Genomic DNA, 57,671 nt, shown 5'->3' with positions numbered 1-57,671 from the left:
GCGCCGGACTGCCGGGTCGAAATCATTCAGTTGTGCTTCGCAAGCTTCGCGTGAAAAAGCCATGAGATACTCCAATCGTCGGCTTGTGAACGGTTCCGTGCTGTTGGCCGCCGCAATCGAGCACTTTTCGTGCGCCTGGGCGAACACGTATAGTACCGGGAAGCGCGCCGCGATTTACAGACGGGCGCGCGGAGTCAGTAGCCGAGACAGCCTACGAGAGGTCCAGTCATGAATACCGTGTCCCGCCGCCATTTCTTGGAAAGTTCTCTTATGTGCGCGTCGCTTGCCGCAGCTGGGTGTGCCACCTATGGCGCGACAACTGCTCCGTCCGCGAAGTGGAACGCGTCCTTCGAGACCTACAAGGATGAAAAGACCGGGGCGCTCGTGCGCAGGCTGACACGAAGCGGCAAGAACACAATCGTCTACCAGACGCATCCCCAATGGGCGAACGGCATGGACTTCTTTCTCTACTACTCGGACCGCTCCGGGACAAACCGGCCGCACGTTTTGCAACTTGGAACGGCTGAGGATCGCCCGCTCACGCAGCGCCCCATTAGCGATCTGGTGCTTTCGTGGAAGCAGCCTCTTGCCTACGCTTTAAGCGAGGGACGCCTCATTGAACTGGACGTGCCTGCATCGTTCGCTGGCAAAGACCAAGGCCGCGAACTGTGTGCGTGGCCCCAGGAGAAGTTGCCCTCGGGGAGTATGTTCGTTAGCGCGGACCATAAGACGCTCTACGCGGGCGCAACCATCGAACCGGACAAGAAGTGGGCTCTCCTCGCGCTCGACATCGCTAGGGCAAAATGGCGCACTGTCGTCGAACTTGAACATCAGATTGGTCATGTCCAGGCAAACCCCGTCAATCCAGACCTCATCATGTTCTGCTGGGAGACCGGCGGCGATTCTCCACAGCGAACCTGGCTTGTGAATTCGGACGGAACCGGCTTGCGCCCCTGCTACAAGGAAACCTACGAGGAATGGGTCACACACGAAGTCTGGTGGGGATCTAACGAGGTCTTGTTCACCGTGTGGCCCTACGACGATGCCCACAAGGCACAACCCCACGGCGTCTTCCTCTACAACGTGAAATCGGAAAAACATATCGAGCTATACCGGATGCCCGCGTGGCACACCCACGGCAGTCCGGATAAGCGCTGGGTAATGGCCGACGATTTCGACCGGAATCTCTGGCTCATCGAGCCGAAAACGCGCCAGCGCCGCCTCCTCACCCAGGGGCACAAACACGCCGCGCTCTCAGTGCATCCCCACGCTTCGTTCACGCCCGACAGCAGAGGCATTGTGTTCAACTCCGCCAAATTCGGGACCGCCGATATCCTGGTTGTTGAATTACCCGACTGGGATTCGTTGCCCGAGGTATGAGGACGCGCACGAACCGCTGCCACTGTGGTACACTTGGCCTCTATGGGTAAAAGCGACGATAAGCCACTGATAGTTCAATCGGATCGATCCATTCTGCTCGAAACGGACGGGCCCAATTTCGAGGATGCGCGCGACGCCATCGCCGCATTCGCCGAGTTGGTCAAGTCGCCCGAGCATATTCACACCTACCGCATCACGCCGTTATCGCTCTGGAATGCAGCGGCGTCGGGCATGACCGCCGAAGAAATCATCACTCATCTGAAGCAATTCAGCAAGTACGAGATCCCCGACAACGTCATTGTCGACGTAAACGACAACGTCAGCCGCTACGGACGTCTCAAGCTGTATAAGAAAGAGGATGGGGGAGACCTGGTCCTCTATTCCGAAGACAGCATGCTGATTCTGCAATTGGTGAATCAGAAGACGCTGCAGCCTTACATCAGCGGCTCACCGGACGGCCACCACATCTACGTGAAGCCGGGCGACCGGGGCAACGCCAAGAGTGCCCTCATCAAACTCGGATTCCCCGTCGAAGACTTGGCCGGCTATGTTCAGGGTGCGCCGTTGGCCCTCCAGTTCCGCGAAACCGCTCTCAGCGGCAAACCATTCGGATTACGCAAGTACCAACGCGAATCCGTGGAATCGTTTCACATGCACGGATCCAACCACGGAGGCAGCGGCGTGGTCGTGCTCCCGTGCGGCGCGGGCAAGACCGTCGTGGGCATCGGGGCTATCCATTGCCTGCAAACGCAGACGTTGGTTCTTACAACGAACACCGTCGCGTTGCGCCAATGGAAGAACGAACTCCTCGACAAAACGACGCTCACCGAAGATCAGATTGGCGAGTACAGCGGCGACTCAAAGGAGATTCGCCCGGTGACGCTTGCCACCTATCAAGTGCTCACGTATCGCAAGACCAAGGACAGCCCGTTCCTCCATTTCAGCCTGTTCGACGAAGGCAATTGGGGCCTCATCGTTTACGACGAAGTGCATCTGTTGCCCGCGCCTGTCTTTCGCGCGACGGCCGCCCTGCAGGCCCGCAGACGTCTGGGCCTCACGGCCACCCTCGTGCGCGAAGATGCCCGCGAGGACGACGTGTTCAGCCTTATCGGCCCCAAGAAATACGACGTCCCCTGGAAGGTGCTGGAGAAGCAAGGTTGGATTGCGCAAGCGCTCTGCACCGAAGTCCGCGTACAACTGCCCGCCGAGGAACGTTATCGCTACGCCATTTCCGACAAGCGCGGCAAGTTCCGCGTTGCGTCGACCAATCCCGTAAAGATGAGTCTCTGCGCAGCGCTCATTGAGCGGCACAAGACGGAGAACATTCTCATCATTGGTCAGTTTCTGGACCAATTGAAAGTGCTGGCAAAGAAATTCAACGCGCCCATCATCACCGGCCAGACTGCGAACAAGAAACGCGAAGAGCTCTACACGGCCTTCCGCAAGGGCGAAGTCAAACTGATGATCGTCTCGAAAGTTGCCAATTTCGCTATCGATCTGCCCGACGCCAATGTCGCCATTCAGGTTTCAGGCACCTTCGGTTCACGTCAAGAAGAGGCCCAGCGCCTCGGCCGCATCTTGCGCCCCAAGAGCGATGGCGCGCTTGCCCGGTTCTACTCACTGGTATCAAGGGACACCTGCGATCAAGACTATAGCGTGAAACGACAGCTCTTTCTCACGGAGCAGGGCTATCGGTACGAGATTCTGAACAGCGATGAGTTCGGTGTCTAGTCCGCATTTTGCGCCGGCGTGCGCGCCGAAGCAGAATGCTCACATGCTGGATTTTGAGGTTATGCCATGAGGATTTCTTGCGAACACAGACTCTGCGCGAAGTGCTGCCTCGTTCATCGACGCACGTCTCGTAGCGGCGCGGGTTGCGAGATAAATCCGTGTGTGTTCGTGCGTAATTCTGACTGAGGGGAGTCGCCTCGTTTGGTGGAAACCGGTCTATGGCGGCCATTCGGCTCGTAAGGGGGCCTGAGCGGTCCGGGCGCAGTGCATTCCTGGACGCGCAATTGGTTGCGCGGCCGATCACGACTGCGCTTCTTGTGCCAACGCGCACGCTTGCAAAAACACGCCTCGAGCGAATCCTACAAACGAACAATTTGCCCGGCCTTTGGGGCAATCCGGTACTTTCGCTGGAAGACTTCGCAAAACGCATCGTGGAAGGCGAAGGAACGCTCGTTATCGAAATCGACGAACTGGAACGTCGCCTGCTCCTGGAAGAAGTCGTGTCACGTCTGCGCGCGCAAGGAAGACTCGATGCATTGGGCGACGCATCCGACAGCACAGGTTTTATCAATCACGCCCTCTTTGTCATATCGCAACTCAAACAAGCCGCTGTCGAACCGCATCAGTTTCGCGCAGCCATTCCCGAACGAAAGCGGCCATCCTGGCTAGATTCCATTGTGGCCGACGTGTACGAATCCTATCAGGACGCGCTTCTGCAGTCTGGCAAATACGACCGCGTCGGGATCTATTGGCGGGCTTCACTCATAGCCGCAAACGCCCGTCCTAAAGGCCTCGCACAATTCGACTCGCTCATTCTCGACGGTTTTGACGATTTCACGCCGTCCGAGTTCCGTCTCATTCAAAACCTCGCGCCGCATCTCGGCGAAATCACTTTCGGCATGGTGTCGTCCAACGTGCCGACCCAACACGATCTGTATGCCTTGCCACTCGAAACCGAGCGCCGTATACAAAAGGAATTCGATGTCGCGGAGGTGCAGACGTTTCCAGAAGAAGCCCCGAAGACCTTCGTGCACCTTGCCGCCGCGCAACTTTTCGCGCGCGATGCGTTCCCCGTCCCCGGCGAATTGACTCCCAATGTCGAGATTCTCTCGTGCGGCGACCTAACGCACGAAATTGAGACCATCGGCCGCCGCATCAAGTCCCTTCTGCTCGATGGAGCCGCCCCCGATTCGATAGCCGTGGCGTACCGCTCGGCGCGCGAGGCCGCTCCCATTCTGCGAGCTCTGTTCCGGGAATTCGGAATTCCCGCTTCGTATTCAGAATCCGTGGCCTTGGCGGAAAGCTCCATTGCCCGCTACCTGCTGAGCCTATTCGAAGCCGCCGAGAAGTGGCACCGCGACGCCGTTGTCGATGTGATGACTTCCCCTTGGTTCGCGCCGCAGGACAATGAGGCCCAGGTCCCCATCGGCGCGGCAACCCTTGCGCGTGCGGCCGGAATCATCGAAGGGCGTTCCGATTGGATGGAGCGTATCGATGCGTTGTCGTTGCGCTTGGCGGATCGGGAAAACGATTGGGAAGAGTCCCTTAAGCGAAAAGTCCCCAATGTGAACGACGCCTTGACAGAACTCAAGACTCGCGTAAAAGCCTTTACGCAGCTTGCCGACACGCTGCCTCCCAAGGCACAACCGTTGACGTTTCTTGAGGCGTGCCGCGGCATCCTTGAGCGCGATACCGTCGAACGCGCTTTGGCCTGTATTACCGTGGAATCGATCCGCGCGTTTGAAACCGCAGCCCGCAACGCATTGCGAACACTTCTGAATCGCATGGAAGTCTGCTGCGAAAAGACCGATCCATCAAATGCACTTTCGCGAAACGACTTCCTCAAGATGCTGCGACGAGAGATGGCGGCGCTGCCTGTGCCCGAAGTAACGCCTACTGTCGCCGTGCGTTGCGTCGATTTCGAATCGTTGCGCAGGTCGCATTACGACTACGTGTTCCTGGCCGGGATCAATGAAGGAGAGTGTCCGCAACCCCCTGCCATTCGCGTCATCTACGGGGAAGAAGATGTGCAGGATTGGAAGTCTGCGGGCGTGGAATTGGACTCCAAACGGAAATGGTCCGAACGCGAAATGCTACTTTTTCAGCAGGGCATGTGTTCCGCTCAGAAGCATCTGTGCATCACCTGGCGCACACTGTCCTCCAACGGACGCCCCCTGTCGCCCAGCCCGTTTATCGCCGATATCTGCGAAGTTTTTCCCGGCATCGCTCTCTGTCATTCGAGCGACGCAGGCAGCGGATTTGTTCCCGCGCTTGACGAAGTCGCTTCGTGGCGCGATCTGCGGAACGCCGCCTTCTTGAACGGCGACGAAACGGTCAAGCCATTTGCCTCCGCCTGCACGGCGGCGATTGTGGGCCGCGATATCGAACGGCGTCGTCAAAACTACGCGCGCTTTGACGAGTACGACGGTGTCTTGTCCAGCGAGGAAGCGAATGCCATCCTGAAAGATCGGTTCGGCGATGCGCATGTGTTCAGCGTTCGGCAAATCGAATCCTACGCGGAATGCCCCTTCCAATTCTTCCTTACTCATGTCTTGCGCGTGGACGCCGAGCCGGAACCAGCGGCAGAGTTGGACCCGGCCATTCGCGGCTTGCTCATGCATCGGGTATTGGAGGCGTTTCATGTGCGCTATCGGGGCCGTGCCGTCGCCGACATTCCTCCGCAGGAGGCCTGCGAATCCATGCAAGGTTTCGTTTCTGAAGTCTTTCGCAGTGGACTTGTCTGGAAGAGTGGTGCGCCGCGCGGGACCATCGAAGCGGAGCGGCGCGCGCTCGCATGCAAGCTAAACCGATATCTCGCGCTTGCGCGAAACGATGAGGAGTCGGAGTGGAAGCCCACTTACTTTGAAGTCTCCTTCGGACCTCTTCGAGGAGCATCGGATGAGTCTCCCAACAAATCGAATGCGTTCATTCTGAATACTCCCGCGGGTCCCGTGAAGTTCTCTGGCCGCATCGACCGTATCGACTTCTCGGGAGAGACTGCCCGGATCATCGACTACAAAACGTCCGTCCACGTACAATCAAAACATATACGCGACGGTGTCGCCCTGCAAATGTCGGTGTATGCCCTCGCGTTGGAAGAGCATATTCTTCCCAGCGCGACGTGCGAGCAGGCCATCCTTGTAGCGGTTGGCCGAAAAGAGAGACGCGAAGCTCTGGCCCGTGCAAAAGGCGAATGGGAGTCGCGCGCCACGAAGGCAATTGACCGCGTTGGCTCGTCCGTCCAAGGAATTCGCGCGGGCGTGTTCGCCCCGGTTCCCTACGAGCGCGTCTGCAACGTGTGCAGTGCGTGCCGCGTCTGCCGCCATGAGGCTGCTCGAATCGAGCGCAAGCTGGAGTCCGAGCCGTGAGCAGGACACCGTCACAGCGGCGCGCCATTGAAACCACGGGACTCAATTTGTGCGTGGATGCCGGAGCGGGGTCGGGCAAGACGAGCGTGCTCGTTGACCGGATCATTCACCTGATTGAGCACGACAACGTTCCTCTTGATGCCATCGTAGCCATTACATTCACCGACAAAGCCGCTGCGGAAATGAAAGAAAGATTGCGGCGCGAATGCCACCGCCGCGCGCCCGCCGACGATCCCGCTAAGATGACGTTCTGGCGCACGCTCGAACGCAGGACCGATTCGGCGCGTATTTCCACCATTCATGCGTTTTGCATGGGCCTGCTGAAAGAGAACGCGCTCAGTCTCGGCATGGATCCCGATTTCGCCATGCTTTCCGATGCCGAATCGCACCTGATCCGGACGGACACCGTGAACGAAGTGCTGCGCGAAATGTTGCAGGCTGACGATGAAGCTGCGATGCGTTTGGCCACGGTGTACGGAATTCCGCTGCTCAAGACCGTTCTGGAATCGATGCTGAAGGACCGCTCTGCGCTGGAGCGGCTTCTGGCATTGGAGAATATCCGCTCCGCGGAGGAAATGTTGGCACGTTGGCGCGAACGCGTGCGAGCGGAGCGGCTGCGTCTGCTTCGCGATCTGCAGGAGTCGCGCGATCTCGCCGGGTTGCGCCTGCAACTGGAATCGTACGCGGGCGCTTGTGCCAAGCCCGAAGACGGGCGCGAGCAGATGAGAGTGAAGCTGCTGGAAATCGTGTCCACGATTCGCGACCGCACCGATTGCGGTGTGTTGTGCGATGCGGCCTCCGAATTGGCCGCGTGCGATGCGCGGCGCGGCAGCAAGAAGAACTGGAGTTCTGAAGACGCCTACGAAGGCGTCAAAGAAGCGCGCGACGCGTTAAAATCCCTCGTGGACAAACACCGGATACCGTCGTGTGAGGCCGAAATTGAAAGCGAGTCCGCACAGATCACCTTCGATCTGATTGGTGTCTTTGGCCGCGTCTTGGAGGGGTTGCGCAGCGCAAAGCGCCTGCGGACAGCGTTCGATTTCGACGACCTCATCATGGAAACGCTGAAGGTGTTGCAGGACGTGTCGCGCGGCGAAGACTCGGTCCGCGCGCGTACGGCCCGCACCATTCGCCATTTGCTGATTGACGAGTTTCAGGATACCGACGGCGCGCAATTGGAGATTGCGCGTCTTCTCGCGCAATCGCCTGGAGGGCCGGAGCTTTTTGTCGTGGGCGATGCGAAACAGTCCATCTATCAGTTCCGGGGCGCGGAAGTGGACGTGTTTCGCGAAGCGCGCAACGAGGCCGACGAGACCATTTCACTCTCGGTCAATTTTCGATCCTTGCCCGATGTCCTCGAGTTCGTGAATGACTTCTTCACCAAATCCGACCTGTTGGCGGACGTCGAGAATCCCTATGTACCCATGAAAACCTCCAGGGCCTCCGACGGCGGCACGCGAATCGAAATACTGATGCCGGAATCGATGGACGAGGCCAAGGCCGCCGACTATCGCGACGCCGAAGCGCAACTCCTTGCGGGACGTATCGCGGAAATGTGCCACGGTCCGCACGCCATCTCCGTTAGCGACCCGCATAGCGGGAATCTGAGGCCCGCGCGGTTCGGCGATGTCGTCGTACTTCTGCGTTCCTTCAGCGACGTCTATCAGTTTGAGCGGGCTTTTCGTTTGGCAGGCGTACCCTACGCGGTCGTTGCGGGCGCCGGGTTCTACGAACGGCAAGAGGTCGCTGATTTCCGGAATCTCCTCACTGTGCTGGATAATCCCTGGAACGAGTTAGCCTTGCTCGGCTTTTTGCGCGGTCCCATGGTGGGTCTCAGCGATGATTCGCTACTTGAGCTTACGCGCGATTCGGGTCTCGCTTCGGCATTTCATCGTAGTTTGTCTCTCTCTGACACAGAGCAGAACGGGCGTTTGATGAATGCCCGTATACTGCTCTCCGACCTCAACAGCCGCCGACACGAACCCTTGCTTGAATTGTTGCGGTACGCGCTTGATCGCACCGGGTTGGAAGCCATCTACCTGGCCCAGTTCTTGGGCGTACAGCGCGCGTCCAACGTACGCAAGATTCTGGAACTGGCCACATCCTACTCCCGTACCTCCGCGCCGAGCCTGAGCGCGTTTGTGCGCTATTTGGACGAAGTTGCTGCCGCTGAGATACGAGAAGGCGAGGCTGCCGTCCAGAACGAAGATGCAAACGTGGTAACCGTGATGACCATTCACAAGTCCAAGGGACTCGAGTTCCCGATTGTGGCCATTGCAGACATGGCGCGCGGTCCCAATATCCGCCAATCGTTGCCCGTGACCTGGCATCGGCATCATGGCATCTCCGCAAAGACAATGGGCGACGACGGCGAATACCAGGAATGCCCGATATACCGCATCGCGCAGGGCGTCCGCGAACGCGAAGAACGCGCCGAACGTTCGCGCATCCTGTACGTGGCCATGACACGAGCCCGCGACCATTTGCTATTGTGCGGCGCGCCTGAGCAGGGGCATGACCGGAACAACAGTTGGTTTGCCGCGTTTCGCGAACAGTACGCGTTGTCGGGTCGCTCAGACGGCGAAACCATAACGGGGAAAGCATGGAAGGCCGTCATACGGCGCCGACCATCAGGTATCCGGATCCCCGAGATTCGCACGGCCCCTCGCGAGCTTGATCGTGAATATTGTCTGCGTCGTGTCGCGCCCGTTGACAATCCTCTGCTCCTATCAAACAGCATCAGCGTGACGCAAGCCTCGTATCTCATCGCCACCCAAACGGACACGGTGGAAGAGACGCGGTCTTCCGGCGCCGATCGCGACTATGCCATGGTGCGCGGCACCCTGGCGCACAAACTGCTCGAACTGTGGAATGTCCAATCCGATTGCGAGTCGCTTATCCCTCAACTCGTAGACTCCGCGCCCGTAGAGCGTGTGCATCGCCAATGGCTTCGCGAAGACCTTGCGTTTCTCCTGAAACGATTCGGCGAATCCCCGATTGCCAGTCGGCTCGCGGCAGATACAGTCGGCCGTGAGGTATCATTCGCCCTGCGCCTCGGCGCGTACATCGTCCATGGAGTAATCGACGTCTTGCTTGCAGACGGCACGATTGTCGATTACAAGACCGGCCAGCCGCACCCGGTCTCTCTCGCGCACTACGAGAATCAAGTCCGGCTCTATGCGGCCGCTCTCCGTGCGCTTCGCAATCAGCAGCCGCCCGCGGCCTTCCTCTGCTACATTGACAGCCGCGACGAAAACTGGATCGTCCCCGTCGATGTGTCGCCTCCACGAGTTGATGAGACACTTGCCCAAGTGGAGCGCGCGCTTGATGCACGAAACGGTGGTTCGCCCGGATGATTCGGCGTCTTGCCATTCTCCTGTGCGCGCTGCTGCTCTCGCCTTGTTTCCTTGCGGCCCACGCGCTTACCTTGACGGATCAAAACTTCGTTGTGCACTACAATGAACCGGAAGAGGCGCTCGCCAAGCGGACGCTCGATGTCCTCGTTACTGCATCCAAAGAGTTCGAGTCGAGCCTGCCCGCTGGTCCCGAACCCATAACGGTAGTCGTCTGCGGCACCATTCAAGAATTTGCCCAGCTCGCAAGAGGTTACACGATGCCCAATGTTCTGGGTCTCGCATTCCCCGAGCGTGGTCTTATTCTGCTCAAATCTCCCGAATTGGTCCGTGAGCCCGCAGACTACCGGGGAACGGTGCGCCACGAACTGGTCCACGTGCTGCTCGCTCGAAACGTCAATATGGACAACGTGCCGCGCTGGCTCAACGAAGGCATCGCGATGGTGTTGTCGGGCGAGTTTCGATATGAAAGCACCGCGCGCGTCGCCCAAATGTACCTATCCGGGAAGACCATCGACTACCGCAACCTGGAATACGTCTTCCTCGCCCCCGGCCGGGAACTGGAATTCGGCGATGCCTATGCCCAGTCGCTCTCCATGACGCGATTCCTCCTGCGCAAGCTGGGAGAGGAAGAATTCTGGCGCATGGTCCATTCCTTGAAGACCGAGCCCTTGTCTACTGCGCTCAGAACGCGCCTCAATATGAATGAAATCGAGTTCTATGACGCGTGGGTGCGTTCTCTGTGGAAGTTTGCCCTTGTATTTTCCCTTGTGTCAGGATTCTCCGTGTTTCAGCTAATGGCGCTGCTGACGTTCGCGGCATATATCCGCAAACGAAGGAGGGGGCAGCGCCTTTTGCGGGAGTGGGAAACCGAAGAGGCGGAGATGTACGGCGATGTGACTTCGGACGACGCGCCGGACGAATCCGAATGGATGGACGAGGACGACCCGTCTTGCCCAGATTACGACGACCCCAGACTCCGGTGAGCGGAAATCCTGTCCCGCGCGTCGCTGTAATTGGCGCAGGCGGGATTGGCAAGCACCACGCAAAATGGTGGTCTCTGTGCGGCGCGGAAGTCTGCGCTATTGCGGGGTCTACCCGCGCGTCTGTCGCGCGCGCAAAGACCGGACTCCAGGCGCTCTTCGATTTTCAGGGACGTACCTACGCAGGCGTCGATACCTTATTGCGGCACGAAACGCCTGACATTGTCGACGTCTGCTCGCCGCCATCCCTGCACTACGCCCACGTGGACGCCGCGCTCAATGCCGGGTGCGATGTACTCTGCGAGAAGCCCTTCGTATTCGACCCAAGCTTGTCCGCCGACACTCTTATGGGGCAAGCCCAGAGTCTCGTTGACCACGCGCGCAGGAAAGGCAGACGCCTGAGCGTTTGCTGTCAATACGCCCAAGGCGCAAAGATCTTCCGTCAACTCTGGTTGCGAAATCGACAGCAACTGGAGCACTTTCGCGCGCGCCTTGAAACGCCTGCCCGCGACCGCACGCTCGACCCTCGCCGCATTTGGGTCGATCTGGCGCCGCACCCAATCAGCGCGCTTCTGGCCCTGGCACCCTCCGGGCACGTGGATTGGACGACCGTGAGCGCGAGATTCGATCGAAACGAGGCTACTGCCCAATTCCAGTACCCAATTCAGGGGGCAGTCCCCATCACGTGCGAATTGACTGTCCGCAACACGACAAAACCGCCGAAGCACGTGCGCCATTTTGCGCTGAACGACTTCACGTTCGATATAGACGGAGTCACGGATGCTTCGGGCATCTACCGCACTCGAATCGCAACCCCCAACGGGCACATCGTCGAAATGGACATGATGCACGCCCTGATTTGTGATTTTCTTCACAGCAAGCCGGTGGTAGACTCCCGTGCTATGCTTGCTAATCTCGCCATAATGCTCCGTATTCTGGAAGTTTCCACATGAAGTCGTGTTCGATAGCATGATGAACGACGGACTCGGCAGAACGAAACTAAGGTGCCTGCCCGGATACGGGCAGCCCTTTGGAGCAGTCATTCGCGATGGCGGCGTGCAGTTCTCCCTGTTCAGCCGGAACGCAACACAAGTTTGGCTGGGCCTGTTTGAGACCCCCGACGCACAAGAACCGTACGCGGAATTCCGATTCGACCCCTACAAGAACAAGATCGGAAACGTGTGGACCATGCAGATCGAGGGCCTGGCGGAAGGAGCACTCTACCTCTACCGCGTTGCCGGACCGGCCACACGCCTCAAAGGCCATCGCTTCGATCCGAATGCCTATGTGATGGATCCCTACGCTCGCGCGTTCGCCGGCGATTTCAAGCAGCCGCTCGCGAAGTGCGTCGTTGTATCCGATGTGCCGCCTGCCCTTGCCGACAAGCGGCCCCGCGTACCCATGAGTCAGACTATTATCTACGAGATGCACGTCCGCGGATTTACGCAACATCCGTCATCGGGCGTTAATCACCCCGGAAGTTACAGCGGCATCGTCGAAAAGATCCCATACTTCAAAGAACTTGGCATCACCACGGTTGAACTGTTGCCGGTTCACGAGACGGGCGAATACTATTTGCCCCGCATCAACCCGTTGACGGGCGAGCCGCTCATCAATTACTGGGCCTACAGCCCCATCGGATTTTTCGCCCCTAACCGGCGCTATGCATGCGACGTGACGCTCGGCGGACAGGTCCGCGAGTTCCGCGCAATGGTCGATGCCCTCCATGAAGCGGGACTCGAAGTCATTCTTGATGTGGTCTACAACCATACCAGCGAGCAAAGCGGGTCAGAGCCTCCTCTGTGTTTTCAGGGCATCGACAACAGCATCTACTACATGATCGACGACAAGGGAGGCTACAAAGACCTTACCGGTTGCGGCAACACCATCAACTGCAATCACCCCGTCGTACGTGACCTGATTCTCGATTCACTGCGCTACTGGGTAACAACCATGCAAGTCGATGGGTTCCGATTCGATCTCGCTTCAATACTCCGCCGCGATCGGGCCGGCCATCTGATGTACTTCGGACCCCTGATTGAGCACCTTTCCGAAGACCCCATCCTTCGCGAAGTGAAGCTCATCGCCGAACCCTGGGACGTGGCAGGGGGCTACCTCGTCGGATCGTTTGGCGGCGAGGAATGGGCCGAATGGAACGGCCAATACCGAGACGATGTCCGGCGGTTCTGGCGAGGAGACATGGGTATGAAGGGCCACTTCGCCCTGAGGCTCACCGGCAGTTCCGATCTGTACGAAGACGACGGCCGCACGCCGCTGCACAGCATCAATTTCATCACCGCGCATGACGGATTCACCCTGCGCGACCTGTTCTCGTATTCATCCAAGCAGAACTATCTAAACGGCGAAGAAAACCGCGATGGCTCGTCCGAGAACTACTCGTTTAGCTGCGGTGAAGAAGGCGAAAGCGACGACCCCATGGTCCTCGCCTTGCGCCTGCAAATGCAGAAGAACATGCTCGCGTCGCTGTTCCTTTCATTGGGCGTCCCCATGATGCTGGGAGGCGATGAGTTCGGCCGGACGCAACTCGGAAACAACAACGCGTACTGTCAAGACAACGACATCTCGTGGTTCGACTGGAGCCTGGTCGAAAAGAATGCGGACTTGCTGCGCTTCTGCCGTGAACTTATCCGGTTCCGAAAAGACAACCCCGCCTTCACCCGGCGCAGGTATTTCACCGGCACGCCGCGCAAGCCGGGGGCAACGCCCGATGTTCTATGGTTCAGCGCCAAGGGCATGCCCCAGAATTGGTCACCCGAAGATTCATCGCTGGCCTGCTGGATAAACGGTACCGAGAACGGCGGTGTGGCGCTTTATCTCATGTTCAACCCGACACCGGAGGTGGTGCCCTTCATCGTGCCGGAAGGGCAATGGCGTGTTCGCATAAATACTGCGCTCAACTCGCCGCAGGACATCCTAGACGTCGATTCTGCTCTACGCATTCAAGCGGGGCGGCACGTCGTTTGCTCCGCGCACTCCATGACGCTCTTGTCCGAGCACTCGACTTCGTCGTAAGACAAACGCCGGACTGCGTTAACGCATCAACGAAAGCAATGCGTCCGTGCCGGGCTTTCCGCTTGTGTCATCGATAAAGCCGAGCAGCGTGCCCACAATCAGTGAGGCCAAGCCAAAACACAATATGACGCCGTAGACAGCCAAACCCGCATGGACCACCTTCTTCATGGTGCCCTGCCAGCCCGATGCCAGCGGCAACCCCGCCAGCATGGCCAACGGTATGGCAATAAACAAAGTCCAACGAAACAGCGATCCGCCTGACGTGACCAGCCAACCCCACTTCGGTGCGATGGTCGGCGGCCCTTGTGTGAGGAGCATCACGCCGTGCGCGAGGAGCGTCGCGAGCAGCCCCGAAACCACATGCAACAGAAGAGCAATCGCAAAAACCACGGCGGCAGACTTCGCTACCGAAATCCAATTGATTTCGTCCAGCGACCGATTCCCTTCCGCGGTGAAGTAGACATAGAAATACACGGCCAGATACCCGACCAGCAGGAATGGCAATAAGAACGGCACAATTCCCAACATCACGGCGGCAAAACGAACCAGCACGGGCTCAACGCCGAACCGGTGCGCCAAACCTGCGCAAACGCCTAGCCAAATGCGGTTATCCCAGTTGAGAAGCGCGGTATTGTCGTTACGACTCATCAGTATCCCATCGGATTGTGGCGAGGAAGCCCCGCCAGCACAAACCCCAGACCATGCGCGAGTATACCCCAGTCCCGGTGCCTATGGGTAGAGCGCTACGCTACCGCGATATTCTACCGCGATACGCTGCCGTGTCCACCTCGTCCACCGCGTCCACCTCGCCAAAGCCGCCCTAGGTAACAAGCCCCAGGTTGAGCTCGCGCTGAAAGCGCACGGCAATCTCGGCACACACTCCCGCCCAGCACGCGGATATGCTACACTCTCGCAAATTCTGGGGCGTTTGGGGAGACCTCCGCTATGAACGATTCACTAGCTCCCGGTCCACTGCACGAGCGCTATGACTGGCTAGACCAGGCGCGCGGACTTGTCGTATTGCTGCTCGTCGTTTCGATGGCGACTGACAAATACCGGGGCGACGTCGTCCTCGGCGATCCGCCGCTCGGGCCTACGCTCATGAACCACGGCTACGCCTACTTCGACGGATTTCCCGCCGCCATGACCTTCATCGACAGCGGACACGCTCTGTTCATGATCATCCTGGGATTCGTCGGCTATCTGGCATTCACAAGCCGTCTCAAAAAGAAGGGCGGAAGCGTTGCGTTCTGGTACGGCTTCCGGCGCGTGGCGGTCCTCTACTTCCTCTCCGCCATTGCGCACATCCTGCTCCCGTACTTCTTTAAGGGGCACATCGAATGGGGGCACTTCCTCTACATGGGCGCGTTCACCGTTCTGGCCTTTGGTTCGATGACGTCCTTCCTATCGGCCGTGTTGGTGCCCAATGCCGACAAGAGAATCCTGATACCCATCGTATTGGTCCTCATCCATTTGATGTTGTATGCCTTTCCTATCTTTGATCGCCGTACCCCCTTCGACAATGCGCTGAACTTGCCCACATTCCCGTTTGCCTTGTTAGGCATGACCGCTCTGGCCATTACGGGCAGCTGCTTCGGACAATGGTTCCGAATGGACCCCGAAAATCCTTCCGTGGGCTTCAAGAAACGCATCGTCCCGATTTCGACATTTGCTTTCATCGCCGCTTATTCGTTGGACTGGATGCAGCCGGCCCAACACCATGACGTGAATGCGGCCATGCAGTTGCAAGCTTTGTACGTGTGCGGTTTCATGCTGATGGCTTTCTACGCCTTCAGCCAAGTGGGCTTCCGGTTTTCGCTCCTGAGTAGCCTGGGTAAGAACCTGTTGCTGATATTCGCCGCAGGCGGCCTCACAATCCAGATCTACTTCGCAATGGTCCCCAAAACACTGCTGCTCCAGTCTCCCTTCCTATCCCTGGTGTTGGCCGGTATCCTTCCCATTGCATTTGTCTCCTACGTCGCAGTCGCATTGGATCGACGCGGCATCGTGGTGCGGGCATGAGCGCGCCGGAACGTTTCCCAAAGTGGCTCGTGGCAGCCGCTGCAATTGCGGCGATTCCTTACTGCGTGGCCTTTCACATCGGAACGATGAAGAGCCGCGCTGTTGAAGAGTTCGGCAAACAGGGGTTGGCCATGCTGGGTATTGCGCGTCAAGCCAACGCCTATGCCTGTTCGCATGAAGGTGAATGGCCACCTATCGATGCAGTCCACAAGCGGTTTACCGTCGCGCCGGGTCTCCTTCCACCGAGTTTCCATATGGGCAAAGCGGTCGAGTACCCCTTGGAATCGGACACCAAGGCCGTGCTTGTTGGACCTATCGGACGCCATAGCGCGGTCACGCTTGAACCGGGTGTAGACCCGGCGGACTACATCTACCTGCCGTACGCCGTTGCGTCCGAGGAGGAGGCTATGACTTTGGTCGAGGCCGTTCGACACGGCGCAGACCCAAGCAAAGACATTTCGGTAGAGACGGGCAAGGGTACGCTTGGAAGCAACACGTTCTACCGCTTCCGGCGCGACCTGCACAAAAAGATGGCGGCCGATCATGTCATTCCCCACGCATCGAGCGCGGTGTTTGCCAACTTTCCCATGTTCATTCAACGTCCGCGCGACGGGCATGCTTGGGTCATATTCGCGGACAATCACGTTGCGTATTTGCCCTATCCCGGACCCTTTCCGCTAACGAAATCTTTCATCGCCGCAGTGCAATAGAACCACGTCAGACGCGCAGGAAGATCCCCTTGCGGTAGAGATAGCGCACGAAGGCCAACGAGAAGGCCAGTGAAAGGACTACGCGAAGAAGGTAACCCACGTCCGGGCCCACCATCGCCGCAACACCACCCCCCACAAACCGATCCGCCAGCGCGTTGAAATCCATGAAGTTTCGCGCCAGGTAGATCGTCAAGGCGTTTGCGCCGATCCATAGAAACGGCGGCGTCCACCACCGGATCTTCCACACGTCCACAATGAGATGAAACACGCCCAGGAGAAATACGCTGAGGCCGCCCGACACCAGAACATACGACGGCGTCCAGAGCATCTTGATAATTGGCGTTTGCAGCCCCAACAACAGCCCCAGCACAGTCACGACGAGTCCGCCACCAATCAAATAGCCCGCCTTCTTTTGAGCCGACAGCGTTCCCGCTATCAGCAATTGCGCCGAGAACACGCCCATCAAACACGTGCTGACCGCAGAAATGGTCCCCAGTATCCCGTTGGCATCCCACGTGCCTTCGTGCTTGCGCCCCGGCAGCCAATGCGCGTCCACGAATGCGGTCCACGTCCCATCCGGTTCCCACGACACCGTCTCGTGCCCGGGTGCAGGCACAAAGCTCAACAGGAACCAGTATCCCGCGAGAATAGTCACGCAAATCGCAACAAGACTCCGCGTCCCGAAGTGGCAAAACAACAATCCCGTAATTAAGTAACAGATTGCGAGCCGCTGCAACACGCCCATCAAGCGGATATCCGACCACCCGCCGCCCATGCCTCCGTAGTAAACGAGACCCAGCATGTACATCAGCACTGCGCGCCGCGCGATTCGCTTGTACGCGGCGGTCCTCCCTTTTCGCTCCAGCAATTTGCCCAGCGAAAACACCACCGACATGCCGACCACGAATACAAACAGCGGAAAGATGAAATCGTAGAACGTGAACCCAATCCACTTGGCATGATCGAGCTGGGGGAGAAGAAGCGCCTTCGCACGTTCGCCGCACAATCCCACAATGCCCAGCGCCAGCCCTGTGCCTCCCGCGAGCCAGAACATGTCGAACCCGCGCAGCACGTCGACGCTGAGCACGCGATCCTGTGGATTTGCTGTCTCCGAACTCATGATTTCCCCCTAATGCTACGGTCGACCGTGCGGAAATACCCTCTATTCAAACGCGGAAGTATGGCGCTCCCGTGCGCGCAACGTCAATCCGTTTTGAATTCCGCCGTCGAGTCCCGTATAAGGTGCGCCCATGAACATTCAAATGATAGGTGCTGGAAGCTGGGGCTTGGCCCTCGCGCGACTGTTGGCGATGAACGGGCACAACGTGCGGCTTTGGTGTCGCGAAGAAGACGATCCGGATACGTTGCGCGACACACGCCAAAGCCGATTCTTCTTGCCGGGCATCCTGTTGCCCGAGGCAATCGACGTCTCGCGAGACATCGATCCCGGCGCCGACATTGCCGTGCTCGCCACTCCGTCTCACGCGATGCGTTCCGTCGCGGGCAAGCTCCAATTTTCCCCGCAGACCATTCGCGTCAGCGTGGCAAAAGGTGTCGAAAATGAGACGCTCTTGCGCATGAGCGAAGTGATTGCGGATGTCTCTGGTCCCTGTACCGTTGCTGCGCTCTCCGGACCCAGCCACGCCGAAGAAGTCGCGCACGACCTGCCCGCGTCAGTCGTCGTCGCCGGCTCGAACTTGGAAGCCTGCGAACGCGTGCAGTCTGCTTTTGTCAGCCGGTCCTTTCGCGTCTACACAAGCCCGGACATTGTGGGTGTCGAACTCGGCGGTTCGCTCAAGAATGTCATCGCGATTGCCGCCGGCGTATGTGACGGTTTTGGATTGGGCGACAATGCCAAAGCCGCATTGATGACGCGCGGCCTCGCCGAAATGGCTCGGCTTGGCGTGGCCATGGGCGCGGATCCGCTCACGTTTGCCGGTCTCAGCGGCATGGGCGACCTCATCACGACGTGCGAGAGCAAACATTCGCGCAACCGCGCCGTGGGGGAAAAGATCGCCAGCGGACTTAGCCTCGAAGCCATTTTGGGTTCATCGCCGATGGTCGCCGAAGGCGTGCGAACGGCCCAGTCGGCTCACGCGCTTGCCCGCCGCACCGGCGTCGAACTGCCCATCACGGAACAGGTCTACCGCGTCCTGTTCGAAGGGGCAGACGCGCGCAACGCGATCGATGCGCTTATGGGTCGCGACGCGAAGCCCGAGCGTGGCTGATCTTTTCGGCTTCTTCCAGCGCAGCCTCGTCAAGCAAGACCTTCTCGATCTCCGCGACACGGTATCCGGCTTCCTGCGCGGCATTGAGTACGTCGCGTGACCACGTATACCAGCGCTGAATCACGGCGGCCGCATCTTTACCCGATGCGTCCGGCGCAGCCACTGCGAAGGCGGCATGCGTCAGTGTGAGCCAGTAAAGTGCCGATTCAAGTCGTTCGCGGTTAACGTACTCCACCCCTTCAAACTGATTCATGCCCAGGATGGGTTTGGCAATCTCCGGCTCGAACACCATCTTTACCATTGCCGAGTCCGTGGGCGTGGAAACATAAAGATCGAGCAGAAACGATAGCAGCTCAACATCAATTTCGGCTTCCCATTCTCCGCGTCCCATTGCCACGAAAGCGGCCCTGGTTTCATGTGCCAGCATCCAATGTTCCAGCCAGTCCTCCGCGCGAACATGCGACGGTTCGCCGTGAAGCGCCTCATCGATTGGCAAAAGAATCGCTGTGCACAGAGGTATGCGCCAGAACAACGCCCAATCCGGGCCGCCAGGCTCGGGTATCGGCGCAACCAAATAGTCGATCACATTCTTCGGCAATTTCAGAGCCGAAGCCTTCTTCTCGAACGATCGCAGACCGGTAATCCATGCGGCGGCCTTGTCTATCACCGGCTTTGGCTCGGCAGACACTCCCGATCGCTCGCTCAAAATCGTCAGAAACTTCTCCAGCGACGCAGCGATAGGCTCCCACGTCTTTTTCGAAACGCCCTTGTTGAGCGGCTTTGCCATCAGAGCGCTCAATGTTTCCGCGTTTACAGCTTCCCTGAAAGCCTCGCGCAACGGGGCAAGCACCAACGAACGCTTGGCGAGTTCCACACTCGGTACACCGCCACCACCCAAGTGCCACGCGATCTCGCCCCACGATCCGTCGGAATCGTATACCTCGCGGAAATCCAGAAACACGTGATACTGATAGCCGTACAAATGAACGAACAATCCCTCGTCGCACAACTGCCGTCCCGACCGGATGTACTCCAGATTGTCTCGGTGATCGCGGAAGATGTAATAGACGTTGTCATCGCCGCGCAATCCCAACGAATCGGCCAACGATTTCGTGACTATCGTTCCCTCGTCGCCTCGGCCCGTGTTGATGCCCGTCGACGTCTTGATCCAGCCCTGTGTCGCGCCAAATGAGTTGTTGTAGAACACGATGGACCGATGATCGCCCGCGCGGTTCGAGTACGCGAACACGTTCTCGTCCACGTGCCCGTTGTCCGCATGAAAATCGTAGAACGCGAAATGCTGCACGCCGCTAAACTGATAGCGCCTGCGGCTCAACGGGAAAATCTCGCGCTCGTGTCGCGCCACCAACTCCTCGTCGACCTGCTCTTCCCAGTACGCGCGCCGATACTCCATGCCGTACTTCTCGGTGAATCCTTCGATCTGACCATGGCCGAACATGGGCAGGCCCGGCAGCGTAACCATCAACAACGCCACGCCAATGTACTTGTCTCCTTTGCCGAACTGCTCTACCGCGGTACGTTCGTCGGGGTTGTTCATGAAATTGACGAATCGCTTCAGCACTTCCGGACTGAACTCGAGGACATTGCGCATTGTCTCGCGATAATTGGAGTTCTGCTCCATCTTCAGCATGTTCATGAACGCGCTGTTGTACACGCGATGCATGCCAAGCGTGCGAACGAAGTAGCCCTCCATCAGCCAAAAGGCCTCCGCCAGCAACAAGGTATCCGGCGCCTCCTGCGCGACCCGATCCACGACTTCGCGCCAGAATTCCTCCGGCATCTGCGTATCGAAATCGGCTCGGCTCATCCCGTGTTCCGCGCGCGACGGTATCGCCCCGGCATCGCCCGGCTTCGGAAACCACAACCGCTGATAGTGCTTCTTGGCGAGCGTCATGGCGGCGTCAAACCGAATCACCGGAAATTGCCGCGCCACATGGAGAATGGTCTGGATGACCGCTTCGCGCACTTCCGGCAGCAGGTAATTCAACTGGGCCGTATCGTTCCACGGCATGCTTGTGCCGTCGTTTCCGTGGTAGATGTATTTCGCGTCTCCGGTCCAGTTGTCCACGCGTTTGAACACAACTGCAGCGTCGCGGTGTGTCCAATAACCGTCTTCAATATACAGACCTACGCGTGGATCTCTCGAGAGATTCGTTCCCGTGAATTGATACGCCGGATACGGCGGATAATCCAGTTGCAGGAACCACTGCGGGTGCTCGATGACCCACCGCGAATAGATGCCCATGTGATTTGGCACCATATCACTCGCAAGCCGTATGCCCCGCTGCCACGCCCGGTCGCGCAGATTCTGGTACGCTTCATCTCCGCCCAAATCCGCCGCAATGTCGTAATCGAAAAGCGAATACGCCGACGCCACCGCCTCGGGATTGCCCATGATGCGCTTGATATCCTCGGAAGCGGTCGAGCGTTCCCATACCCCAATCAGCCAGAGGCAATTGAATCCCCAACGCGCCAAACGATCCAGTTCTTCATCGGGCACATGATCGAGCCGGTAAATCGGGCGCTCGTACTTTTTCGACAACTGATCGAGCCAGACGTAGATCGTCTTCGCGATCATCACGACGTTCGACATCCAGTCCGCATCCGGAGAGAAACGCTCCGCTTCGGGATAGATGTCGGCATCCGCGCCCTGGTGGCGTCCGAATCGCAACACTTCTGTAGAGCCCGCGCCTAACCCGCGCATAAACGTCTCTTCGCGCAAGATGCCGCGAATCACCAGCAACCGCTCAATCAGGTCTGCAGGCAAGAAGTGCGCCCACTTCGCCCGGATATACTCCAGTTGATCGTCCAGCGAATTCGGCGCCGCCTTCATCGGAGCCCGCAACGACTCAAATAGCGTCATGCCCAACGCGTCGACCGGAGGCTGATTCGCAAAGAACGACTCCAGAAGTTCCACAAGTTCCTTGTATGGAGCCTTCTGTTTTAGCTCATCGTCCGAAAAAAGCGGGATAAACGACTTCAGCGCCGGATTCGATATCGCCAGGCGCAACAGCACCATCTCGATCACGGACACGTGCTTGTTGGACCGCAGTCCCTCCTTCTTCGTGAGAAACTCAGTTTCCGGCGTGCCCTTGAGTTCTACCACCGCCGGAGGAAAGAGGTTCACGAAGGTGGGGGGCGGCGACTCCACCGTATCGTCGCTGGAACAGGCCCGCGTCCAGTTCAATCCTTCATCCAATACGCCCGGTTTCTGCTGCCAGCAGTAGTAATGGACCACGTACCGCAGAATGTCCGTCAGCAAGCCCAGCGTGAGGGCGTGTCCGGGGCGTATCGGTTCTTCTGCCGGCGATTTGGCGGCGCGCTCCGAGTTCACCCGCTGGACGAACTGACGCGTCGCGTGCACCGTCGCCCGCGTTTCGCCGATGGTCTTGCCGCGAAGCAAGTCCGCAACACCGCACCGGTGCCACACCTTTCGCGTCAAATGAAAGCCAAACGGGAAGTAGTTTTCCCCAATAAGATTGGATAGCGTATCCGGCATAGGCGCTCCCGTTATTCCTTACTTCGTGTAGTCGGGGCCTTCGGTGTGATGGGACAGAGGCAGAACGTCCTCTGTTACACGTGGTCGCGCTATGATTGACGCGCCAAAGGCTTAGCCTGCACGATGCAGTGTACACCAATACATAAAGTGGACACCAATTGCACCGCCATCGCTCAATTCCTCGGCTTGTTCTGTCTCTTGGATCCCATTGGTCCCTTGCGTCATATCTCTTGCCACCAACACCCTTGGGCGCCAGCTACCTCTGCCGCTATAATCGTGCTCAGTCATCTTCTTGTGTCCTCACAACCACGGCAATTGAGGGTCCTATGACGAGCAAGCGAAGCGATTACATCTCCTGGTCGGACTACTTCATGGGCATCGCCATCCTCTCGGCACAACGCAGCAAAGACCCCAGTTCCCAGGTAGGCGCATGCATCGTGAATCCCGACAACAAAATCGTCGGTATTGGCTACAACGGTTTTCCCCGCGGCTGCAGCGACGACGAACTTCCCTGGGAGCGCGAAGCGGCGAGTCCTTTTGACACCAAATACCCCTACGTGTGCCACGCCGAACTGAACGCCATCATGAACAAAAACAGCGCCGACCTCGTCGGATGCCGCCTCTATGTCACCCTCTTTCCCTGCTGCGAATGCACGAAACTCGTCATCCAGGGCGGCATCACCGACATCATCTACCTCAGCGACAAGTACCACGACACTGACAGTGTGCGTGCCGCCCGCCGCATGCTCGATATGGCCGGAATCAAATACACGCAGTTCAAGGCACAACACGCCCGCATCACCATCGATTTTGCCCAGGAAGCCAGTACCGTCACCAAGATCTAGTTCCGAGCAGGGGACCGCGCCAGCGCGGGTTTTGATGTTAGAAACAACGATCAAGTGGGCAGCCTTCACAAGGCATCGGGCAATATGCCCTGTGCTTCGTTCGCAATTACTCAGACAGCCTCTTCTCTGGAGTGCCGTAGGCACGGCAGACTCCAGCCTGGGGTGAGATTCGCGGCAACGACGCGAATCGAAACCCCAGGTTCCAGCCCCCAACCAACGTGAGTCCTGTAAGGACGAAAGCAACGTATACCGTCCGTTTCTTAGGAGTTCTCGTCTTCGTTATCCATCGACGTCTCCGTTCGCGAGATCGCGCAACGCGCGTGAACTGAACCGATCCACTCTTGTAGAGTTATGTTTCGGGCTAGACCAAGAGGGGATGTCATCATGCGCGTCGTCCGGATTGCTCTCGTGACGGTCGTGGGACTCGCAATGGCTGGTGCTGTAACGCTGTTCCTGTTGTATGTCCGGCAAAGTCCTTCAGAATCGGCCATGCAAAATGCACAAGTCTCTTTGCCGGTTGACGTGTCCCAACTCACCCAATTGCCCTCTCCAGCAACACCCAATGCTCCCGGCGTGCAGGATGAAACCGTCAATGCCCCAGCGGAAACCACGGGCCTGCGCGTCTACGGAACGGTCATAGACCAGGTAACTGGGCAACCAGTCCCCGGTGCAACCATCTCCGTGGAAGACTTCACGCACGGCGGCATTTCGGCATTTGCGAATCCACAAGTACAGAAGCTGACCGAGGACTCTATGGCATCCTCCATGGCCGACTTGGAGGACTCTCTGAAGGCCCAACTGCAGGCCGCGATGGGTTCGCAATCTTCGATGGCGCAAGGTGGTCTTGGAGGGAAATTGCCTACGACTCAGGCCGACGAAAAGGGTTCATACACATTCACTCTCAGCGATATGTTGGCTGGCTCTAACATCACCTGCCTAGCCAGCGGTTACGTCATGCAAATCAAAGAGACCGGAGAACCCGCTTCCGATTCGGTAAGGGTCGATTTCGCTTTGGCAAAAGGCGCCACGATCTCCGGCAAAGTCACCGACGTCGAAACCGGGGCGGCCATCGAAGGGGTCACAATTGCCCTGTCGGAAGCGCGCGATTCCGGTTTTGAGCCGGCTTTTGGCATGTATTTCACCTCGCAGGATGAGTTTCTCGAAAAGAACGTCAATGGCCTTACCGCTGGCGATGGAACATACCGCCTCGAAGGTGTCCCTGAAGGAAACTACAAAGTCCTGGCACTTGCCGGTGAACTGGGATACGTTGACGATCCCGCTACCGCCAAAGTAGTTAACGTTGCGGCAGGCTCTCAGCACGACGCCGTCGATTTCGCGCTGCAACACGGCGGGACCGTCGAAGGTGTCGTTCGCGACGAGGAAGGCAAGCCCATTTCGGAGGCCTTTGCCGTCCTGGCGCTAGCTGACTCGGACTTCACCGTAAGCTATGGGCCCGAAGCGATGCTTCAATGGACTGGCGGTGGTTCCTCGCTTACCGATTCGGATGGCCGCTTCCTGATTGCTGGTCTTGCCTTCGACAAACCCTACTACGTGTCCGTCCAACACGAGGATCGCGTCACTGCGAAGAGCGCCGAATTCCGTGTGACAAAAGGCAATTCCGCGCACCAACTCGAAATCACTCTCGTATCCGGATGTTCTGTCAGTGGCGTCGCAAAGCTCGAAGACAATTCCCTTGCCGCAAATTACGTTCTCCATTTGGTCCCGGCAGGCGAAGAATCCATCTCATTCGATTCCTCGGATATTACACAGGCAGACGATCAGGGCCACTTCGCGTTCAAGCATGTTCCGGCGGGCACGTATCGCCTCGGACCGGACGTCGGTTTCGAAGCTTCCGAGGAAGAAGACAAGAATGCCCTTATTCTAACCGTCGATGGAAAGACAGATGTTGCTAACCTGGAACTGCGCATCAGCGCCGCCGCCATGCGCGAACGTTCCGGCGTAATTCGTGGAGTCGTGTTTGACCCGGATGGCAAACCGGCGGAAGGTGTCGAGATCGATGCGGATAGAGAACCTCATGGCATGGGTTTTGCCTATTCAGATGCCGACGGCTCATTCACAATTGACGAGATCCCCGAAGGCACCTACAAGGTAAAAGGTTCCTCCGCCGCGGGAGTAGCTATCGCCACCGATGTAAAGACCGGCACGTCCATTACCCTGCAATTGCGCCCGATGCCCTCGCTGACTGGAATCGTGGTCGATGCCGCTGGCAATGCGGTTCAGAACTGTAACGTGCGACTTGCAGTCTCCAAGAAGGAAGCTGACGAAGCCGAAGACCCGATCTCTCAGTTGTTTTCCAGCTTTCCAGACATGTTCTCTGATGGCGGCACGGGGTCAACCGCAACCGATGAGTCCGGTTCCTTTACGTTCAAGAACGTTGAACCCGGCGAGTACATTGTCGAAGCGCGGAGTGCCCTGAAGGGGGCAGGCGAATCCACTTCATTCACCGTTGTGGAGAACGCAACCCTGCCGCACATGACGATCCGTTTGGAGCCGGGCGTCACGTTCTCCGGGTCCGCGGTTGACGTGAAGGGAACGCCTATCCCCGGTGCGACTATACACCTAAAACCGGCGGGCGCCTCCGAGTTCATGGCCGTCTTTGGAGATCCCGGTTTCTCCGATATCTTCGGCGGTAAGGGTTCAGGCTCTGCGACAAGCGACAACCAAGGCCGATTCAGCATTCCCAACGTCATTGCCGGCGCCTACACAGTGGAAGGCCAACATCCTGCATACGCCCCCTTCCGCCAATTCCGCGTCGATGTTCCCAAAGGGACAGGCGTCGTCGACTATGTAGCCAGATTCTCTCGCGGCGGTGGCGCAAAAGGGACCTACTCAATCGGGGGCAAGCCCATTGCGGATGCAGAACTACAACTCGCCGGCCCCAACGGGGTCACTTCCATTAAGACAGACGCACAAGGGCAGTTCGAAGTCTCGGGGCTAGCCGTCGGGCGTTACGCAGTTCTAAACATGTACGGTGAAGAACCCGGAGGCGTGTCTATCGCACCCCGGGTCTTCACCGTAACAGATGAACAAATCACTTCCGTAAGCCTTGGTGATGGCGCGGGCACTCGCGTGAGCGGCAAACTCAATGGCTCGTTTCCGCACCCCGGCACCTATGTGGTCATCTCCAAACCCGATTCAGGCTCGGCGGCCTCGCCCTCGGCGGAGGACCCACTCGACTATCTGGCCCATATCGCGGGCATGGGCAGCGGGCAAGTTACGGCGGAAGTCACCAAAGAGGGTACCTTCGCCTTCGCGGGCCTCGAACCCGGCGAATACGACATTGAAATCTTTTCTGAAGACCTCTCCGCAATGTCAGAACTCATGGAGAATGACAGCATCGAAGCCCTGTCGCTCGAAAACCTGCCGATTGAAGAACCCAAGCCTCTGGTGACGCAACACATCACCGTGGGCACGGAACCCCTTCAACTGGAATTCGCTGTACCGGATGCTCCACCGAGCAAGTAGCGAGTCGCTGCCCTTAGCCGCGCGTGTCGTCGTAGGCGACTGCCAGCATGATTATCGACAGAGGCGCCGAGATCAACACGCCAACTCCGCAGGCGAGAACACCAACGATGTTGAAGCCGATGATGGCCAGGAAAAGGACGATCCACTGCACCAAGTTGTCCATCACGCGCTTCATACTGGCTTGCAGAGCGGGCAAAGGTTCAAGTTTCTGGTCATCCATAAAGAAATACGTCGTGCAGAAGATGAACGCGAGGACCAGGCCAGGAAGTGCGCACAGCGATGCCAACGTCGGCGAAATGAAGCCAACCACAAGCGCCACGATGTTAAACGCCGATATCACCAGGTTGGCGATGAGCGCAGGCACAAAGCGCTGGAATCCTCCAAACACGTGACCAAACTGCGGCGACTCGCTTCGCGCCGCGCGCAATGCCGCCCCGTAGTAACCCAGAAGGAGCGGTCCGCCCAGTACAAGCTGCGCCACCGGGCCAAGCTTGAACATGCTGAGAATCACTCCTGTGACCGCGAGCAATATGGCAATAATCAGGAACCCGACGATCATCACGACCGCATTGCTCATCAAAGCGCGCCACGCGCGTGGGACGACTTCGCCGATATTAATAGACGCAGTTCCAGCAGACATGTGTGGACCTCCTATGTCACGCCCTAGATGCACCTGGGCCTTGAAATCGTAGGAAATGTACGAAACAGGAACCCCAGACCTTGCAATATATATGCTACCACAAAACGATTGTCGCGCTCCAATACGCCAGAAGACGCGCCTCCAATATCCCAATTTGAAATCTCAAAATTTGAGATTTCAAATCTGCCCCAGTTCCCCCTGCGTCCCTTCGTGAGAATCTACTTCTCTTCGCCGTTCCCTCAGCCCCTACTCGTAAAACCATACCGCAGGAATGCGCTTCAGCAGCAACGACAATCCCCCCTTGTAATTGAAATACGTCACCAGCGCCGTGTCTCCAACCCACGTTATCGCCGGATACGCCCACGCATCATCTGCAGCATCTTCGACATTCTTGAACTGAACCCATGTCTCGCCTTCATCCTTTGAGACCGCCGCTGTCAACGGATTCCGGCTCCCCGCGCCAGGGTTGTGATTCCAGATGACGAGAATGTCTCCCGTAGTCGGCACCCTAGAGAGCATCGCCGGCGCCGCAGTCCCTTCAAGCGGCGTTGCCACAGGCACGCTCCACGTCTCGCCGCCATCCGATGAAATCGTCTTGTACTGTCCGCCCAATTGCGTCCGAAGGAGCATCATCACGCGGCCGTCTTTCAATTCGATGCACACCGGCTCCCAGCACTCGCCCTTCTCCGGCTTCACGCGCGCTCCATCGCGCCACGTCTTGCCGTTGTCATCCGACAGGCAGCAGTAGCTTGTCCCGCCTTCCCACGCCTCAATCAAAATGCGGCCCGACTTCAGCCGCAACGAACGGCCATTCGTCAACCCCGTGTACTTTCCCGCAGGACTAAGTTGCTTTGCCTCTCCCCAAGTTTTGCCCTCATCGAGCGTCGTGCGAAGCATGATCCTGCAATCGCTGCTCTCAGTGTTTTTCTGACAATAGAACAGCGCGATCTCGCTGTCAGACAAACGCAGGAAGTTGACTTCCATCACGTTGCACCCGCCGTCATTCTCGATGAGCGTGTATTTGTCACCCCAAGTCACGCCCCCGTCTTTGGAGATCAGTCCGGATATCCGCGCGGGACCGTGGTCTTCGCCGCGCCCATCATAGAATTCTGTCCAGCCAAGCAGCAGCGAGCCGTCTTTCAGTGCAATGATTGCAGCCTCACTGTTGCGAGGCGTCTGCCCCTGAGCAGGCGCGACGACGACGTGCTGTGGTTGCTCGGCAGCAATGGCCATCAGACAAGGGGCCACAAATACGACTGCAGATAGAACCCACTGTTTCAGCATCACCCAATCCCCCCTGTCGTTTGGTGTCCCCAAACTAAAACCCAGAAACTACGCAGGCTTTGAGCTTTCGCTTTTTGTGTCCGTCCACGCGATAATCCGCGCTTTACCCTGATGTTTTGCGGAGTACATAGCTTCGTCCGCGCGCGAACACAATGTCTTAAAATCGCTGCCGTGCCTGGGCGCTTCCGCGATTCCCGCGCTGAACGTCAATAGCTCGTTGTCCTCTTCCTGTGATAGCTCGACAAATGCCGCGTGCATACGTTCCACGATCCCGCGGCTCGTCTCTATCGTCGACTCCGGGAAATACAGCACAAACTCTTCGCCGCCGTACCGTCCCACGATATCCACGCTTCGAATCTCGCTCGTCAGTACCGAAGCCAGCCGCACCAGCGCCCGGTCGCCCGTGGCGTGGCCAAGTCGATCGTTAATCTCCTTGAAGTCGTCCAGATCCAAGAAGACCAGGCTGCCTATTCCCGAATACCGCTTGATACGCGCCAATTCTCGTTCGATCTCGCGTTCCAGCGTATTGCGATTCAACAATTGGGTCAACGGATCCCGGCGCACCAACTGCGCCATGTTCTCGTGTCGCCGTAACACTGCATGCACCCGCGCCACAAACACATGGGGATCGAATGGCTTCGTGATGTACTCGTCCACTCCCGATTCAAGTCCGCGGATCTGATCCTCCGGTTGAGACTTGGCAGTCAAAAAGATGAATGGCGTGTGTTGCTGTGCGGGATTTTTGAGCAGTCTCTGCCGTAACGTAAAGCCATCCATCTGCGGCATCATGATGTCGCAAATGATCAGATCCACCGTCACGATGTCGAGCTTCTTCAGCGCGTCCACGCCGTCGTGCGCCTGGAATACGTGAAACCCAGCCTCGGTAAGATTGTATGAAAGCAACTCGGCCGTGTGCTTATCGTCTTCAACGACAAGAACCGTGTACGTCTGCGGTTCTTCCACCGCGCGTCCTCCGCAATTGCGACGCCCCGGATTAACGCCGGAAGCGCTTCTCTGCAGCCATCATGAACATTTCCGCGACTCTTCGTCCGCGGTCCAGGCCGGATTTCTCACGAACACATGTGAACCTCTCTTGTAACCAGTGTGTCTGCGAGTCTTACGGCGAAAAACAAAGCGGCTCTCCTAAAACAGAGAGTGTTCGCGAGAAATCCTCATGGCATAACCTCAAAGTCTTGCACGTGACCAATTTGCACCGGCGCGATAGAGCGCCGAGGCAAATTGCGGTCCAGAATCGAGAAGCATTCAGCGTCACGACCTCGCGAATGGAACCGGTTGCGGCACCCAATCCGTCCCCACGGTGAGATCTAGGATTCTTGCGTCAATGGCAGAACCACACGGAACACGGCTCCGCCGCCAAGCTCGCTGTCGACACTTACACTTCCCTTGTGAAGTGTAACCATTTCCTTAACCAGGTACAATCCAAGTCCTGTCCCGGGGGATTTGTCCGAACCGTGCTGCACTTGGTAGAACCGCTCAAACAACCGATCCAGGTTTTCTCGCGCGATGCCTATCCCCGAGTCCTTCACCGTGAGCTCAAGATTGACATCATCCGCACGGGCCGATATGGATATCGTTCCCCCCGGTGGCGTGAACTTCGTTGCGTTCTCCACAAGATTGAAGATGATGGTGTGAAGCTTGCTCGCGTCGGCCACAATGGGGGAGAGGTCTCTCGGTATGTCACGCACAAACGTCAGATGCTTACCCTCTATGACCGGCAGAAGCGCCGACGCAACCGTCTCGACCACCCGCGATACCTCGACCGGAGCCAGGCGGACCGAAGCCCTGCCGGATTCGATCGATGCCATCTCAAGCAGATCTTCGATGAGCTTCATCAGACGCTCGGATTCTTCCGCGATGATACTCAGGAATCGTTCCCGGCGTTCCGGTTCAATATCCGGCTTGTGCAGCAACGTGCTCACGAATCCCTTGATCGACGTCATCGGCGTGCGCAACTCATGCGACACCGCCGACACAAAATCCGTCTTCATCTGATCGATTTCACGCTGCTTCGTGACATCCTGAAATATGGTCACGAAGCAGTCTTCTCCCTGGAGCAACTCCGGAATGCGCGAGCGCGTCGCCCACAAGATTCGCGGCGGTACAGATTCGATCCGCAACTCTTCTTTTGTGAAATCGATGCCGCTTGAAGCGGTTTCCCGCCACATCTCCCTGAAGCGTGTGTCATGCAACACCAAGAGCAAATTCTCGCCCACCGGCTCCCTCCGGGAGTACCCCAGCAGGTCCTGCGCCACCGTGTTCATCAGCAATACGCGGTCATGCGTGTCTGTGACCACCACACCTTCGCCGATCGTTCGCACAATCGTCTCGAGCCTGTTCAGTTCCTGCGCCAGCAGCAACGCATTGCGGCGGTTGTCGGCCTCCGCCTCATGGCGCTCGATGGCCTCGCCCAACATTCGCGCTATCGTGTCCAGCAGCTTCCGCTCCGAGGCCACGAACGGTCCCACGTCCTTGCGCGACTGAACCGTATCGGCATAGAAGACCTGCACCATGCCCCTCGGCTTTCGATTCACCACGATGGCCGACGACTGGACAAACGGCGTACTGACGATCTGTGCGCTGTCGTAATTGATGCCGTCGAACATGATGCGGGCAAACGCATGCTCCGGAAACCGCCACGCAGTGGGAATGATGCGTACAATTTCCTTGCATATGTCGGGGACGCTTTCGCCCGTGCGCAACGATTCCGCCATGCTGTAAATGCACGAGAGCTCTTTCAACTGCTGCTCGTACGAAACCAGAATGTCCTCGAAACGCGTCTCCGCGTTTCTACGCTGCATCTCCGCCGCACAGCACGCCGCAAATACCTCCAGCATTAAGTGAAACGCGCGATAGTCTTGGACGGGATGCACCGACAACAGCGCCAAAAAGCCAATCGCATCGCCATGTGGACTTCTTACCGGGACCCCGGCAAATCCTCTCGATTCGGTTAGCTTTGGCAACTCAAAGTCCGGATATTCGGCAACCAGTTCTTCATCGTTCAAGATCACCGTGGTTGCCTCCGGCAAGACGAGCGCGTCGAACGGCGTCCCTCGCATGTCTATTTCCGAAAGCTGAGGAACGGAAGACTGCTGCCAGCATTCCAGGACCCGAGCCTTGCGCTGCGCCGCGCTTTCGATCTCCGCCAGCACCGCGTATCGCACGCCCGGAAACACCGCCAACGCGCCCACGACCGTCTTGAAGAAATTCGCTTGCCCCAGGCTCAATGCGATCAACAGTACGCGCGCAAGTTCCGACCCCGTCCGGCGCATGTCCGATGTATTCGTCGCGAACACCAACGCTATGTCACATCCCGGAATGCCGCGAATCTGGAAATGGTGGTGTGCGTCACCCGTCGCGCCGCACACGAGAATCGGCGGGCCCCCCGCAATGCACCCCTTGAGGTCGAAAAACCGGGAATCCGGCAGAATATCGGTCAATCGCGCATCGGCGGAAGCCAGCGCCGCGAAAGCCTGCCGCGCCGCCTCGTTCGCTTGAACCACGCGGCCTTCAACATCCACCTCAAGAATCGGACTCGGAATCAATTCGAAGATGTCAACCATGCGCTAACTCTACTGCAACAGCGCTGGACTTTGCACGAGACTTAGGGTACAGAATGCCGGCGTTAAGCCCTCGAAAAATCTGGCGACCCTGGCATGGCTGTACTGGCCCTAGTGTAGTCAATCGTAATTGAGGCAACATTATTGGTAAACCCAAAGAAGAGTCAGAAGCAGCGGAAAGCAGGGACTGACACAAGCGCAGCGAAGCGGAGACGTGCGTGTCCCTGGTTTCCGCCCGAACGAAAATTGTTGTCATTGAACTAACAATCAGCGGCAGGTCTCTGCTGGATTGATACGAACCGCCCGTGGCGGTCTCTACGGTCTTCCGAAGCACGTATCAGCGAAATCCAGCAACGCGCGGAAATCCTCCGCAAGCTGGTCGTGCTCGCCCTCGCGAATATGCATCGCGTTGTGCTTCGGGACTCCTAGGAAGTCGAACACGGGTTGTGCTGCCTCAAACGCGGCCTTGTTCCCGTCGGGATTGGCCCAGGTATCGCCGCGCGCCTCTGTACACAACACCGCCCTCGGGGCGACCAATGCCCTCAGAAAATGCTGATCGAACGGCAGCCGTGTTTCGTTTCCGGCGAACCGACCGAAGTCTTTTTGGAACCAACTGTAGAAGCGCAGCTTATTGGTGATGAGCGCCAGCGTCTCGCTGTTCTTCGAATACACGCGATACGCGCTGGCCCCGCCGCATCCCGACCCATTCGGCACGACCACCGCAAACCGCTCGTCCAATGCACCCGCCAACAACGCGGCCTTGCCCGTCCGCGAATGTCCCGTAACCACCACGCGGTTCTTATCGAATTCCGGCTGCGTGAGCAGATAATCCAGCACACGCGACGCGCCCCACGCCCAAATCGCGACACTTCCCCAATCGCATTCCGGATACGCCGCCTGCGCAGGACCTACATCGTCCTTACCTTCCGTATCCGGATCGAGGTTTCGGTGGGCAAAGCATGCGAACGCATACCCGCGCTGGTTGATCTCGCCGATATTTGGGCACCCCTTTCCAATGCCCACGATAACGGGCATCGGCGTCTTTCCCTCGGCGGGTGTGAACAGGTGAAGGTCTATCGGCACGCGCTTGACCGGGTCCACGATAAGATGCGCCACGCGGTGCCGGGTGACTCCGTCGTTTTCAAGTCCAACGTCGTCCACCGAAGTCGCTTCGACCTTAAATGGGCCTTCAGGCGCGTGCCCGTACTCGTACTCGACTATCAGCTTCTTCATTTCCACGCGCCGCGCTTCCCATTGGGCTGGCGACGTAATAGCGGAGCCATCGTTCATGCGCAATGCGTCCGGCAATCCTTTAATCACGGGCAACTGCTCTGGCGGCAAAGGGTCCGCCAAGACCAACGCAGGCGAAATGCACGCTCCGGCGACAACTGCAACGGACGTCAATGAACGTAACGAAATCACAGACGCCACCCCGGATTTCTCGCGAACACACTTGAACCTCTCTCGTAACCGGTGTGTTTGCGAGACTTGCGGCGAAAATCAAAGCGGCTCTCCGAAGACAGAGTGTGTTCGCGAGAAATCCTCATGACATAACCTCAACGTCCTGCACGTGAGCAATTTGCGTCAGCGCTCAATCGCGCCGGTGCAAATTGCGGACTACTTGTCCTCTGCCGCGGCCTTGGCGCGTGTGCGCGGGCTTTTCTTCTCCGGCTCCTGAACGACCGGCTCAATCGCCGCGCTCGGCACCGTCCTCTCCGTTGGGGTTGACGCTTCTTCGGCTACGTGCGCCTTCGGTTCGTCAAGTCGAATCAGCATGGGGGAGAGGGGTGCGACTGTACCCGGAAATGCCACCGGCCCGCCGGATACCAAGTCACGCCCTGTTGAATACCCGCCCTGAAGCGTGACATCCACCGGTATTTCCCGAAGATTGACGAGATACAGGTGAAGTGCTCCCTCAATCATACACAGCCGGGTTTTGACCCCTTCCAGCGGATACCCATTTGAATTGATTGCCCGCGGGAACTGAGTTTCTCCAAGCATGTCGTTGGCCGAGTCCATGGCATGCATGTAACTCTTCGGGGTTATGCTGCCGCGCACATAAACGGTCCGCGGCGACGTCGTCAACGTATCCGTCCGCGTGTGCCCATGCGGATTGTACGGAATCGGTTCACCCGTACGGATCGTTACGCCCCCGCTCTCTATATACTTGTCCACGGCCTTGAACGCTTCGTCCGTCAACGCCAATACGTTTGGAATCACGAGTACTCGAATGCCTTCGAGCTCACCCCTTGCGCACTGATCTTCCGTGATGAAGCGCACCGCGTAGCCAAATGTGCTGCACCCCAAATACGCGATCCGCGCCGATTCCGTGAATGGTTCGCCTTGCTTATAGATCTGGCTCGACGTGCTCCAGAGTATTGCCACTTCGGCAGGCGCGGATTGAAACGCCGCCACCGCGGATGACAGACGGTTCACGTCCAGACTTGCCGTCGCGAGACCATTCATGGCCCGGGGATCGTCCAATATTGCCCGCTGCGAGTCCCCCGATTGCTGTAACGGCAACGCCACGGCATCTGCGCCCGATATCACCGCATCCCACACCAGCGCGCGCAGATAGCCGGAAGGGTCGGATATCGACTTCATGTGCAGCCCGCACGCGGAATCAAACACCGGCGCGCCCGGATTCATGGAATGAAGCAACGCGTAGTACATCCCGTGCTCGCCGATGGACTCCGCCACCTGGCCTGCAATCGGCGGCGATAGGGTCGTGCATCCCTGGATATCCATGCTGTGCGACAGCGCCTCACGGTCAATCCCGGCTACTGCCTCTCCTAATTGGAAAACGTGGTCGGAACACGCTACCTGCACCGGCGCACCGGGAGCCGCCGTCTTTGCCAGGCCCGCCATCCATTGCAGCAACTCTGTGCCCAGTCTACGGTGGAACATCTGGAGGTCGTATTGATAGGGGGGACGCTGCAATGCCCAATCCAACGTAATCTCGTCGAAATTCAGGTATCGCGTCCGCCATAGGCGGTTCATCTTGTTGTGATCGCCGTACATCTCGCGCACCGACGCTATGAATTTCTCTCGGACTTCGTTTCCTTCCATCCGAAATTCGGGATTTGCCGTGAGGATTAGGCTGTTGAGCATGGGCTTGTTCGCAACGTATCCGGCAACAGCCCGCGTGTGCGCTTCGATGAGATTCCGCGCCTGCGGCAACGTCACGTCGTACGGGAAACTTCCTCCACCTCGCTCCGTCAACTCCGGCCACTTTTCGAGCACCCACGCCGGCGCCAGATTCGGTGCAAGCTCCACCGCCACGCTAATGTTGTTCGCCTTTGCCGCTTCAAACACGCGATCGAGCGGAGCTTGGAATGATGTGGAGACCTCCGTGCCGGTCAGCGTCTCGTCCGGGCCCACTACATCCACACCCAGGTTCAGCCCGTACCGGTGCAGCACCGGCATAGTCTCGGCAAGGTCATCGCTGCCATACGTTCCCAACAGGTAGACAACCCGGTCACCGGCGTAGAAGTCTCCATTACGAATCTCCAGCTTGGATAGGTCCGCGGGTGCGTAGCCGGCGGCCGGCGCTCCCATGCAACCACGAAAAGCGAGTTCCAATGCCAGATTTTGCGTCATGCCGTAAACGGCCACGGCCGACGTATACGCCCTGCGCCAGTCGCCCTCCGCAAATGCAGCCCGCGCCTTGGGAAGTGCATCGCTCGCTATGGCCGTTCGCACTGTCCCGTACAAGGACGGCTTTCCCTCGGCCACAAGCCGCTCAAGGGTCCGCGTCATTGCCAACGTCGCCGCCTCCGCTTTCGCAAGGCTCGCTTGCACGACTCCCTCCGAAAGAACCTCAGCCGTCATCGTCAGCGTCGCCAGTCGGGTCATGGACGTTCGTTCGGCCACAATCTCCAGGTTGTAGACCCCGTCCTTCAGTCCCGCCGTGTCCCACGTGAAGACGCACGGCGACGTGCCTTGCTCCAAGTCCGTGACAATCTCCGACTCATACGCCGCGACGCCCTCCGAGTCCGTAGCCTTAAGCGCCACGCGAACGTCGTCCACAGGTTCCGGACTCTCGAAATCGCACTCCAGCCGTATCGGTGTTGGAAGGGTATATTCGGATTCCACCCGCACGGAAAGCGTTACATGCCGGTCATTGACGTTACCGGTCTGCGTAAACCACATGCGCTGCGGCGTGGGGGAGGGGTTGGTCTGGGCCCAAACGGCGGATGCGACAACAGGTATACAGACAAACGCAACATGCCAGAGGCGGAGCCTTGTCATGGATGGGTCCTTTCGACAGTAAAACACTGCGTGGAATACGTTTCCCCATTCTAGGGAGCTGTCGCGGTTCAGTCAAAGAACGTAACGCAGCCGGACCGCCAAGTGTTGACCGTTGTCAGGGCGATGGTTGTGCTTCTTGAGACCCACAAGCTTCACGGGTCCCATGGGTCTCATGGGTCCACTTCCCCAGGTGCGCTGCCTTTGCCCTTACACACCGGCTTCTTTGACGTACTCCACCGCATTCCGAAACACCTGCAATCCCGCGCCTTCCTCTGGCAGATTCTCGCGGGTCCAGCGCGGATGATTCGTTCGGTCCACGTATGCTTCGGGATGCGGCATAAGCCCAAAGACGCGCCCCGTCGGATCGCAAATCGCCGCGATATCGTCGATGGACCCGTTGGGATTGACCGGGAACTCGCCGCGCGCCGAGGCCCCGTCCAGCCGGCAATACCGCAACGCGACCTGGCCATTCTCAGCAAGCGCCTTCAGCACGTCATTGTCGCGCGGGATGAACTTGCCCTCTCCGTGTCGCACCGGTAATTCGAGACGCTCGATTCCCTTCAACCAGACACACTTTGTATTCGGCGCTTTGGACAGACATATCCAGCGATTCTCGAACCGCCCGCTGTCGTTGTGAGTCAATGTCACTTCCTGCTCGAACGCGCCGCTTCGCATGGGCAGCATGCCCATCTTCACCAGCACCTGAAACCCGTTGCAGATCCCGATGACGAGCTTGCCGTCTGCGACAAACTTCTGCAGCGCCGCACCCAGGCGATAGCGCAACCGGTTCGCAAAGATCTTCCCCGACGCCACGTCGTCACCGAAACTGAACCCACCCGGCACCGCCAGGATTTGGAACCGTTCCAACACCTCCGGATTCGGAATAACATCGTTCAGGTGTACGCGCAACGCATCCGCTCCGGCGCGCTTGAACGCTTCCGTCGTCTCGCCGTCGCAGTTGATGCCGAATCCCGTCAGTATGAGCGCTCGAACTGTTTTCTTCATGGTACCCCGTCGTCTAGATTACTTCGCCACACGCGGCGCGAATATCGCCGAAAGCAAGTCGGGCTTGCTCTCGTCCCGCTCCAAATGCGGCTGCCGTTCGCCGTCCTTGTACGTGACAGCGTGCGTCGAAAAATAGTCCCCGTTCTCTATCAAAACCTGCATCGGTTCCGTCGCCGTCCGCGATTCCTTGATGGCCCGCGTCAACAACCCCGTCGTAAACCGCCGATTGTTCAGCGCGACGATCCGCATGCCCGGCCCAAGTCCAGCTTCAAACGCGGCCATTCCCGGAGTAACGTCGAGAATCGCCCCGTCCCCGGCCACCGTCATTCCCAGCGTCGAACTGCAATCCAACGGTCCGCCGTCCGGCGACTCGAACGAGGTGTTCGGCGTGCTTGTATACACCAACCGCCAACCGCCTTCCGTAATCCCGTCCAACGGAGCCTTCGGACTTGTTGACCGCAATCGTTCTTCGAAGAACCTCTTCCAATCGTAGGGCTGTACCTCCGAGAGCGTCTTGTACACGTCATCGGGAGTCACCGGCGTTTCAAAGACCTTTCCATTTTCGCCCGCCCGAAGGTACAACGAGCAGAAATCGTCCAAGGTCTTCGCCCCTCCCGACAACTTGCGAATGAGCACGTCCGCGTCAAGCCAAATCAGCGTGCCTTCAGGATAGAAATCCGCACCGCGCCGCCATTTCGAACCCGCCTTTGGCGCGGGATAAATGATCTGCGCCGCGTCGCACACGTCCCGGAACGGACGCCACGTCCGCCCAAGCGTCGCCTCTTGCCGTCCTGCGGTTTTCGCGACAATGTCACGCGCCTCTTCCTGCGACCACATCCCGCTGCGCGCAGCCAACACCTTGCCGTAATACGAGGTCATCCCCTCATAGATCCACAGCATGTCGGTCTCAAGCGTCTCTTGCAGGTTGTCCGTAGCCAACCCCTTGGGCCGAATCGCCTTTCCATTCCACGAATGGAAGTACTCGTGCGGAATCAACTCGGCGTGCCACTTGTGAAATGCGTCTTCCACCATCGCCTTTTCGACCAGACGGCAATCGCTCGTGCGGTGATGCTCCATGCCGAAGTACTGCAGCTGATCGCTCAGCGTCACGAGAAAATGGTAGCGGTCGTAGTGCCCCGCGCCGAGAAACGAATACATCTCGTCGATCATGTTGCCGTACTGCTTAATGCGCTCTTCCGGAAGCGCCAGCGCCCATTCGCTCTCCGCGGCAATGTCCATCACCCGCGGCACGTTGTCCGGCGTTCGTGGCTCCAGCGCGATGCTGCGCAGATGCTTCCCAAACAAAACCGGTGTGTCTACCAGTTCGTCCAATGTCACGGTCCGGTAACGAATCGCCCCGTCAGAAGCTCCCGACTCGTCGCGCAGCAATGCCCCGCCAGCAACCCAATTGTCAGGCAACCGCAACGTCGGCCTCACGAGAACATCTTGCGCACGCGCACGCTCCGGATAGAAAACAACCTGGCTCCAGTACAGCACGCCCATGGTTGATGTCGTTTCGACTCCGCCGGTGAACGGCGCATCCGTCTGCACCGGAAGATAGTCGAAATCGACCGTCAACTCGGACACACCGCGCGGCACGCGACACTCAATCACAAACATGTCGCGCAGGTCGCGGCGCCACTCGATCGGCTTGCCGTTCGCCGAAAGATGCAGCCCCGTCACGTCCATGACGGGACCGCTGGGGCTGTGCTCTCCCTGAATCCACTTGGGATACGCAAGGCGTAGCGCGCCAGGCTTAACCGGCGCGACCATATGTACCCGATAGATGCGTTGCGGCGCACTCGACACATCCACGGACAACTCGATGGGGCGCTGCGCAAACGCCGCAACCGTGACGGCGAACGCCACGGACAACGCTGCCAGCCAGCGGCGTCCCCGCCGCTTTGTAAGGGCAAGGTTGAGTACGTGCATGCGATGCTTCCTCGAATACACCCCTGTACCCCCCTGGTTCATTACCAGCGCAGCGGACGTTGCCACGCCGTCTTCAATTCGGACAATGCGACCTTGTCCTGGAACCCGTTGAGTCCGCTCAGATGAAACACCTCTTCAGCGATAACCGCTCCTACTTTCGTAACCGGGCAACCCGCGAGCGCCGCCTCGAACTCGCCCACCCGCTCCGGATGCACGGTCGTCACAAACCGGCTCGCCGATTCGCTGAACATCGCCACCACATTGCTTTCCGCGCCCACGCGTGCGATGTCCACTTCCATTCCGAATCCGCCTGCAAAAGCCGATTCCGCAAGCGCCACGCCAAGCCCGCCGTCGGAACAATCGTGACACGACGCCACCAACCCTTTGCCGATGGCGGCGGACAGCTTCTCGTAGATTGCGCGTGCCTTGGCCGGGTCCACTTTCGGCGCGTTCACGCCCAGTTGACCACGCAACGCCAGGTATTCGCTGCCCCCCATCTCGTTCTTCGTCTCGCCCACGACGTACACCACGTCTCCCGGTCGCTTGACGTCCATTGATACCGTCTTGGTCACGTCGCGAAGGATGGCCGCCGCCGTAAACAACACCGTCGGCGGAATCGAAATCTTCGTGTCGCCGATCTTGTAGTCGTTTTTCATGCTGTCTTTGCCGCTGATCAGCGGAATGCTGTACGCCGTGCACACGTCATACAACGCCTCGCAGCACCGCACCAACTGCGCCAGCTTATACGCGCCGTCCGGCGTCTTCTCGCTCTGCACCGGGTCCGGCCAGCAGAAATTGTCGAGTCCTGCAATCAGTCCCAACTCCGCGCCCACTGCAATCAGATTTCGCACGCTTTCGTCGATGGCATTCGCCATCATCGCGTACGTGTCGATGTCGCTGTACTTCGGCACGATGCCGCACGAAATCGCGATGCCTCGTTTGGAACCCGGCACCGGCCGTATCACGCCCGCGTCGCCGGGACCGTCGTGATCGATTCCCTGAAATTGCTTCAGCACGCTCTGCGCTAGCACTTCGTGGTCGTACATGCGCACGAAGGTTTCCTTGCTGCACACGTTCAACGAACCCAACACGGCTTTCAAGTCGTCGACCAGATCCCTGCTCTCGACGACCAACTCCGGCTTGAGTTCCGGCGCCTTCCACTTTGCCTTCAGGTGCATCCGCGGCACACCGTCATGAAGGAAATTCATATCCAGCGCGGCGATGCGCTTGTTCTCGAAATAGCACTCGAGCCGCCCCGAATTGGTGAATGTGCCCAGCACGGTGGCCTCCACCGCGCGTCGCTTCGCCAAATCCATAAACGCCGCCTCGTGTTCCGGCGGCACCGACAACGTCATGCGCTCCTGTGCCTCGGACAGGAAAATCTCCCACGGCGCAAGCCCCGGATACTTCAGCGGAGCGCGATCCAGATGGACTTCGGCGCCTCCCGACGCGCGCGCCATCTCGCCGATACTCGAAGACAAACCACCCGCGCCGTCGTCGGTAATGCATGAGAACAAGCCCAGATCGCGGGCTTCCAACAGAAAGTCCGCCATCTTCTTTTGCGTGATGGCGTCGCCAATCTGCACCGCCGTTGCGGGCGATCCCTCGTGCAATTCCTCGGAAGAGAACGTCGCCCCGTGAATGCCGTCTTTACCGATGCGCCCGCCGCACATAACGATTAGATCGCCGGGCTCCGCGCCCTTCTCGTGACTCGGCTTGCCCGCTACCGTCGCGGGGATTAGGCCGCCCGTGCCGCAAAAGACCAAGGGCTTGCCCAGGAATCGCTCGTGAAACACAATCGCGCCGTTCACGTCGGGGATGCCGCTTTGATTGCCGCCGTCCTTTACGCCCTGATGCACGCCGCGCAACACGCGCCGTGGATGCATCAGCCGTGGCGGAATCTCGCCTTCGTAAAAGGGCGACGCGAAGCAGAACACGTCCGTGTTCAAGATACACTTGCACCCCAAGCCCGCGCCTAGAATGTCGCGGTTCACGCCCACGATTCCCGTAATCGCTCCGCCGTATGGGTCCAGCGCGGAAGGACTATTGTGCGTCTCGACCTTCAGCGAGAAATTCCACTTGTCGTCGAACTTGATGATGCCCGCGTTGTCGTGAAACACGCTGACCAGCCAATCGACTTGCTTGCGAACCTCATCCGTGGTCGCCTTGACGTAACTCTTGAAGAGGGAATCGATCTCCCGAGTCTTTCCGGTTTCGTCCTCGTACTCAATCTTCGCGTTGAAGATCTTGTGCTTGCAGTGCTCCGACCACGTCTGCGCCAGGATTTCCAACTCGATGTCCGTCGGCGATTCCGGAAGACCTGCCTCCGCGCGCATCGCCTTCGTTTTTGGATCGCGGTAGTAGTCGCGAATCGCTTTCATCTCGTCGAGTTCCAGCGCAAGCATCTTGTCCCGGCTCAACGACACCAGCGCCTTGTCGGACAATTCGAGGTCTACCGTGTGCACTGAAACGTCGCTGCGATCCGTCACGACTGGCAATCCGAGCAGGCTCTGACCATCCAAAGCCTTCATCTCGCTCGCCGACTTCACCACCCAACGCTGTATTAACTCGTTGGCAAGCAGATCGCGCGCAATACGCTCGCATAGCTTCGCGGATACCCCGCCTTTGATGGCGTACAACGTCGACTTATAAACCGTCTCGCCGTCTTTCAACGCGCGGCCAATCGTATCCGAGATGCCTTCAGCCGAACTCTTGCCCACGTTGTCCGTCACACCCGGGCGGAAACCGACTTCAATTGCAAAATCGTAGTCATGTGCCAATGAGGCATTCAGCGCGGACTCCTGAATGATCGGGTCCATGAACAGCTCGGTTCGCACGCGATCCAGCTCTTCCGATGTAAACGATCCCACGACCGTGTACACATCAATCACGCGCACGTCCGTTACTTCGATGCCCAAATCCTCGGCGATACGCGAACGCGTTCCCATTCCCGCCGGATCGGGCAGATCCCGCTTCATTCCCACTTCAATTCGGTGAGAAACCGCCGCTGGCGCCACCTGTTCGCTAACCGGCATACCGAAGGCTCCCCGTGTAATTCACCTTGTGTTCCCCCTCGACGACGCGACCGATGATGGTCCCTTCTCCGCCTGCCTGGCTCAACGTGCGCAACGCGCGATCCGCTTCTGCCTCGCTTACGATAACCAGGAAGCCCATGCCGAGGTTGAACGTGCGCAGCATTTCGCGCTCTTCCACGCCGCCCAGCTCCTGAAGGAATCCGAAGATGCGCGGCACTTCCCATTTCGTGAGATCGATCAACGCCCCGGCGTTCTTCGGCAGCGCCCGTGGTAAGTTATCCGTAATACCGCCGCCGGTGATGTGCGCCATGCCCTTGATGTTCACTATCTTCATCAACAGACGCACCAGCGTGGCATAGCTGCGATGCGGCTCCAACAACGCCTCGCCCAAGCTCTTGCCCAGCCGAGGCACTTCATCTTTCCATGACATCTTGGCCACGTCGAAACAAATCTTGCGCGCCAGGCTGTACCCGTTCGTGTGCAGCCCGCTCGACGGCAGACCGATAATCACGTCGCCCGGCTCAACCGTCGACCCGTCCACGATACGCTTTCGATCCACGACCCCGACAATCGTTCCCGATATGTCGTACTCGTTCTCGAAATACATCCCCGGCATTTCGGCCGTCTCGCCGCCAATAAGCGCGCATCCCGCGTAACGGCAGCCAATCGTCAGTCCGCGTATCACCTCTACCACGACCCGCGGATCGAGCTTCCCAAATGCCAGATAGTCCAGGAAGAACAACGGCCGCGCCCCTTGAACCAGAATATCGTTCACGCAGTGCGCAACCAGGTCGATCCCGATCGTGTCGTGCTTGTCCATCATGAACGCCAGCTTGAGCTTCGTGCCCACTCCGTCCACGCTCGACACCAGAATCGGCTCTTCCATCCCCTTCGTGTCGAGGCTGTACATCGCCCCGAAGGTGCCTATGTCGCAAAGCACCCGGTCATCGAAGGTCTTGTTCACCATGTCTTTGATCTGTCGAATGGCTTCGTCCGCGGCATCGATGTTCACGCCCGCGTCCTTATAACTTAGCCGGCTCTTTTCTTGGCTCATTGCTTACTCCAAACGGTTCTTCCCACAGCCCGTACAACACGATACGAGCCCCCACTTTATAATGCAAATGAAATCATTTAATATGGTCGATAAGATTTCCTTATGGGAGGTCCCCGTGACACTCGATAGCCTGCGCTGCTTCTGTGCCGTCGTGGATTCCGGCAGCTTTCGTGCCGCTGCCGAACGCGTCCACCGTTCCCAACCCGCCGTAAGCCAGCAAATCAAAGCCCTCGAACGCGAAACCGGCCACGTCCTCCTGGAACGCGCCACGTGCAAACTGACTCCATCCGGTGCGGCCCTCTACACGCGCGCAAGCCGCCTGCTTGCCGACGCCGACGCCCTCTCGCGCGAGCTGCGCGACTTCGACGAGTCCCGGGTCCGCGAACTGCGCCTGGGCACCAGCGACACCACCGCGCTCTACGTGCTGCCGCCCATCGTCCGCCAATTCGCGCGCGCCTTGCCGCAGACTCGCCTCGTCATCGTCAACCGGCCCACCGAAGCCGTTGCCGATCAGGTTGCTCGCGGCGACCTCGACCTCGGCATTGTGACCCTGCCGGTCCGCCGCGCCGAACTGGAAGAACAGGAACTCTTCAAGCAGAATCTTGCGCTGGTTGTGCCCAAACAAAGCCCCATCGCAAAACGTCGCAGTGTTATTCTCGCCGACCTTAAGGATGAATCCTTCCTGCTCCTGGACGAACACACCCGCACCGGCATGTTGCTTCGCGAGCACTTTCGCGAACAAGGGTTCGATCCGCAAATTGTGCTGGACAGTGGCAGCTTCGAGGTGATCAAACGTTACGTTGCCGAGGGGATCGGCATTTCCTTCCTGCCTCGAAACGTAATCTCAGGCTCGGACCGGCAATTGGCCCTGGTCAACGTCTCCGGCCTTCCCCAGGTGACCATCGGCGTCATTCGCCGCCGTGGCGCATACAGAACTTTTGCGGAGAAGGCCTTCTGCGATCTCCTTCGCTGACCGCAGGGTTTCCTGGCTCTCACCCGGTTTGAACGTATTCCCCCGCAATGGTACCTTTACGATCAGTCCGTTCGTCCTATGCAATGTTGGGGCCTTCCATGAATATACTTGTCTTTCTCGTGCTTGCTATCGCAGCTTTCATGCTCGCCCAACGCGTCTACGGCGCGTACGTGGCGCGACGCCTCGGCGTGGATGCGGCCCATCCGACTCCCGCATGCGTCAAGAACGATGGACGCGACTTTGTACCCTCAAAGCGGCATGTCGTATTCGCGCACCACTTTTCCGCAATCGCCGGGGCAGGTCCTATCCTCGGACCCACAATGGCCATCCTCTACGGTTTCGTACCTGCCTGGCTCTGGGTCGTTATTGGCGGCATCTTCATTGGCGCCGTGCACGATTTCACCGCACTCTTTGTATCCGCCCGAGAGCAAGGAAAGTCCATCGCCGAGGTGGCGCGCCAGACCCTGGGCAGACAAGGCGCATTCCTGTTCATCCTTTTCACGACAACGATGATCATGCTCGTCAACGCCTCGTTCCTCAGCGCGGTCACTACCTCGCTCACGTCTATTTGGCCCGTGGACAAACTGGCGTTAGCCCCGGATCAGACCTTTCTCAAAACCGTTGACGTAAATGGCGTCGCGTTTGGCCGGATCGGAGGCATTGCGTCGACTTCCGTACTGATCATCACGCTGTTTTCGCCCATCCTCGGCTGGCTCATGTACAAGCGTGGCATCTCCAAACTGCCCGCTTATCTGCTTGCATCCGCCGTGTGCATCGGCTCGATTCTCATGGGCATCAAGTTTCCGATCATCCTGAGTTCGACTCACTGGCTGATTCTCATCTCCATCTACGTCTTGTTCGCATCGAGCACGCCCGTATGGGTCATTCTTCAGCCCCGCGACTTCATCAACGTTCAGATCCTTTACGCGGGCATTGGGCTCCTCGTCTGCTCCATCATGGTCGCGGGAGGCCAAGGCACGACACTATCCATGCCCTCGTTCAACATTGAAGAAGGCGTGAAGAATCTCGGCCTGCTTTGGCCCATGATGTTTATTACGATCGCGTGCGGCGCCATTTCCGGCTTCCACTCGCTCGTGAGCAGCGGCACCACCGTCAAACAAATCTCCAGCGAAACCGACACGCGCGCCATCGGGTTCAACGCCATGCTCCTGGAATCCTTGCTCGCCGTTTGTGTCCTCGTCGCCGTCGGCGTTGGCCTCACCTTCGACGATTACAAGTCCATTGTCTGGACGGTTGCCGAAGGCCAAAAATCCAACCCGATTCTCGCGTTTAGCCTTGCCTCCGGCCATCTCTACCACAATGCCCTCGGCATTCCTATTGCCCTGGGAACCGTGTTTGGAGTGCTGCTCGTGGAAGGGTTCGTGATAACGACGCTTGATGCCGCCGTTCGCCTCAACCGGTATCTCTTCGAAGAACTGTGGGCCATGCTATTCAAAGAGACCCCGGCAATGCTTCGCAATCACTGGGTCAACTCGTGCTTGGCCGTTTTGTGCATGCTCGTGTTGAGCTACACCAACGCGTTTACCGCTTTGTGGCCTGCGTTCGGCGCGGCCAACCAACTGCTCGCGGCCCTGACCCTTATCGTCGTCACCGCATGGCTGCTCATGAAAGGCCGCACGTTCTTGTTTGCGCTCATTCCCGCGGTCTTCATGATTATCACCACCTTGGCATCGGTCAGCCTGCTGCTCAACAACTATCTCCACAAGGGACAGTACGTGCTTGCCGTATTCGCCTTGCTGATGCTGGCGCTATCCGCGGGCGTGATTGCCCTGGCGATTTCAAAAGTGGTGCTGCCCGCCGTCCGCGGCAACCTTGCCCGAGAATCCGGCAACGCATAAGACATTCCGAGCAGCCTGGAGGAACTCTCCGCGCGCGCCTACTCTATGCTGCGCAGCCGCTCTTGGATGTGGCGCAGCCGCCCTCGGCTGCGACTCTCCACTACCTTATGCAACCGCTGGCCCCATCGGTCCCATGGGCCCCATTCAGTCTCTCAGTTCCCCTCCACAATGAACCCGTGGAACCTCCCCATCCAATACGGCAACAAATACGCTGCGCCATCGTCCTCAACCTGTTCACCATCGCCGCGATCGGGTTCATACGGGTCGCCGTTCCATTTGGAGAAACTACGTTCATCTGCGGGCAAAACATGCGTGAGCACAGGCTTGTCGAACCGGTTGCCCCGATCCGCAAACTGAACATCCGCGCGTATGCTGTTGATCATCGGCCACTGTCGCCGATCCGTCGGAATCTGCCGGAGGTTCTCGATAGCGCCTTCCAGGTCGGCCTGAATGGGATCGATCGTCGCATATACGAACGTGTAGAAACTCGGCTGCTCCGAAGCAACGACCATGTAATGCCGCCTCAGCCCACCGAGCAGCGCCGCCCGAATTACGGGGTCGTGCTCAATCTGGACGATCGGATACCACGCCACAAACCCAAGCTGGTCGTCCGAATGGTTGTTGTCATCCGGGAACACCTTCTTTGTAAGAAGCACGTTGCTCAAGTAACGATGTTCGACAATCAGCTTGCGGTAATGCTCGAGATACTTCTCGTCACCCGTAATGTAATGTGTTACCCGCAGAAACGACAGCATTTGCAGCGAATTCAGGCCGTTTTCCAGAAAGTTCGACGACGTATCGTTGATGGCCTTCGGGTCCCAGAATCCCCATCGCGTGCGCTCGCCGTCCCAGTCTATCAGTTGATAATCGTTCGCGAGAAGATAATCCGTCAGCGCGCGCACCTGTTTCTCTATTAGCGCCTTCTCTTCGGGGTCGTGCTGCGCGATGTGCTCGTAGTACGTGTAGAAAGCAAAGTAATGCCCGTCAATCTCGTCGCTCGACGTGTCGCTCTTCCAGAGCAGCTTTCCGTCAGGTGTCTCGCGCCACTGCTCGTTCTTGCTGGCCCGCTCAGAAATCGGCACAACACTGCGCGCCACAAGCCCCGGCGTACCCGACGCGTTCTGCAGCATGTACAACGCGTGCATGCTTTCGTGCGCCGACTGTTTTGCCGCCTCATCCTTGGTCGCCCCGTAGCAGAGCGACATCGCCCCCACGTGATACGCCGTCCAGAGGCCGTCGTTGTCGTTGTCATCGATCCGATGGGAAGTAGGATTCTCCGCGTTGTCCAGCACACACTCTGCGACAAGCCCAAACCGCCGGTGGCGCTCATTCACCAGTTTCTCGATGGTCTGCGCCTTTTCAAGCAACGTTGTCGTCTTAACGTCGATGCGGCCGATGCCTTCCGCCGTCAATGTGTAGACCGTCTTCGCATCCGCGCTCACCGCAATCGCTTGCACGAGATCGTTCGGCAAATACCGCTTGCCCGCGCGATAGAACCACTGGCGACCCTTCTCGTAAGGCCGGTACTGGATTAGCCCATGAGCCGTGCCTATCCACAGCCGATCGTTCGAATCGGCCACCAGATCCGTGACTGCCTCGATCGGCATTCCATTCCTGCCCGTGAATGCGCTCCAGGTCCCGTCTGACTGCATGCGGCTGAGGCCCACCGGCGTTCCCACCCACAGCGTCCCCTTCGAGTCCTTCGCAAGCGCCGTAATCGTTGTCGCCAGGGGTCCGTCCACCCCATAGCTTTCGTGATACTTGAGGCCGTCGTCATGCGAAAACGAATACAACCCCTTCTCCGTCCCCAACCACCACGTCGCCCCCAACTCGGCCACTCCGGTCACCGTGCCCTTCAAATCCCGGTTCTGAAGCACCGCCGAAAACTCCGCCGCCGATTTCGCGCAACGCAAAGCTTCCCTCAAACGAATCGGGCCCAACATGCCCACGGTCGAACCTTGCTCCCACTGGCCCGACGCCGTCAGACGGTACGTGCCATCCGGTCCCAGCGCCACAAGATTGCCACCCTCGTCGAAAACGAGGCCTTCCACTTGGCCACCGGGTTGCGGCACAGTGATCGCCCTCACGTGTTCCTCAAACGGGGCAACCGCAATTGGCAACTGCCACGCCTTAGCGTCCATTCCACGGTACATGTGCTCCGGTGAGATAACGGGCGGAACAACGTTCGCCAACGGCGGCTTGACGCCCTGCAATACGTCGACGGGTTCACCGGCCGCAAGGAGTGTGACGATTCCGGCGAAGAAACAAGATCCGATTGTCGACATGACAACGAGTCCTTTCCTGTTGTAGGCCAAAGCCTCGTTTCTGGAAGGGTTGATACCAATGGATTAACCGGCTGCAAACCGGCAATACGGCGTATACCATCCGTGACCGACGATCACGGACCATCTCGTCCGACGCGCCGCGCTCTTCCCGATGTTACTGAGCGGGCGGAGGAGTCTGCTCGGCTGCGGGTGCTGCCGCGGAATCCGCAGCCGGCGGCGTTTCTGCGGCCGGAGCTGCTGGTGCCGGTTCAGCCGGCATCTCTGCTTCCGTGCTCGCAGCCGGCGCTTCCGGAGTCGGGCTCACGGGAACCGTCAGGTTCAGTTTCGGCACGTCCGTAGGCGTTTCCCCGGCTGCTGGAGCACCTTCGGCAGGAGCAGCTTCTGCGGGAGCCGGAGGCGGAGCCAATTCCGGATGCTCCTTGGCAAGCCGATCAATCGCCGCTTGCGCATCCGATGCCGCGTGCGACCCCGCAAAGCTAAGCGAGACTTCCTTATAGGCGTCCATCGCTTCCTTGAACCGGCCGCGCGCTTCTTCCACGCGCCCGATGTTTAACGACTGCTTACGTGCCGCAAAACTCTTCGGCCACTTTGTCGATACCTCTCGATAGTAGGCGATCGCCGCGTCCGGATCGTTCTGCTGTTCAGCGACAAATCCCAACCCTTCCACCGCATCCGCGACGTTCTCGGAATCGGGGAACTGGCTGCGCACCTTCTCAAATGCCTGCTTCGCCTTGTCGTACTCACTGGCTCGCAACGCCGCCTCTCCCAGCATATACGTGATTTCGGCGTGAATCTCGCCGCGCCCATCTGCCAACGGCTCCAGCGCCGCAACCAGCTTGGCGGGCTCATACTCCTTCTGCGCCTCCGCGTACTGCGTCAACAACTCGCGCTTGGCCGACAATGAATGGCCCCGGTAAAGCACTCCCAGCAGGAAGCACACCACGATGAACACGGCCGCCCCGGCATACAGAGCAGGATTCTCTTTCACTTGCTCCACAAACGCCGCCCAATCGCTCTTCTCTACCTTGTGATCGTCGAAAAGCGACTTCACAACCTTTTTCTTCTTGGGATCCTGGGCCATTGCCGTGACTTGCTCCTTAGCTCATTCCGGTTACTGAACGCGTGACCACTCGGTTATCTGCCATTCGCCGTTGACTTTCTCCAGGTAGATGTTCACCTGCCCCTGGATGTTCAACGGCGGATTCTTCTCTGCGTTAAACGGCTCAGCCCGCGTTCCAAACGTCTCCACAACGCGCGCCCTCGTTCCCTGCACAAACACCCGCGGCGGCACTCGCGTCACGCGGACCTCTTTGTAGTTCTTGAAAAACTCATTTAGATAATTCTGCAGGGCCGTGTAATCCATCCCTTCAGGATCGCTGTAACTCCGCGAAATATGCGCCAACACCTTGAATATCCGCCGCGATTGGATACCCTGATGAATGTCCGTCAGTACCGCGGCTATCTGATCCTCGTCGCTGACCTTCTGACTCGTAATCCCCGGAATGCTCGGCATTTCCTCGGTTATCGGCGAATTGCATCGTACAAATGCAGCCGCCAGAAGAATCAGTGCGCTGACGAGGACCGCGCGCTTCATTGCGTGCCGTCCGGTGTCATTGTCAATATGAGTTGACGCCCGCCGGCCGCCATGCCAAGGTCGCGAATCTCCACCTTCAGTTTCTTTCCGGGCTTCCGGAAACTGAGCTCAATGACGCTTGCCTCAATCGTATTCGTCAACTGCCAATCTGCCGCCGGGCACTCCCGAATGTAGAAGTTCGCCAGCTCGTTCGGCTTCGACTTCGTCATATACACCATGCGCCCCACCTGAAACGACTTGTCCTCATATACGAACGTACGTTCCATGTCCGCCTTCACGCCCGTCGGCAGCGGAACATCCGGAAACCGCTGCTGTGCCGAAAGCGCAAGACCCTGCTGCGGTGGGGCGGGCTCCACTCCTTGCGGTGGCGCCGGTTCTGCCGGAGGCGCGCCCTCCAACTGCGCGGGCGGACCGCTCTGGCGCACAAACGGATTGTTCACCGACTGACAAGAACTGAACAGGAAACCTGCAGCAAGGGCCAGGCAAATCAGCCGACCCGTCGCCATGCATACCGCATAGTTTCGACGCATCATTGAAGTCCCCTTTCCGCGCGTCACCGCGCTAATGCTACCGTGTCCCCCGCACAAGCGATCTGACCTACCGAAGGAGCCGCTCATCGCGATTCCACTCCACACAGAGACAGTACGGCGTCGCGCTCAAACCATGTAATGAATGTACGCCGCCGTGGGAAAGTTGCACGAAACGGTTCATACGATACTTCCTAAATACTGGCGGGTCAAGTTCCGCGTCCGCACGCCTGACTTCCGCCCACTTCCTCCAAGTTTTGCCGCCCTCGCCGTCTTTACTATCCTTGCAATCCCCGCCGTCCTCACAGTCCACTTCGTCCACCTCGTCCGTGTCAGTCCGTGCTACAATCCCACCTCAACCCCAGGGAAAAAGCACCATGCCCCTCCAAAGGTCCACGGCCCTGCTCTCAATCACCATCGCGCTGGCCAGCCTGTTCACCGCCCAATCTCACGCTACGGTCTATTACCTTGCCGCCAGCGGCTCCGACGAAAACCCCGGCACATCACCCGATGCGCCCTGGAAGACACTATCCCGCGCCAACACCACGGTCTTCCTCCCCGGCGACCGAATCCTTCTCCGGCGTGGCGACACCTGGCGCGGCCAAATCATCCCCGCCGCCTCCGGCGCCGAAGGTGCCCCGATCCTCTACGGAGCATATGGCGAAGGCGAAAAACCGCTCATACTCGGCTCCGTGCAGAAGAACCGTCCCGAAGACTGGGTCGACCTTGGCGGCAACATCTGGTCCACGACCAACCCCGCCGCGACCGGCTCAGAAGTCCTCACGCCCGCGATGCGGTTTCATACCGAAGGCCAGGCCCGTGCACAACTTACTGCCAACCCGCGCGGCTTCACCGTGACATGCTCGTCCTCCGGCGAAGCACCCTCCGAAATCCAAGCCTTCACACAACGCTTCCCCGTGAACGCCGGTGCGCTCTACAAACTCGTTTTCGCAACGAAGACCACGCTACCCTTCGACATGCCTCCACCAAGGCTGTTCAAAGACGGCCCCCCGTGGTCATCCTACGAAGAACAACGCAACGTTGCGCCCCTCCACAACGAAGGGGAACGGCGATTTGAGTTGTACTACCGCTCCACCATCGCCGCGCCCGACGCCCGCATCGGTTTCATGCTCGGCCAGGCTATGCCCCCCGGCGCGGCATTCGAAGTGTTCGACATGAGCCTCGTCGAATGCCTCGGCGACGGTTTTCTCGACCGCGACGTCGGCAACATCATCTTCGACAATGAAAAGTCCTGCGGCTTGAAAGTGTGGGAAAAAGCCGATCTCGACAAACAAGACGAATACTGGTACGACGAAGACGCCCGCGTCGTATGCGTATACTCCACAGCCAACCCCGCCGTTGTGCACGCCAACATCGAATGCGCTCTACGCCGCCACCTCATCGACCAGACCAACCGGTCTCACCTCATCTACGAAAACCTGACCCTCAAATACGGTGCTGCCCACGGCGTCGGCGGCGCAAACACACACCACATCACCGTTCGCGACTGCGATTTCGGCTACATCGGCGGCGGCGACCAGATGGGAGGGGACAAAACCGTCCGCTTTGGCAACGGCGTCGAATTCTGGGCCAACGGCCACGACTGCCTCGTCGAACGCTGCCGGCTCTGGGAAATCTACGACGCCGCCCTCACCAATCAAAGCAGCGGCCCACGCACGAAGCATTACAACATCGTCTACCGCAACAACGTCATCTGGAACTGCGAATACTCCTTCGAATACTGGAACCGTCCCGAAGACTCCGAGACCTACGACGTTGTCTTTGAAAACAACACCTGCGTCAACGCCGGCCACGGCTGGGGCCACGCTCAACGCCCCGACCCCAACGGCAGACACCTCTGCTTTTACTCCAACCCCGCGCAAACCCGAAACCTGATTGTTCGCAACAACATCTTCTACGAATCAACCACTGTCGGCCTATACCTCCGCGGCTGGACCGACGCTGGCCGCGCGGGCCTCACCCTTGAAAACAACTGCTGGTACCAGGAAACCGGCCCCCTTATCCTCATGGAAGACACCAACTACACCATGGCCCAATTCGCCGGCTACCAAACCGCCACTGGCAAAGACGCCCAATCCATCACCGCCAACCCGCTTTTCCGCGACCTCGCCGCTCACGACTTCCGCCTAACCCAAGGCTCACCCTGCATCGCAGCAGGCAAAGACACGGACGTCAAAACCGACTTCGACGGCAAGCCCCGCGAAGGAAAGATGAATATCGGCGCATTCGCTTTTACACCCTAGATGCTCGCTCGAGCACAGCCTACCCCTGTCATTCCGAGTCCGCCTCAGGCGGACGAGGATTCTGGCAAAGCCAAACTTCTTACCCTCGATACCGCAGACTTCACGGTGTTGTTGCAGCACCCTGCGCGTGATTGTCCTCCTTGAACAGTGGTTTGCCGCACGACCCGCAGTACATCACAAACTGCCTTTGCTGCATTCCACAGTGCGGGCATTTCATCGATGCCGCCAGAAGGTCGGAATTCCAGTGAACACCTGTAACCTTCCAGACCCCTTCGTCGAATTCCAGGTCTAAGGTCAGTGTCGCCGTACCTTTGCTGTACATCGCTTGATAGGTGACCCTTCTCGTCTTCCGGCCATCCGAATTCCAGTTCGTGTGTACATGTCTCGGTGATTTGGACTCAAAACTCCCCAAGGCCTGGTCCAAGATCCGACACATCGCGTTGAAGTCCTTGGAATCTGCCACTTGACGCAACTTGGGTGATGCGCTTGCGTAGGCTTCATCATACTTGCCCTGATCGATAAGTGAGAGAAACGCGTCTACTTCCGGTTCAACTGTTGCTGCTGTCTTATTGACCACAAACATAATCACCACGAACAGACATGCCGTGAGAAGTATCACGATCCCACAGCCCATACACGCGATACTTCCCGGAGCTCCAAGATAAAGTTCTCTGCGCGGGATTGGCGGCGGAACGGGTTGTCTTTCCGAAGACGAGATTGCTTCCGTCATGGAATCCCCCTTAAAGACGGCATGTACTCGACTCACTCGCAATTGGCCATGCGCATAGCATACTCATGCAGTCATGACGATACGAGAGGCATCACCTAATTCCTAATGTTCTTGCCTCTTGTGTCGCCCAGCGCATTGGCTTTCATGTCCTTGACGCTCGCTCACGCACACTCCTTCCTGCCATGCCACGCGAGGCATCTGGCAACGACAACCTTTCCTCCTGTCATTCCGAGTCCGCCTCAGGCGGACGAGGATTCTGGCAAAAAAACAACCTTCTCCTCCATTGCACAACCCATCCACGCGCGCAGACTCCGCGCGCAATGCTCTTCAATTCCCTCTTCGTGCCGTAGGCACGGCATACTCCAGCCCGGGGTGAGATTCGCGTCCCAAACGCGAATCGAAACCCCGGGTACCCAGCCCCTCCCACCGAGCGTCCTGTAAGGACGCAAGTGGTTCCTCCCACCACCTCATCGAGACCGCGTGATCCACCTCTACCTCGCCGCGTACAATGCCCCTGGCAATATGTATCGCCCGTTCATATCACGCAAACGGCACCAGGGGGGATCGGTCGTGAGAGCATTGAATGGATTCCTGACACTGCTGGCAATTGGCGCGCTTGCGGCTTCCGCGCAAGACACAACCATCTCGCTCGAAGGCAAGATCGTCGCAATGGCCAATCCCGCCGACACCACCTTCTCCCTGCGCACAACCTCGGACGCCTCGGATTTCCTCGCCAACGCCGCACCACTGTTCAAACCGGCACGCGTGACTCAAACTGTCGTCACCATCGCCCCCTTCGGCGAATGCAATGCCCTCGAACTTGTGGCCGAAAACGGCGACACCACCGTCGTCGCTGTCAACTCCGAATTGCCCTTCGCCTTCATCCAGTCCCGTCACACCAACACGAGCGCGCAACCCGAACCCATCGCCGACATGACCCCGTTCCGCTCGCCGCTTGCCCTATCCGTACCTGCAACGGAATTGAAAGTGCTCGGCACAGCCGGACTCACCGCTCCCGATGCTAACCCCGGAAGCTATACCTTTCTCGCCGTCGCAAACCCGAAAACCCGCGCAGGCGTAGTTGCCGCGTGGCTCTCCCAGGATCGAGGCAGCGGTCTCGTCTTCACACGCGTCGAAAACAACGCCGTGATCCTCGAGCCCCGCTGCGAATACGGCGGCGCGCTTCTCGAACCCAGCGCAACGCTTGCCTCCGAATGGTTCGTCGTCGGTTACTTTGACGATGCGCGACTTGGACTCGAACAATACGCCGATCTCGTCGCGGCGTATTACCAGATAAAACTCCCGCCGCAACCCGCTGGATACTGCACCTGGTACTCCGATCGCAGCGGCGGCGCATCCAACCAGAAGGACCTCAAAATCCTCGCCGGTTTCGCCGCCGGGAAACTCGCCCCCTACGGCTTCAGCTTCGTCCAAATCGATGACATGTGGCAAGGTCCTTCTCGCGAATCCCGTCCCCTGAACACCAGCACCTTCACGGAGGAGTATCTGGGCAAACCTATAGATGCCAAAGATAAATGGTGGAACGGCCCGCACTCCGACTTCACGCGCCACGCGCCAGACGGCCCCTACGGCGACGGCGGTATGCAGGTCGCCGCCGCCAACGTGCGCGCTGCTGGTATGACCCCCGGCATTTGGCTTATGCCTTTCGCGTGGAACCCCACTTGCGACGCTCTGAAAGACCATCAGGATTGGTTTGTGAAACAACCCAACGGCTCGCTCTACTACGCATTCTGGGCCGGATGGTGCCTTGACATGTCGCACCCCGATGCCCGCGCATTCCTCGCGGATAACATTCGCCGCATCTGCCGCAATTGGGGATTCGGGTACCTCAAACTCGACGGCCTCTGGACCGGCACCGGCACAAGCATCCTCTACGTCAACAATGGTTACGCGAAAGACGACTACGGAACCTCCGTCCTCCACGACGAACACATGACTCCCGTCGAAGCCTATCGCAACGGCCTCAAAGTCGTGCGTGAAGCAGCGGGGGAGAAGACCTTCCTCCTCGGCTGCAACGTCGCCCAGAACATGCGCACCCTCGGCGCGAGCTTCGGCCTGCTCGACGCCATGCGCATAGGTCCCGACAACGGACAAGACTGGGGGGGGATCAAGACCGGCCCCTGGCACGGCACCAACCGCTACTTCTTCAACGGTCGCGTTTGGTACAACGACCCCGATCCCGTTTATGTCCGCGCATCCGTCCCTATCGAACAAGCCCGCCTGATCTGCTCGTGGGCGGCTCTCAGCGGCGAACTCACCGTCAATAGCGATTGGCTTCCCGGCCTTCCCGAAGATCGCCTCGATATCCTGCGCCGCGTCATGCCAACCCACCACCTCCCCGCGCGTCCCGTTGACTACTTCGAACAGGATATGCCCCGTATCTGGCAAGTCGTCGACGCAAGAGAAGACTACCGCCGCGACGTTGTTGGTCTCTTTAACTGGCACGACTCCGAAGCCGCTGACATCACCGTCACCTGTGAAAGCCTTGGCCTTCCCAAAGACACCGAATTCGCCTGCTTCGACTACTGGGCTAACGAGCTCTTGCCTTCGTTCAAGAATGAACTCACGCTTAATGTCCCCGCCAAGTCCTGCCGCGTACTCGCTATTCGCGCCATGGAAACCCACCCCTTCGTGATAAGTACCAGCCGTCACGTCACGCAAGGCGCCATGGATCTATTCGACGAAAAGTGGGAGAGCGTATTGAGCGGCGTGAGCACGGTCGTCGCCGGGGAACCCTACGAACTGCGGATAGTCTTGCCAGGCGACGTATGGGCTCGTCAGACTATCGGTACGAGTCCTCATTCGGTCGACGCCGTTTTTCACGGCGACAAAGACTGTTTGCGAGCCACGCTCACAAGTAAGAAATCAGGTTCGGTGAAGTGGTCCATCGACTTCATTTCCAGACGGGGTTGACCGAACCGCCGCACCGATAGCGCCGGGTAGATGCGAGGTACAGTCAATGATATCTCTGATTGCGCTCTTCATTGTCCAAGCAGCATCGGCCAGTGAACCGTCTATCTCAGTAACCGTGTTGGCTGACCGCAACTACGCCACCATCACAAACGCACTGCATCCCGGTAACCGCATCGGTTATCGATTCCATGAACATACACCGATGATTGCAGGCGACATACCCGCAAACGATTCATCGTCCGAAGAATTGCGCAAGGCCGCTGACGCCCTCCAATCCTCGTTCACGAACCGCCCCGGTCTTCGCACGAAGAAGATCGTACTCGGCGACGCCGATTGGCTTCCCCAAACATGGACCTTCTACCTCGCGCCTGCTGAAGACGGCATCGACATGCTGTGGATTGTCGAAACCGCAGACAAAGGACTCAACGAGTACTACGCTGTCCAACAGTGCTTCCGGATGGGCGGCACGACCAACGTCGCATGGCGACGCGAAATCGCCGAGACCCCCGCCTTCAGCGAATATGACCTCTGGGACGAAACACAACGCGACATCACCTCGAAGACGGGCTTAACCCACGTCGTTCGCCACGATTCATGGCAGCCACTGCCCGCCATTCGCGACACCGTCGGTGCGCGCACCCCGCTCGGCATCGCCATGGACTCCCTGATCACCAACGGCCATGTCGACACCATGCCCGAAGTCGGCCCCTACAACGCGCGCATGCTCGAACCCACGGACTCCGGCCTTATCGTGCGCACCAACCTCGACAAGACCTGGGTCTGCGGCATCTACTGGCAACGAACGACCCACGTCACCGATCACCACCCCGCCGACTGCCTCCACAGCATCGTCAACATCGGTGGCATCCCACCACACTCGAAACGCGCCCTGGGCGGCAAGATCTACTGGTTCAAAGGATCGCTCGACGATCTCCGCGCACACTTCAAGCGCGACTTTCCCAACGAACCCAAGTAATACACGCGGAAACGCATGCACACCCTTCCGCAGCCTAAACCCTCTTACTCTATGTCAGTCCGTGCTCGTCTGTGCTGATCTGTGCCCGTCC

Annotated in this window: 36 protein-coding genes (1 of these 36 running past the window's edge); 17 read left to right on the top strand and 19 right to left on the bottom strand. The window is 58.5% G+C overall.

What is annotated here, in order from left to right:
* On the bottom strand, window positions 1-63 hold the start of the coding sequence (locus K1Y02_04085; GenBank protein MBX7255522.1) for a hypothetical protein. It extends 1,278 nt beyond the left edge of the window; the window shows 63 of its 1,341 coding nt (coding positions 1-63); its start codon is at window positions 61-63; the stop codon falls past the left edge of the window.
* Window positions 64-228: 165 nt separating this feature from the next.
* On the opposite strand from K1Y02_04085, the gene K1Y02_04080 reads away from it, so the two are divergent.
* From K1Y02_04080 to K1Y02_04050, 7 genes are all read left to right on the top strand, one after another.
* Window positions 229-1,380, top strand: coding sequence for an oligogalacturonate lyase family protein (locus K1Y02_04080; GenBank protein ID MBX7255521.1), 1,152 nt, complete (start codon window positions 229-231; stop codon window positions 1,378-1,380).
* Window positions 1,381-1,422: 42 nt separating this feature from the next.
* Window positions 1,423-3,111 carry a helicase-associated domain-containing protein gene (locus K1Y02_04075; GenBank protein MBX7255520.1) on the top strand — a complete coding sequence of 563 codons (1,689 nt, stop codon included), beginning with the start codon at window positions 1,423-1,425 and terminating at the stop codon, window positions 3,109-3,111.
* A gap of 218 nt (window positions 3,112-3,329) precedes the next feature.
* Window positions 3,330-6,479 carry a PD-(D/E)XK nuclease family protein gene (locus K1Y02_04070; GenBank protein MBX7255519.1) on the top strand — a complete coding sequence of 1,050 codons (3,150 nt, stop codon included), beginning with the start codon at window positions 3,330-3,332 and terminating at the stop codon, window positions 6,477-6,479.
* A complete protein-coding gene (locus K1Y02_04065) occupies window positions 6,476-9,835 on the top strand; it encodes a UvrD-helicase domain-containing protein (GenBank protein MBX7255518.1) in 3,360 nt (1,119 codons plus the stop codon). The genes K1Y02_04070 and K1Y02_04065 overlap by 4 nt, the downstream gene beginning before the upstream one ends.
* Window positions 9,832-10,818 (top strand): hypothetical protein, encoded by a 987-nt coding sequence (locus K1Y02_04060; protein ID MBX7255517.1) that lies wholly within the window; start codon window positions 9,832-9,834, stop codon window positions 10,816-10,818. Before K1Y02_04065 ends, K1Y02_04060 begins: the two co-directional genes overlap by 4 nt.
* Window positions 10,785-11,768 carry a Gfo/Idh/MocA family oxidoreductase gene (locus K1Y02_04055; GenBank protein ID MBX7255516.1) on the top strand — a complete coding sequence of 328 codons (984 nt, stop codon included), beginning with the start codon at window positions 10,785-10,787 and terminating at the stop codon, window positions 11,766-11,768. Before K1Y02_04060 ends, K1Y02_04055 begins: the two co-directional genes overlap by 34 nt.
* Window positions 11,769-11,784: 16 nt before the next feature.
* On the top strand, window positions 11,785-13,848 hold the full coding sequence (locus K1Y02_04050; GenBank protein MBX7255515.1) for an isoamylase: 2,064 nt from the start codon (window positions 11,785-11,787) through the stop codon (window positions 13,846-13,848).
* A gap of 18 nt (window positions 13,849-13,866) precedes the next feature.
* On the opposite strand, the gene K1Y02_04045 is transcribed toward K1Y02_04050, so the two are convergent.
* Window positions 13,867-14,496: a PspC domain-containing protein gene (locus K1Y02_04045; GenBank protein MBX7255514.1), complete on the bottom strand. Its 630-nt coding sequence runs from the start codon at window positions 14,494-14,496 to the stop codon at window positions 13,867-13,869.
* A gap of 297 nt (window positions 14,497-14,793) precedes the next feature.
* On the opposite strand from K1Y02_04045, the gene K1Y02_04040 reads away from it, so the two are divergent.
* On the top strand, window positions 14,794-15,870 hold the full coding sequence (locus K1Y02_04040; GenBank protein ID MBX7255513.1) for a hypothetical protein: 1,077 nt from the start codon (window positions 14,794-14,796) through the stop codon (window positions 15,868-15,870).
* Window positions 15,867-16,580, top strand: coding sequence for a hypothetical protein (locus tag K1Y02_04035; GenBank protein MBX7255512.1), 714 nt, complete (start codon window positions 15,867-15,869; stop codon window positions 16,578-16,580). Before K1Y02_04040 ends, K1Y02_04035 begins: the two co-directional genes overlap by 4 nt.
* A gap of 7 nt (window positions 16,581-16,587) precedes the next feature.
* Here the strand turns inward: K1Y02_04035 and K1Y02_04030 are convergent, their stop codons facing one another.
* A complete protein-coding gene (locus K1Y02_04030) occupies window positions 16,588-17,700 on the bottom strand; it encodes a DUF5009 domain-containing protein (protein MBX7255511.1) in 1,113 nt (370 codons plus the stop codon).
* Between the two features lie 130 nt (window positions 17,701-17,830).
* Between K1Y02_04030 and K1Y02_04025 the strand changes: the two genes are divergently transcribed.
* A complete protein-coding gene (locus K1Y02_04025) occupies window positions 17,831-18,808 on the top strand; it encodes an NAD(P)-dependent glycerol-3-phosphate dehydrogenase (GenBank protein MBX7255510.1) in 978 nt (325 codons plus the stop codon).
* Here the strand turns inward: K1Y02_04025 and K1Y02_04020 are convergent.
* Window positions 18,774-22,328, bottom strand: a complete 3,555-nt coding sequence (locus K1Y02_04020) for an alpha-amylase (protein MBX7255509.1) — start codon at window positions 22,326-22,328, stop codon at window positions 18,774-18,776. The genes K1Y02_04025 and K1Y02_04020 overlap by 35 nt on opposite strands.
* Before the next feature lie 326 nt (window positions 22,329-22,654).
* Between K1Y02_04020 and K1Y02_04015 the strand changes: the two genes are divergently transcribed.
* Both K1Y02_04015 and K1Y02_04010 read left to right on the top strand, forming a co-directional pair.
* The gene (locus tag K1Y02_04015) at window positions 22,655-23,173 is read left to right on the top strand and encodes a dCMP deaminase family protein (GenBank protein ID MBX7255508.1); all 519 of its coding nucleotides are present in this window, start codon (window positions 22,655-22,657) and stop codon (window positions 23,171-23,173) included.
* Between the two features lie 384 nt (window positions 23,174-23,557).
* Window positions 23,558-26,659, top strand: coding sequence for a carboxypeptidase regulatory-like domain-containing protein (locus tag K1Y02_04010; protein MBX7255507.1), 3,102 nt, complete (start codon window positions 23,558-23,560; stop codon window positions 26,657-26,659).
* A gap of 13 nt (window positions 26,660-26,672) precedes the next feature.
* Here K1Y02_04010 and K1Y02_04005 read toward each other — a convergent pair whose 3' ends face one another.
* The 10 genes from K1Y02_04005 to purM form a co-directional block, all read right to left on the bottom strand.
* Window positions 26,673-27,299 (bottom strand): hypothetical protein, encoded by a 627-nt coding sequence (locus tag K1Y02_04005; GenBank protein MBX7255506.1) that lies wholly within the window; start codon window positions 27,297-27,299, stop codon window positions 26,673-26,675.
* Between the two features lie 246 nt (window positions 27,300-27,545).
* Window positions 27,546-28,583, bottom strand: coding sequence for a glycoside hydrolase (locus K1Y02_04000; GenBank protein MBX7255505.1), 1,038 nt, complete (start codon window positions 28,581-28,583; stop codon window positions 27,546-27,548).
* Window positions 28,584-28,631: 48 nt separating this feature from the next.
* Window positions 28,632-29,546: a diguanylate cyclase gene (locus K1Y02_03995; protein MBX7255504.1), complete on the bottom strand. Its 915-nt coding sequence runs from the start codon at window positions 29,544-29,546 to the stop codon at window positions 28,632-28,634.
* A 362-nt stretch (window positions 29,547-29,908) separates the two neighbouring features.
* Complete coding sequence (locus K1Y02_03990) at window positions 29,909-32,164, bottom strand: cell wall metabolism sensor histidine kinase WalK (protein ID MBX7255503.1); 2,256 nt, start codon at window positions 32,162-32,164, stop codon at window positions 29,909-29,911.
* Between the two features lie 312 nt (window positions 32,165-32,476).
* Entirely contained in the window at window positions 32,477-33,583 is a 1,107-nt protein-coding gene (locus tag K1Y02_03985) for a hypothetical protein (GenBank protein ID MBX7255502.1), read from the bottom strand.
* 195 nt (window positions 33,584-33,778) lie between these two features.
* Entirely contained in the window at window positions 33,779-36,412 is a 2,634-nt protein-coding gene (locus K1Y02_03980; GenBank protein MBX7255501.1) for a beta-galactosidase, read from the bottom strand.
* A 207-nt stretch (window positions 36,413-36,619) separates the two neighbouring features.
* Window positions 36,620-37,417, bottom strand: coding sequence for a phosphoribosylformylglycinamidine synthase subunit PurQ (locus K1Y02_03975; GenBank protein MBX7255500.1), 798 nt, complete (start codon window positions 37,415-37,417; stop codon window positions 36,620-36,622).
* 18 nt (window positions 37,418-37,435) lie between these two features.
* Window positions 37,436-39,349: a M61 family peptidase gene (locus K1Y02_03970; protein MBX7255499.1), complete on the bottom strand. Its 1,914-nt coding sequence runs from the start codon at window positions 39,347-39,349 to the stop codon at window positions 37,436-37,438.
* A gap of 41 nt (window positions 39,350-39,390) precedes the next feature.
* A complete protein-coding gene (locus K1Y02_03965) occupies window positions 39,391-42,384 on the bottom strand; it encodes a phosphoribosylformylglycinamidine synthase (GenBank protein ID MBX7255498.1) in 2,994 nt (997 codons plus the stop codon).
* Window positions 42,374-43,438, bottom strand: a complete 1,065-nt coding sequence (purM, locus tag K1Y02_03960) for a phosphoribosylformylglycinamidine cyclo-ligase (GenBank protein ID MBX7255497.1) — start codon at window positions 43,436-43,438, stop codon at window positions 42,374-42,376. Before purM ends, K1Y02_03965 begins: the two co-directional genes overlap by 11 nt.
* A 115-nt stretch (window positions 43,439-43,553) precedes the next feature.
* Here purM and K1Y02_03955 point away from each other — a divergent pair, with 115 nt between their 5' ends.
* On the top strand, window positions 43,554-44,411 hold the full coding sequence (locus K1Y02_03955; protein ID MBX7255496.1) for a LysR family transcriptional regulator: 858 nt from the start codon (window positions 43,554-43,556) through the stop codon (window positions 44,409-44,411).
* A gap of 98 nt (window positions 44,412-44,509) precedes the next feature.
* Window positions 44,510-46,270: a carbon starvation protein A gene (locus K1Y02_03950; GenBank protein MBX7255495.1), complete on the top strand. Its 1,761-nt coding sequence runs from the start codon at window positions 44,510-44,512 to the stop codon at window positions 46,268-46,270.
* A 152-nt stretch (window positions 46,271-46,422) separates the two neighbouring features.
* Here the strand turns inward: K1Y02_03950 and K1Y02_03945 are convergent, their stop codons facing one another.
* The 4 genes from K1Y02_03945 to K1Y02_03930 all read right to left on the bottom strand — a co-directional run bounded on the left by K1Y02_03945 (window position 46,423) and on the right by K1Y02_03930 (window position 50,682).
* Window positions 46,423-48,555 (bottom strand): hypothetical protein, encoded by a 2,133-nt coding sequence (locus tag K1Y02_03945; protein ID MBX7255494.1) that lies wholly within the window; start codon window positions 48,553-48,555, stop codon window positions 46,423-46,425.
* A gap of 154 nt (window positions 48,556-48,709) precedes the next feature.
* Window positions 48,710-49,636 carry a tetratricopeptide repeat protein gene (locus tag K1Y02_03940; protein MBX7255493.1) on the bottom strand — a complete coding sequence of 309 codons (927 nt, stop codon included), beginning with the start codon at window positions 49,634-49,636 and terminating at the stop codon, window positions 48,710-48,712.
* A 30-nt stretch (window positions 49,637-49,666) separates the two neighbouring features.
* On the bottom strand, window positions 49,667-50,149 hold the full coding sequence (locus tag K1Y02_03935; protein ID MBX7255492.1) for a hypothetical protein: 483 nt from the start codon (window positions 50,147-50,149) through the stop codon (window positions 49,667-49,669).
* Complete coding sequence (locus K1Y02_03930; protein MBX7255491.1) at window positions 50,146-50,682, bottom strand: hypothetical protein; 537 nt, start codon at window positions 50,680-50,682, stop codon at window positions 50,146-50,148. Before K1Y02_03930 ends, K1Y02_03935 begins: the two co-directional genes overlap by 4 nt.
* A 371-nt stretch (window positions 50,683-51,053) precedes the next feature.
* Here K1Y02_03930 and K1Y02_03925 point away from each other — a divergent pair, with 371 nt between their 5' ends.
* The gene (locus K1Y02_03925) at window positions 51,054-52,940 is read left to right on the top strand and encodes a hypothetical protein (protein MBX7255490.1); all 1,887 of its coding nucleotides are present in this window, start codon (window positions 51,054-51,056) and stop codon (window positions 52,938-52,940) included.
* A gap of 100 nt (window positions 52,941-53,040) precedes the next feature.
* Here K1Y02_03925 and K1Y02_03920 read toward each other — a convergent pair whose 3' ends face one another.
* Entirely contained in the window at window positions 53,041-53,670 is a 630-nt protein-coding gene (locus tag K1Y02_03920) for a DUF4019 domain-containing protein (protein ID MBX7255489.1), read from the bottom strand.
* A gap of 570 nt (window positions 53,671-54,240) precedes the next feature.
* Here K1Y02_03920 and K1Y02_03915 point away from each other — a divergent pair.
* Window positions 54,241-56,604 carry an alpha-galactosidase gene (locus K1Y02_03915; protein ID MBX7255488.1) on the top strand — a complete coding sequence of 788 codons (2,364 nt, stop codon included), beginning with the start codon at window positions 54,241-54,243 and terminating at the stop codon, window positions 56,602-56,604.
* 46 nt (window positions 56,605-56,650) lie between these two features.
* Window positions 56,651-57,580: a hypothetical protein gene (locus tag K1Y02_03910; protein ID MBX7255487.1), complete on the top strand. Its 930-nt coding sequence runs from the start codon at window positions 56,651-56,653 to the stop codon at window positions 57,578-57,580.
* The last annotated feature ends 91 nt before the right edge of the window (window positions 57,581-57,671 follow it).

The organism is Candidatus Hydrogenedentota bacterium (assembly GCA_019695095.1).
Classification (GTDB): domain Bacteria; phylum Hydrogenedentota; class Hydrogenedentia; order Hydrogenedentales; family SLHB01; genus JAIBAQ01.
Note: the sequence above shows the minus strand (reverse complement) of the source record. Positions and strands in the feature narration are given on the sequence as shown.

Bases quoted from the DNA above. Each gene is read 5' to 3' on its own strand.
- K1Y02_03925 (MBX7255490.1), top strand. From the start codon at position 51,054: ATGCCCCTCCAAAGGTCCACGGCCCTGCTCTCAATCACCATCGCGCTG.
- K1Y02_04035 (MBX7255512.1), top strand. From the start codon at position 15,867: ATGAGCGCGCCGGAACGTTTCCCAAAGTGGCTCGTGGCAGCCGCTGCA.
- K1Y02_04000 (MBX7255505.1), bottom strand. From the start codon at position 28,583: ATGCTGAAACAGTGGGTTCTATCTGCAGTCGTATTTGTGGCCCCTTGT.
- K1Y02_04040 (MBX7255513.1), top strand. From the start codon at position 14,794: ATGAACGATTCACTAGCTCCCGGTCCACTGCACGAGCGCTATGACTGG.
- K1Y02_04050 (MBX7255515.1), top strand. From the start codon at position 11,785: ATGATGAACGACGGACTCGGCAGAACGAAACTAAGGTGCCTGCCCGGA.
- K1Y02_03990 (MBX7255503.1), bottom strand. From the start codon at position 32,164: ATGGTTGACATCTTCGAATTGATTCCGAGTCCGATTCTTGAGGTGGAT.
- K1Y02_03965 (MBX7255498.1), bottom strand. From the start codon at position 42,384: ATGCCGGTTAGCGAACAGGTGGCGCCAGCGGCGGTTTCTCACCGAATT.
- K1Y02_04025 (MBX7255510.1), top strand. From the start codon at position 17,831: ATGAACATTCAAATGATAGGTGCTGGAAGCTGGGGCTTGGCCCTCGCG.
- K1Y02_03980 (MBX7255501.1), bottom strand. From the start codon at position 36,412: ATGACAAGGCTCCGCCTCTGGCATGTTGCGTTTGTCTGTATACCTGTT.
- K1Y02_04075 (MBX7255520.1), top strand. From the start codon at position 1,423: ATGGGTAAAAGCGACGATAAGCCACTGATAGTTCAATCGGATCGATCC.
- K1Y02_03930 (MBX7255491.1), bottom strand. From the start codon at position 50,682: ATGATGCGTCGAAACTATGCGGTATGCATGGCGACGGGTCGGCTGATT.
- K1Y02_04005 (MBX7255506.1), bottom strand. From the start codon at position 27,299: ATGTCTGCTGGAACTGCGTCTATTAATATCGGCGAAGTCGTCCCACGC.
- K1Y02_04060 (MBX7255517.1), top strand. From the start codon at position 9,832: ATGATTCGGCGTCTTGCCATTCTCCTGTGCGCGCTGCTGCTCTCGCCT.
- K1Y02_04015 (MBX7255508.1), top strand. From the start codon at position 22,655: ATGACGAGCAAGCGAAGCGATTACATCTCCTGGTCGGACTACTTCATG.
- K1Y02_04010 (MBX7255507.1), top strand. From the start codon at position 23,558: ATGCGCGTCGTCCGGATTGCTCTCGTGACGGTCGTGGGACTCGCAATG.
- K1Y02_03920 (MBX7255489.1), bottom strand. From the start codon at position 53,670: ATGACGGAAGCAATCTCGTCTTCGGAAAGACAACCCGTTCCGCCGCCA.
- purM (MBX7255497.1), bottom strand. From the start codon at position 43,438: ATGAGCCAAGAAAAGAGCCGGCTAAGTTATAAGGACGCGGGCGTGAAC.
- K1Y02_04030 (MBX7255511.1), bottom strand. From the start codon at position 17,700: ATGAGTTCGGAGACAGCAAATCCACAGGATCGCGTGCTCAGCGTCGAC.
- K1Y02_03910 (MBX7255487.1), top strand. From the start codon at position 56,651: ATGATATCTCTGATTGCGCTCTTCATTGTCCAAGCAGCATCGGCCAGT.
- K1Y02_03970 (MBX7255499.1), bottom strand. From the start codon at position 39,349: ATGCACGTACTCAACCTTGCCCTTACAAAGCGGCGGGGACGCCGCTGG.
- K1Y02_04020 (MBX7255509.1), bottom strand. From the start codon at position 22,328: ATGCCGGATACGCTATCCAATCTTATTGGGGAAAACTACTTCCCGTTT.
- K1Y02_04080 (MBX7255521.1), top strand. From the start codon at position 229: ATGAATACCGTGTCCCGCCGCCATTTCTTGGAAAGTTCTCTTATGTGC.
- K1Y02_03940 (MBX7255493.1), bottom strand. From the start codon at position 49,636: ATGGCCCAGGATCCCAAGAAGAAAAAGGTTGTGAAGTCGCTTTTCGAC.
- K1Y02_04070 (MBX7255519.1), top strand. From the start codon at position 3,330: ATGGCGGCCATTCGGCTCGTAAGGGGGCCTGAGCGGTCCGGGCGCAGT.
- K1Y02_03975 (MBX7255500.1), bottom strand. From the start codon at position 37,417: ATGAAGAAAACAGTTCGAGCGCTCATACTGACGGGATTCGGCATCAAC.
- K1Y02_03935 (MBX7255492.1), bottom strand. From the start codon at position 50,149: ATGAAGCGCGCGGTCCTCGTCAGCGCACTGATTCTTCTGGCGGCTGCA.
- K1Y02_03950 (MBX7255495.1), top strand. From the start codon at position 44,510: ATGAATATACTTGTCTTTCTCGTGCTTGCTATCGCAGCTTTCATGCTC.
- K1Y02_03945 (MBX7255494.1), bottom strand. From the start codon at position 48,555: ATGTCGACAATCGGATCTTGTTTCTTCGCCGGAATCGTCACACTCCTT.
- K1Y02_04045 (MBX7255514.1), bottom strand. From the start codon at position 14,496: ATGAGTCGTAACGACAATACCGCGCTTCTCAACTGGGATAACCGCATT.